Source organism: Stenotrophomonas sp. STEN046, assembly GCF_056759755.1.
The window spans coordinates 1-54,614 of sequence record NZ_JBRRDR010000031.1 but is presented as its reverse complement, the minus strand read 5'-3'; the positions used below and the strand labels follow the sequence as shown (position 1 = coordinate 54,614).

The 54,614-nt window shown below is 67.8% G+C and carries 51 protein-coding genes, 1 tRNA gene and 1 pseudogene; 13 read left to right on the top strand and 40 right to left on the bottom strand.

Features of this window, described 5'->3' with window-relative positions; genetic code table 11:
- Nucleotides 1-196: 196 nt before the first annotated feature.
- Nucleotides 197-1,099, bottom strand: a complete 903-nt coding sequence (locus ACVOLJ_RS14625) for a LysR substrate-binding domain-containing protein (RefSeq protein WP_475280755.1) — start codon at nt 1,097-1,099, stop codon at nt 197-199.
- Between the two features lie 105 nt (nt 1,100-1,204).
- Between ACVOLJ_RS14625 and ACVOLJ_RS14620 the strand changes: the two genes are divergently transcribed.
- On the top strand, nt 1,205-2,419 hold the full coding sequence (locus ACVOLJ_RS14620; RefSeq protein WP_475280754.1) for an MFS transporter: 1,215 nt from the start codon (nt 1,205-1,207) through the stop codon (nt 2,417-2,419).
- An 87-nt stretch (nt 2,420-2,506) separates the two neighbouring features.
- Complete coding sequence (gene dkgB / locus ACVOLJ_RS14615) at nt 2,507-3,316, top strand: 2,5-didehydrogluconate reductase DkgB (protein WP_475280753.1); 810 nt, start codon at nt 2,507-2,509, stop codon at nt 3,314-3,316.
- Between the two features lie 116 nt (nt 3,317-3,432).
- Here the strand turns inward: dkgB and ACVOLJ_RS14610 are convergent, their stop codons facing one another.
- Nucleotides 3,433-4,140: an alpha/beta fold hydrolase gene (locus ACVOLJ_RS14610; RefSeq protein WP_481564439.1), complete on the bottom strand. Its 708-nt coding sequence runs from the start codon at nt 4,138-4,140 to the stop codon at nt 3,433-3,435.
- Nucleotides 4,141-4,199: 59 nt separating this feature from the next.
- Between ACVOLJ_RS14610 and ACVOLJ_RS14605 the strand changes: the two genes are divergently transcribed.
- Nucleotides 4,200-4,580 (top strand): YbjQ family protein, encoded by a 381-nt coding sequence (locus ACVOLJ_RS14605; protein WP_481564438.1) that lies wholly within the window; start codon nt 4,200-4,202, stop codon nt 4,578-4,580.
- 48 nt (nt 4,581-4,628) lie between these two features.
- Here the strand turns inward: ACVOLJ_RS14605 and ACVOLJ_RS14600 are convergent, their stop codons facing one another.
- A complete protein-coding gene (locus tag ACVOLJ_RS14600; RefSeq protein ID WP_475280750.1) occupies nt 4,629-7,349 on the bottom strand; it encodes a bifunctional acetate--CoA ligase family protein/GNAT family N-acetyltransferase in 2,721 nt (906 codons plus the stop codon).
- On the opposite strand from ACVOLJ_RS14600, the gene ACVOLJ_RS14595 reads away from it, so the two are divergent.
- The gene (locus ACVOLJ_RS14595; RefSeq protein WP_475280749.1) at nt 7,348-7,476 is read left to right on the top strand and encodes a hypothetical protein; all 129 of its coding nucleotides are present in this window, start codon (nt 7,348-7,350) and stop codon (nt 7,474-7,476) included. The genes ACVOLJ_RS14600 and ACVOLJ_RS14595 overlap by 2 nt on opposite strands.
- A gap of 8 nt (nt 7,477-7,484) precedes the next feature.
- Here ACVOLJ_RS14595 and mgtE read toward each other — a convergent pair whose 3' ends face one another.
- The gene (mgtE, locus tag ACVOLJ_RS14590; RefSeq protein WP_475280748.1) at nt 7,485-8,855 is read right to left on the bottom strand and encodes a magnesium transporter; all 1,371 of its coding nucleotides are present in this window, start codon (nt 8,853-8,855) and stop codon (nt 7,485-7,487) included.
- Between the two features lie 345 nt (nt 8,856-9,200).
- Here mgtE and ACVOLJ_RS14585 point away from each other — a divergent pair, with 345 nt between their 5' ends.
- A complete protein-coding gene (locus ACVOLJ_RS14585; RefSeq protein ID WP_481564437.1) occupies nt 9,201-10,979 on the top strand; it encodes a monovalent cation:proton antiporter-2 (CPA2) family protein in 1,779 nt (592 codons plus the stop codon).
- 78 nt (nt 10,980-11,057) lie between these two features.
- Here the strand turns inward: ACVOLJ_RS14585 and ACVOLJ_RS14580 are convergent, their stop codons facing one another.
- The 27 genes and pseudogenes from ACVOLJ_RS14580 to ACVOLJ_RS14450 form a co-directional block, all read right to left on the bottom strand.
- Nucleotides 11,058-14,396, bottom strand: coding sequence for an ankyrin repeat domain-containing protein (locus ACVOLJ_RS14580; RefSeq protein WP_475280746.1), 3,339 nt, complete (start codon nt 14,394-14,396; stop codon nt 11,058-11,060).
- Nucleotides 14,389-14,649 (bottom strand): YcgL domain-containing protein, encoded by a 261-nt coding sequence (locus ACVOLJ_RS14575; protein ID WP_475280745.1) that lies wholly within the window; start codon nt 14,647-14,649, stop codon nt 14,389-14,391. Before ACVOLJ_RS14575 ends, ACVOLJ_RS14580 begins: the two co-directional genes overlap by 8 nt.
- A 150-nt stretch (nt 14,650-14,799) precedes the next feature.
- Entirely contained in the window at nt 14,800-15,300 is a 501-nt protein-coding gene (locus tag ACVOLJ_RS14570) for a hypothetical protein (protein WP_475280744.1), read from the bottom strand.
- A 55-nt stretch (nt 15,301-15,355) separates the two neighbouring features.
- Complete coding sequence (locus tag ACVOLJ_RS14565; RefSeq protein ID WP_475280743.1) at nt 15,356-15,796, bottom strand: excinuclease ATPase subunit; 441 nt, start codon at nt 15,794-15,796, stop codon at nt 15,356-15,358.
- 38 nt (nt 15,797-15,834) lie between these two features.
- Nucleotides 15,835-17,073 (bottom strand): beta-ketoacyl-ACP synthase, encoded by a 1,239-nt coding sequence (locus tag ACVOLJ_RS14560; protein ID WP_475280742.1) that lies wholly within the window; start codon nt 17,071-17,073, stop codon nt 15,835-15,837.
- The gene (locus tag ACVOLJ_RS14555) at nt 17,073-17,804 is read right to left on the bottom strand and encodes a 3-ketoacyl-ACP reductase FabG2 (protein ID WP_475280741.1); all 732 of its coding nucleotides are present in this window, start codon (nt 17,802-17,804) and stop codon (nt 17,073-17,075) included. Before ACVOLJ_RS14555 ends, ACVOLJ_RS14560 begins: the two co-directional genes overlap by 1 nt.
- A complete protein-coding gene (locus tag ACVOLJ_RS14550; RefSeq protein WP_475280740.1) occupies nt 17,801-18,259 on the bottom strand; it encodes a hotdog family protein in 459 nt (152 codons plus the stop codon). Before ACVOLJ_RS14550 ends, ACVOLJ_RS14555 begins: the two co-directional genes overlap by 4 nt.
- Complete coding sequence (locus ACVOLJ_RS14545; RefSeq protein ID WP_475280739.1) at nt 18,256-19,443, bottom strand: beta-ketoacyl-[acyl-carrier-protein] synthase family protein; 1,188 nt, start codon at nt 19,441-19,443, stop codon at nt 18,256-18,258. The genes ACVOLJ_RS14550 and ACVOLJ_RS14545 overlap by 4 nt, the downstream gene beginning before the upstream one ends.
- The gene (locus tag ACVOLJ_RS14540) at nt 19,440-19,994 is read right to left on the bottom strand and encodes a DUF3261 domain-containing protein (protein ID WP_475280738.1); all 555 of its coding nucleotides are present in this window, start codon (nt 19,992-19,994) and stop codon (nt 19,440-19,442) included. The genes ACVOLJ_RS14545 and ACVOLJ_RS14540 overlap by 4 nt, the downstream gene beginning before the upstream one ends.
- Nucleotides 19,982-21,232 carry an NAD(P)/FAD-dependent oxidoreductase gene (locus ACVOLJ_RS14535; RefSeq protein WP_475280737.1) on the bottom strand — a complete coding sequence of 417 codons (1,251 nt, stop codon included), beginning with the start codon at nt 21,230-21,232 and terminating at the stop codon, nt 19,982-19,984. Before ACVOLJ_RS14535 ends, ACVOLJ_RS14540 begins: the two co-directional genes overlap by 13 nt.
- Nucleotides 21,233-21,286: 54 nt before the next feature.
- The gene (locus tag ACVOLJ_RS14530) at nt 21,287-23,641 is read right to left on the bottom strand and encodes an MMPL family transporter (RefSeq protein ID WP_475280736.1); all 2,355 of its coding nucleotides are present in this window, start codon (nt 23,639-23,641) and stop codon (nt 21,287-21,289) included.
- Nucleotides 23,634-24,263, bottom strand: coding sequence for an outer membrane lipoprotein carrier protein LolA (locus ACVOLJ_RS14525; protein ID WP_481564436.1), 630 nt, complete (start codon nt 24,261-24,263; stop codon nt 23,634-23,636). The genes ACVOLJ_RS14530 and ACVOLJ_RS14525 overlap by 8 nt, the downstream gene beginning before the upstream one ends.
- The gene (locus ACVOLJ_RS14520; RefSeq protein WP_475280734.1) at nt 24,260-24,691 is read right to left on the bottom strand and encodes an acyl-CoA thioesterase; all 432 of its coding nucleotides are present in this window, start codon (nt 24,689-24,691) and stop codon (nt 24,260-24,262) included. Before ACVOLJ_RS14520 ends, ACVOLJ_RS14525 begins: the two co-directional genes overlap by 4 nt.
- Nucleotides 24,678-26,228: an HAL/PAL/TAL family ammonia-lyase gene (locus ACVOLJ_RS14515; RefSeq protein ID WP_475280733.1), complete on the bottom strand. Its 1,551-nt coding sequence runs from the start codon at nt 26,226-26,228 to the stop codon at nt 24,678-24,680. The genes ACVOLJ_RS14520 and ACVOLJ_RS14515 overlap by 14 nt, the downstream gene beginning before the upstream one ends.
- On the bottom strand, nt 26,218-27,159 hold the full coding sequence (locus tag ACVOLJ_RS14510; RefSeq protein WP_475280732.1) for an LpxL/LpxP family acyltransferase: 942 nt from the start codon (nt 27,157-27,159) through the stop codon (nt 26,218-26,220). The genes ACVOLJ_RS14515 and ACVOLJ_RS14510 overlap by 11 nt, the downstream gene beginning before the upstream one ends.
- Nucleotide 27,160: 1 nt before the next feature.
- Entirely contained in the window at nt 27,161-27,931 is a 771-nt protein-coding gene (locus ACVOLJ_RS14505) for a glycosyltransferase family 2 protein (protein WP_475280731.1), read from the bottom strand.
- Nucleotides 27,921-29,606: an ApeI family dehydratase gene (locus tag ACVOLJ_RS14500; RefSeq protein ID WP_481564435.1), complete on the bottom strand. Its 1,686-nt coding sequence runs from the start codon at nt 29,604-29,606 to the stop codon at nt 27,921-27,923. Before ACVOLJ_RS14500 ends, ACVOLJ_RS14505 begins: the two co-directional genes overlap by 11 nt.
- A complete protein-coding gene (locus ACVOLJ_RS14495) occupies nt 29,599-30,150 on the bottom strand; it encodes a COG4648 family protein (RefSeq protein ID WP_475280729.1) in 552 nt (183 codons plus the stop codon). Before ACVOLJ_RS14495 ends, ACVOLJ_RS14500 begins: the two co-directional genes overlap by 8 nt.
- Nucleotides 30,151-30,172: 22 nt before the next feature.
- Nucleotides 30,173-30,430 carry an acyl carrier protein gene (locus tag ACVOLJ_RS14490; protein ID WP_025878014.1) on the bottom strand — a complete coding sequence of 86 codons (258 nt, stop codon included), beginning with the start codon at nt 30,428-30,430 and terminating at the stop codon, nt 30,173-30,175.
- A gap of 16 nt (nt 30,431-30,446) precedes the next feature.
- The gene (locus tag ACVOLJ_RS14485; RefSeq protein WP_005411610.1) at nt 30,447-30,704 is read right to left on the bottom strand and encodes a phosphopantetheine-binding protein; all 258 of its coding nucleotides are present in this window, start codon (nt 30,702-30,704) and stop codon (nt 30,447-30,449) included.
- The gene (locus ACVOLJ_RS14480; protein ID WP_475280828.1) at nt 30,691-31,488 is read right to left on the bottom strand and encodes a lysophospholipid acyltransferase family protein; all 798 of its coding nucleotides are present in this window, start codon (nt 31,486-31,488) and stop codon (nt 30,691-30,693) included. Before ACVOLJ_RS14480 ends, ACVOLJ_RS14485 begins: the two co-directional genes overlap by 14 nt.
- Entirely contained in the window at nt 31,481-32,227 is a 747-nt protein-coding gene (locus ACVOLJ_RS14475) for a beta-ketoacyl synthase chain length factor (protein WP_475280728.1), read from the bottom strand. Before ACVOLJ_RS14475 ends, ACVOLJ_RS14480 begins: the two co-directional genes overlap by 8 nt.
- A 215-nt stretch (nt 32,228-32,442) precedes the next feature.
- Nucleotides 32,443-33,456 (bottom strand): cytochrome d ubiquinol oxidase subunit II, encoded by a 1,014-nt coding sequence (gene cydB / locus ACVOLJ_RS14470; RefSeq protein ID WP_481564434.1) that lies wholly within the window; start codon nt 33,454-33,456, stop codon nt 32,443-32,445.
- 1 nt (nt 33,457) lies between these two features.
- Nucleotides 33,458-34,899 (bottom strand): annotated as a pseudogene (locus ACVOLJ_RS14465) (cytochrome ubiquinol oxidase subunit I).
- 253 nt (nt 34,900-35,152) lie between these two features.
- Nucleotides 35,153-35,368, bottom strand: a complete 216-nt coding sequence (locus tag ACVOLJ_RS14460; RefSeq protein WP_481564433.1) for a hypothetical protein — start codon at nt 35,366-35,368, stop codon at nt 35,153-35,155.
- A complete protein-coding gene (locus ACVOLJ_RS14455) occupies nt 35,365-36,009 on the bottom strand; it encodes an RNA polymerase sigma factor (protein WP_475280724.1) in 645 nt (214 codons plus the stop codon). The genes ACVOLJ_RS14460 and ACVOLJ_RS14455 overlap by 4 nt, the downstream gene beginning before the upstream one ends.
- 36 nt (nt 36,010-36,045) lie before the next feature.
- A complete protein-coding gene (locus ACVOLJ_RS14450) occupies nt 36,046-36,375 on the bottom strand; it encodes a hypothetical protein (protein ID WP_475280723.1) in 330 nt (109 codons plus the stop codon).
- 167 nt (nt 36,376-36,542) lie between these two features.
- On the opposite strand from ACVOLJ_RS14450, the gene ACVOLJ_RS14445 reads away from it, so the two are divergent.
- The 5 genes from ACVOLJ_RS14445 to hemF all read left to right on the top strand — a co-directional run bounded on the left by ACVOLJ_RS14445 (nt 36,543) and on the right by hemF (nt 42,065).
- On the top strand, nt 36,543-38,912 hold the full coding sequence (locus ACVOLJ_RS14445; RefSeq protein WP_481564432.1) for a S9 family peptidase: 2,370 nt from the start codon (nt 36,543-36,545) through the stop codon (nt 38,910-38,912).
- Nucleotides 38,909-39,328 carry an NUDIX hydrolase gene (locus tag ACVOLJ_RS14440; RefSeq protein ID WP_475280721.1) on the top strand — a complete coding sequence of 140 codons (420 nt, stop codon included), beginning with the start codon at nt 38,909-38,911 and terminating at the stop codon, nt 39,326-39,328. The genes ACVOLJ_RS14445 and ACVOLJ_RS14440 overlap by 4 nt, the downstream gene beginning before the upstream one ends.
- Before the next feature lie 28 nt (nt 39,329-39,356).
- Nucleotides 39,357-39,920, top strand: a complete 564-nt coding sequence (locus ACVOLJ_RS14435; RefSeq protein ID WP_481564431.1) for a hypothetical protein — start codon at nt 39,357-39,359, stop codon at nt 39,918-39,920.
- Nucleotides 39,921-39,956: 36 nt separating this feature from the next.
- Nucleotides 39,957-41,105: a hypothetical protein gene (locus ACVOLJ_RS14430; RefSeq protein WP_481564430.1), complete on the top strand. Its 1,149-nt coding sequence runs from the start codon at nt 39,957-39,959 to the stop codon at nt 41,103-41,105.
- Between the two features lie 63 nt (nt 41,106-41,168).
- Nucleotides 41,169-42,065: an oxygen-dependent coproporphyrinogen oxidase gene (gene hemF, locus ACVOLJ_RS14425; protein ID WP_475280718.1), complete on the top strand. Its 897-nt coding sequence runs from the start codon at nt 41,169-41,171 to the stop codon at nt 42,063-42,065.
- Nucleotides 42,066-42,091: 26 nt separating this feature from the next.
- Here the strand turns inward: hemF and ACVOLJ_RS14420 are convergent, their stop codons facing one another.
- A complete protein-coding gene (locus ACVOLJ_RS14420; RefSeq protein WP_475280717.1) occupies nt 42,092-42,574 on the bottom strand; it encodes a DUF421 domain-containing protein in 483 nt (160 codons plus the stop codon).
- 311 nt (nt 42,575-42,885) lie between these two features.
- Nucleotides 42,886-45,660 carry a DNA polymerase I gene (gene polA, locus ACVOLJ_RS14415; RefSeq protein WP_481564429.1) on the bottom strand — a complete coding sequence of 925 codons (2,775 nt, stop codon included), beginning with the start codon at nt 45,658-45,660 and terminating at the stop codon, nt 42,886-42,888.
- Nucleotides 45,661-45,758: 98 nt separating this feature from the next.
- Here polA and ACVOLJ_RS14410 point away from each other — a divergent pair, with 98 nt between their 5' ends.
- On the top strand, nt 45,759-46,043 hold the full coding sequence (locus ACVOLJ_RS14410) for a DUF2782 domain-containing protein (RefSeq protein WP_475280715.1): 285 nt from the start codon (nt 45,759-45,761) through the stop codon (nt 46,041-46,043).
- 212 nt (nt 46,044-46,255) lie between these two features.
- Here ACVOLJ_RS14410 and ACVOLJ_RS14405 read toward each other — a convergent pair whose 3' ends face one another.
- From ACVOLJ_RS14405 to ACVOLJ_RS14385, 5 genes are all read right to left on the bottom strand, one after another.
- On the bottom strand, nt 46,256-46,702 hold the full coding sequence (locus tag ACVOLJ_RS14405; protein WP_475280714.1) for a universal stress protein: 447 nt from the start codon (nt 46,700-46,702) through the stop codon (nt 46,256-46,258).
- A gap of 236 nt (nt 46,703-46,938) precedes the next feature.
- Nucleotides 46,939-47,955: an RNA 3'-terminal phosphate cyclase gene (rtcA, locus tag ACVOLJ_RS14400; protein WP_481564428.1), complete on the bottom strand. Its 1,017-nt coding sequence runs from the start codon at nt 47,953-47,955 to the stop codon at nt 46,939-46,941.
- 82 nt (nt 47,956-48,037) lie between these two features.
- The gene (locus ACVOLJ_RS14395; protein ID WP_481564427.1) at nt 48,038-49,267 is read right to left on the bottom strand and encodes an RtcB family protein; all 1,230 of its coding nucleotides are present in this window, start codon (nt 49,265-49,267) and stop codon (nt 48,038-48,040) included.
- 86 nt (nt 49,268-49,353) lie between these two features.
- Nucleotides 49,354-49,492 (bottom strand) — tRNA-OTHER (locus tag ACVOLJ_RS14390).
- Nucleotides 49,493-49,795: 303 nt separating this feature from the next.
- The gene (locus ACVOLJ_RS14385) at nt 49,796-51,343 is read right to left on the bottom strand and encodes a VWA domain-containing protein (protein ID WP_481564426.1); all 1,548 of its coding nucleotides are present in this window, start codon (nt 51,341-51,343) and stop codon (nt 49,796-49,798) included.
- A 187-nt stretch (nt 51,344-51,530) separates the two neighbouring features.
- On the opposite strand from ACVOLJ_RS14385, the gene rtcR reads away from it, so the two are divergent.
- Both rtcR and ACVOLJ_RS14375 read left to right on the top strand, forming a co-directional pair.
- A complete protein-coding gene (gene rtcR, locus ACVOLJ_RS14380) occupies nt 51,531-53,120 on the top strand; it encodes an RNA repair transcriptional activator RtcR (RefSeq protein ID WP_475280710.1) in 1,590 nt (529 codons plus the stop codon).
- 72 nt (nt 53,121-53,192) lie between these two features.
- Nucleotides 53,193-53,351, top strand: coding sequence for a hypothetical protein (locus ACVOLJ_RS14375; RefSeq protein ID WP_481564425.1), 159 nt, complete (start codon nt 53,193-53,195; stop codon nt 53,349-53,351).
- A gap of 42 nt (nt 53,352-53,393) precedes the next feature.
- Here ACVOLJ_RS14375 and ACVOLJ_RS14370 read toward each other — a convergent pair whose 3' ends face one another.
- Both ACVOLJ_RS14370 and ACVOLJ_RS14365 read right to left on the bottom strand, forming a co-directional pair.
- Entirely contained in the window at nt 53,394-53,948 is a 555-nt protein-coding gene (locus ACVOLJ_RS14370) for a hypothetical protein (RefSeq protein ID WP_481564424.1), read from the bottom strand.
- Between the two features lie 178 nt (nt 53,949-54,126).
- Nucleotides 54,127-54,453 carry a low molecular weight protein tyrosine phosphatase family protein gene (locus tag ACVOLJ_RS14365; protein ID WP_481564423.1) on the bottom strand — a complete coding sequence of 109 codons (327 nt, stop codon included), beginning with the start codon at nt 54,451-54,453 and terminating at the stop codon, nt 54,127-54,129.
- Nucleotides 54,454-54,614: the final 161 nt, after the last annotated feature.

Genomic DNA, 54,614 nt, shown 5'->3' with positions numbered 1-54,614 from the left:
CACGGGGTGTCCGGCGGGGTGGTGGGGTGTGGCTCGGCCCCCGGGGGCCCGCCCCCGCGCGTGGGGGGGCCCCCCCGGGTGGGGGGGGGGGGGCCGGGGGCCCCCCCCCGGGGGGGGGGGCCCACGGCGCGGAGCGGCGCCGGTTCCGCACATCGGCACCTCGTACGGACCAACGGTCCGCACCCACCCGCAACCTTCAGCGCAGGTAGTCGGACTGCGCCATCGCCTCACCGAGAAAATCCAGGAACGAGCTGATCCGCGCCGATACCGCGGTGTTGCGGTAGTACACCGCGTGGATCGGCTGGTACACATCCAGCGTCTGCGCAGCCAGCACCGGCACCAGGGCACCGGCCGCGCGGTCGCGGTCGGTCACGAAGTCGGACAGGCAGGTGATGCCCACGCCCTCCACCGCCAGCCGGCGCAGTGTCTCGCCGCTGGATACGGCAATATCCGGGCGCACCAGCAACTGGCCTTCGGCATCACCCGGCACGGGCCAACGGTTCAGCGATTCGGGCTCGTTGAACCCCAGCAGCGTGTGCTGGCCCAGCGCGGCCACGCTGGCCGGCTCACCCTGCGCGGCGAGATAGGCCGGGCTGGCCACCAGCTGCAGGCGGCAGCGCCCCAGCGAGCGCGCATGCAGGGTCGAGTCGGCCAGCGGGCCGATGCGGATGGCCAGATCGGTGCGGCGTTCCAGCAGGTCGATGTAGCGCTCGGAACTGTTCAGTTCCAGCTGCACTTCCGGGTAGCGCGCCCGGTACCCGGCCACCAGCGGCGCGATCACGTGCAGCACGAAGGGCATCGCGGCATCCACGCGCAGGCGCCCGGCCGGACGCTCACGGCGTGCGGCCATCTGTTCCTCGGCCGATTCCACCGCATCGATGATTGCCCGTGCATGGCGCAGATAGGCCTCGCCCTCGGCGGTCAGGTGCAGGCGCCGGGTGGTGCGGGTCAGCAGGGTCGTGCCGAGCTTCTCCTCCAGCCGCCCCAGTGCCCGGCTGACGCCCGACGGGGTCTGCCCCAGCTGCTCGGCAGCGGCGCTGATCGAACCGCTGTCGATCACCGCCAGGAAGGCCTGCATTTCATCGAGTGTGGTCTTCATGGCGCCATTATTGACCAACAGGCAAGAGTGATTGGCGTGAAGACCTGTTTTTCAGCAAAGGTTGGCCGCGCACACTGCGCGCCTTCTCCCCGTCTGGACACTGTCATGACCCGTGGCATTCCCCTCGCCCTGCTGGCGTTGACGCTCGGCGCCTTCGCCATCGGCACCACCGAGTTCGTCATCGTCGGCCTGATCCCGACCATTGCCGCCGACCTGCACGTCAGCCTGCCCTCGGCCGGGCTGCTGGTCTCGCTATATGCACTGGGCGTGGCCATCGGCGCACCGGTGCTCACCGCACTGACCGGCCGGGTGCCGCGCAAGCGCCTGCTGGTGGCGCTGATGGTGCTGTTCACCCTGGGCAACGTGATCGCCTGGATGGCCCCGGGTTACACCTCGCTGATCGTGGCCCGCATCCTCACCGGCCTGGCCCACGGTGTGTTCTTCTCCATCGGCTCGATCATCGCCACGGCGGTGGTACCAAAGGAAAAAGCCGCCAGTGCCATCGCCATCATGTTCACCGGCCTCACCGTGGCGCTGGTGACCGGCGTGCCGCTGGGCACCTTCATCGGCCAGCATCTGGGTTGGCGCGCAACTTTCCTGGCGGTGGCCGCGCTGGGCGTGGTGGCCCTGATCGGCGCGCTGCTGTTCGTGCCGCGCAACGTACCGCAGAGCGCGCCGGCCAGTTTCCGCCAGCAGCTTGGCGTGCTGGCACAGCCGCGCCTGCTGCTGGTCTATGCGATGACCGCGCTGGGCTACGGCGGCACCTTCCTGGCCTTCACCTACCTGGCGCCGATCCTGCAGGACGTCACCGGCTTCTCGGCCAACGCAGTCAGCCTGGTGCTGCTGGTGTACGGCGTGTCGGTGGCCATCGGCAACCTGTGGGGTGGCCGCATGGCTGACCGCATGGGTCCGGTTCCCGCCTTGAAGCGCATCTTCGCGCTGCTGGCGGCCGTGCTGTTCGTGCTCACCTTCACCGCCCACAACACCTGGCTGATGCTGCTGACCGTGCTGGCGCTGGGTGCAGTGGCCTTCGGCAACGTGCCCGGCCTGCAGGTCTATGTGGTCAAGCAGGCACAGCGTTATGCACCACAGGCCACCGATGTGGCATCGGGGCTGAACATCGCGGCCTTCAACATCGGCATCGCGCTGGGTGCATCGCTGGGCGGGCTGGTGGTCGAACACATCGGCCTGATGCACACGCCGTGGCTGGGTGCGCTGGTGGTGGTGGGCGCCTATGCGCTGACCGTGCTGAGCGGCCGCCTGGACCGCCGCGATGGCATCGATGACCGCGCCGATGGCATCGCCGTGGCCGCCCATTGACCACCTGTGCAATGCACCGTTGCCGGCACGCATACACCCCCTGACCTACCCTTCCCGTTCACTCCTTTCCCCCCGTTGGAGCATTCCATGACTGTCCCCGCCTTTGGCCTTGGCACCTTCCGTCTGAAAGACCAGACCGTGATCGACTCGGTGCGCAACGCACTGGACGTTGGTTATCGCGCTGTCGACACCGCGCAGATCTACGGCAATGAAGCCGAAGTCGGCCAGGCCATCGCCGAGTCCGGCGTGCCGCGTGACGAGATCTATCTGACCACCAAGGTGTGGATCAGCGAATTCAAGCGCGATGCGCTGCTGGCCAGCCTGCGTACCAGCCTGGAAAAGCTGCGCACCGATCATGTGGACCTGGCGCTGATCCACTGGCCTTCGCCCAATGACAAGGTGGACGTGCCGATGGAGGAATACCTGCCGGCGCTGGCCGAAGCCAAGGCGCAGGGCCTGACGAAGGAGATCGGCATCTCCAACTTCACCATCGCCCAGACCCGCAAGGCGATCGAGATCCTCGGTGCCGATGCGATTGCCACCAACCAGGTCGAGATCCACCCGTACCTGCAGAACCGCCTGCTGGTGAAGTTCCTGCAGGACAACGGCATCCACATCACCGCCTACATGAGCCTGGCCTACGGTGAAGTGCTGAAGGACCCGGTGATCCAGGCCATCGCCGGCCGCCACCAGGCCACCCCGGCGCAGGTTGCACTGGCCTGGGCACTGCAGCAGGGCTTCTCGGTCATTCCCTCCTCGACCAAGCGCGAGAACCTGGCGGCCAACCTGGAAGCGGCAGCACTGCGCCTGACCGAGGACGACATGGCGCAGATCGCCAAGCTCGACCGCGGCCATCGCCTGGCCAATCCGGAAGGGATCGCACCGGCCTGGGATTGATCCCAGCGTCGGGCACGGGCAGGCTCTGGTAGATGCCGACCTTGGTCGGCGCTTACCTCTGGTCGATCGATGAAGCACCGTGCCGACCAAGGTCGGCACCTACCGCAAGCGTGGGTTCAGCCCTCGCCCTGCAGCAACCACCCACGCATCGCCGCACTCACCTCTTCCGGCTTTTCCATCGGCGCCAGATGGCCGCAGTCGGGCACCACCACCAGCTGCGACTGCGGTACCAACGCGTGCATTTCCTCGCTGATCGCCAGCGGGGTGATGCGGTCGTTCGCACCACAGACGATCAGCAGCGGATCGCGGTAGCTGGCCAATACGTCGTGGCCATCAAGGCGCTCCAGCGCGCTCTGGCGCAGGAATACTTCCGCGCCCAATCGCGCAGTCATGTCGCGCACGCGCTGCACCAGCACGTAGTCGTCCAGCCGCGAGGCGTCGATGTAGCTGCGCATCAACGCATCGCCAAAACCATGGAATTTTCCCGGCAGGCGCACGCTGGCGCGCTGGCTGCGGCGCTGTTCGGCACGTTCCGGGGAGTCGGCATGGATCGAGGTATCGATCAGGGCCAGCTGCATCACGCGCTCGGGCACGGTGCGCAGGATCTGCTGGGCAACGAAGCCACCCAGCGAGAAACCGGCCAGCGCGAAACGTGGGGGCGCCTGCGCCAGCACGTCCTCGACCACCACCTGCAGGGTCTCGCCCCGGGTCTGGTCACCGACGATGCAGTGGGCGATATCGGCCAGGTCGGCCAGCTGCGCGCGCCAGAGTTCGGCATCGTTGAGCAGGCCGGGCAGAAGGAGCAGAGGAATACGGTCGGTCATGCTCCTATTGTCGCGCTAGGATGCAGCCCTCCACTACCCCCGGATCCACGGAAGCGACCATGGCAGATCCCTACAACAGCGGCAGCCCCGCCACCTCCCTTGTGCGCCTGGAAGATTCGATGGTCACCACCGCCTTCGAACTGCCTGGCTACCGCATCGCGCGCAACCTTGGGGTAGTGCGCGGTATCACCGTGCGCTCGCGTTCGATCGTCGGCAACTTCCTGGGCGGCCTCCAGACCATCTTCGGCGGCAACATCACCATCTATACCCAACTGTGCGAGCAGGCGCGCGAGGAAACCTACCGCGACATGGTCAAGCACGCGCGGCAGTTGGGCGCCAACGCCATCATCGGCATGCGCTATGACGCCACCGATGTGATGACCGGGTTGACCGAGGTGCTGTGCTATGGGACGGCGGTAGTGGTGGAGCCGTTGCGCTGACACGGCGGCCAGGCCTGGCATCAGGAGCTGCCGAGCGTAGGCTCGGCGCTACAACGGTGTCGCCGGTACCTCGACCTGCTGCACCGGCAGGGTCACCACCATTACCGTGGGGTCGTCGGGGTCCAGCTTGGTCTTGAAGCCCAGGCTCTGGCACATCGCCAGCATGGTGCTGTTCTCGCGCAGCACCTGGCCTTCCACCACGTCCAGGCCCAGCCACTTGGCGTACTCGATCATGATCGCCATCAGGCGCCAGCCGATGCCGTGGCCCTTCAGGTCCGAACGGATCAGGATGCCGTACTCACCGCGGTGATAGTCCGCATCGGCGTGCAGCCGGACCGCACCCAGCATCTCGCCGGTGCGCGGTTCAATGGCCACCAATGCGATCGAGCGCGCGTAGTCCAGCTGGGTCAGCCGGGCGATGAACTCGTGGCTGAAGTGCTTCACCGACTGGAAAAACCGCAGGCGCAGGTCATCGTCGCTGACCCGTGCGAAGAACGCACGGAACAGGGCGTCATCCTCCGGCCGCACCGGGCGCACGAACGCGCGACCACCGTCGGACAGCTCGATGGTGCGCTCCCATTCCTTCGGATACGGAAACACCGAGAACCGCGGATGGCCACGGCCCTTGTGCAGGATCCGCGACGGTGCGACTGCCACGCGCGCATCAAGCGCCAGGATGCCCTTGCTGTCCACCAGCAGCGGATTGATGTCCAGTGTGCGCACTTCGGGGATGTCCGCGGCCAGCTGGGCCAGCTTGACCAGCGCCAGCGCAAGCGCTCGCTCGTCGGCAGCCGGCACATCGCCGTAGGCCTTGAGGATGCGTGATGCCCGGGTCTGGCCGATCAGTTCGTGGGCCAGGCGCAGGTCCAGTGGCGGCAGCGCCAGTGCCTTGTCGTTGATCACTTCCACGGCGGTGCCGCCTCGACCGACCACGATCACCGGGCCGAACGTTGCATCGTCGGCGATGCCCACGATGATCTCGCGTGCCTTCGGGCGCACGATGGTGGGCTGTACCAGCAGGCCGTGGATACGGGCATCGGGACGCAGTTGCCGCGCGCGGGCCAGGATCGATCTCGCCGCGCTCTGCACCGCCGGCAGCGTCGCAAGATTCAGCCGCACGCCATCCACTTCGGATTTGTGCGGGATATCCGGAGACAGGATCTTCAATGCAACCGTCGCGCCGCGCTCCAGCAGCGGCTGGGCCAGATCCATCGCTTCATGGGCATCGCGCGCATGCATCACCGGCGCCGAGGCAATGCCGTACGCCTTCAGCAGATCGTGGGTCGCCAGCGGATCGAGCCAGGCCTGGCCATTGGCGAGTGCGGCCTCGACCAGCGCGCGCGCGCGTGCGGTATCCACGCTGAAATCCTGCGGCAGGCTGGGCGGTGTTTCCATCAACGCGTTCTGCGCTTCGCGGTAACGCACCAGATGCTGGAAGCCACGCACGGCCTCCGCTTCTGTCGGGTAGGTCGGCACGCGCGCAGCATTGAGGGTCGCGGTGGCCTGGTCGTCGTTGCCCAGCCACACCGCGAACACCGGCTTGTCGCGGTGATGACGCGGGCGCAGGCCCAGCGTACGGGTCAGCGCCTGCGCCGCGTCGGCCGAGGAGGTGAACGCAGTGGGCACGTTGACCACCATCACCGCATCGTTCTCGGTATCGGCCAACAACGCCTCGATGGCGGCCGCATAACGGTCACCATCGGCGTCGACCACGATGTCGACCGGGTTGCTGCGTGACCAGCCCTGCGGCAGCACCGCATCCAGCTTTTCGACGGTGCTGTCGGACAGCTGCGCCAGCGTGCCGCGCAGCGCGACCAGCTGGTCCACGGCCAGGCGACCGACGCCGCCGCCGTTGCTGAGAATGGCCAGTCGACGCCCAGGGAACGTCCCCAGCCGGCCCAGCGATTCGGCTGCGGTGAACAGTTCGTCCAGCGCGCTTACGCGCAGCAGGCCGGCGCGGTTGAAGGCGGCACCGTAGACATCATCGGCGCGCGCCAGTGCCTGCACGTGGGTATCGGCGCTGCCCGGCTGCAGCCGCTCGGCGCGTCCGGACTTGACCACCACCACCGGTTTGGCACGCGCGGCGGCACGCGCGGCCGACATGAACTTGCGGGCATCCTTGATCTGTTCGACGTAGAGCAGGATCGCGCGGGTGCGGTAGTCGGTAGCGAAATAATCAAGCAGATCGCCAAAATCCACGTCCATGGTGTCGCCCAGCGAGACCACGGCGGAGAACCCGACCGAGCGCGCCACGCCCCATTCCACCAGTGCGGCGGCAATGGCCGAGGATTCGGAGATCAACGCCAGATCGCCGGCCTGCGGGAAGTGCGCGGCAATGCTGGCATTGAGCCGTGCGTGCGGGGCGATCACGCCCAGGCAGTGCGGCCCGAGGATGCGCAGGCCATGCGCGCGCGCCGCCGCCTCCACCTGTGCCCAGGCCGAGCCCGGGCCTTCGCCCAGATGCGCGGTGAGGATGATCGCCGCCTGCACGCCACGTTCGGCAGCGGTGCGCACCACCTGCGGCACGATGGACGCCGGCGCGGTGATCACCACCAGCTCCGGCACCCAGTCCAGATCCTTCAAGCGCTTCACCGTGCGGATGCCGTCGATCTCGGCATGCCGTGGGTTGATCCATGCCACCTTGCCGGGGAAGCCGGTGCCGCGCAGATTGCGCATCACAGCACGGCCGGCCGAACGCTCGCGCGGGCTGCCGCCGATCACGGCAACCGACTGCGGACGGAATACGGACTGCAGGTGATAGGTGCTCATGCGCCTACGGTACACGGACCTGCGCGGTGGCGGCATGATCGTGCGCAGGAACCTGGCATCGCGTCCACGCATGGCGTGGATCTACTACGGCTGCCAGGACCAGCAGGTCCACGCCATGCGTGGATGACGCCCCTGTTACAGCAGGGTGCCGTGCAGGATCATCGCGGCGATGCTGAAATAGATCACCAGGCCGGTCACGTCCACCAGGGTGGCGACGAACGGGGCCGAGGCGCTGGCCGGATCGAACCCCAGCCGCTTGAGGATGAAGGGCAGCATCGAACCGGACAGCGAACCGAAGGTGACGATGCCCACCAGCGCGGCGCCGATGGTGATCGCCAGCAGGATCCAGTGCTCGCCGTAATCATGCAGGCCGCCCAGCTGCCAGACCACGATGCGGACGATCGCCAGGCAGCCGAGGATGGCGCCGAGCACCATGCCGGTGGGCACTTCGCGCAGGGCGACTTTCCACCAGTCGCGCAGGCGCAGCTCGCGCAGGGCCAGGCTGCGGATCAGCAGCGAGGTTGCCTGCGAACCGGAGTTGCCGCCCGAGCTCATGATCAACGGAATGAACAGGGTCAACACCACCGCGCGCGCCAGTTCATCCTCGTAGTGCTGCATCGCGCTGGCGGTCAGCATCTCGCCCACGAACAGCACGCTCAGCCAGCCGGCGCGCTTGCGCAGCATCTCGAAAAAGCCGATCTGCATGTACGGCTTGTCCAGCGCTTCCATGCCGCCGAACTTGTGCGCGTCTTCGGTGGATTCTTCAATCAGCGCATCCAGGATGTCATCGACAGTGACGATGCCGAGCATGTGCTGCTGTGCATCCACCACCGGAATGGCCAGCAGGTCGTGGCGGCGGATCAACCGTGCCACCTCTTCCTGGTCCATCTGTGCATCGACCATCACCGGCGGATTGACCTGGGCCACGTCCAGGATCGATTCCTCCGGCAGCCCGGTGATCAACCGGCGCATGGTCACCACCTGCTGCAGCTGCTGGCTGCCCGCATCGAGCACGTAGATCGCATACACGGTCTCGCGGGTGCGCTCGACCTGGCGGATATGCTGCAGGGTCTGGGCCACGGTCCAGGTGGCGGGCACGGCGACGAACTCGGTGGTCATCAGCGCGCCGGCGGTATTGGGCGCGTAGCTCAACAGCTTCTGGATGGTCTGGCGGGCGTCATTGCCCAGCAGCGGGATCAGGCGCGCGCGCTCGTCTTCATCCAGCTCGTGGACGATGTCGGTGGCACGGTCGTCGGCCATCAGCCCAAGCAGCGCCGCGGCCCGGGCAGGCGGCAGCGCGGCCACCAGTTCGCCACTGCGGTGCAGTTCCGGCGCTTCCAGCATTTTCACCGCGCGCGGCAACGACAGCGCGGCCAGCGTCTCGGCGGCGCGCTGCAGCTCCAGCGTATTGAGGAATTCCACCGCGTCGGCGGTGTTGTAGTCCGCCAGCGGTGCCGACAATGCTGCGGCATCGGCGACCGGACGCAGCAACTGCTTCTGGTTCATGGTGATTCGCCTTCGTGGGGTGCGACCTCGCGCAACGCCAACGCAGGCAAACCGTCCCGGTGTCAGGCGGCGGCCATCGCTGGCGTCGACCGAGGTCGACTTCTACTGTCGCTGGACATGGGTTGGGGACTCCGGAAGGGTGTACTGGCGGACACGCCGGCAGCGGCGGGCAGTCTGGACCTGCCTGCTGGGCAGGTCAACCCGCCGCCGGCGTGACCGGGCAGTGGCCGTGCTGCCGTTCTCGTGCGTACACGGCCGCGCGCGCATAATGCCCGGGTGGCAACCGCTGCATCTCCTCCCGCCGAACGGACGCACAGCCGGCCTCCCCGATGACCAGGTATTCCCATGCATAGCGGTGGTCTGGAACTGGCGCTGGTCCTGCTGCTGGCCGCGGTGATCGCGGTACCGGTCTTCAAGAAGTTCGGCTTTGGCGCGGTGCTGGGCTATCTCGCCGCCGGTGTTGTGCTGGGCCCGGACGGGCTGGGCTTCGTGCAGGATGCCGACCGCATCCTGGGTGCGGCCGAGATCGGCGTGGTGATGCTGCTGTTCGTGATCGGGCTGGAGCTGTCCCCTGCGCGCCTGAAGGTGATGCGGCGCTCGGTGTTCGGCGCCGGCGCGGCACAGGTGGCGTTGTCCGGGCTGGTGCTGGGCGGCCTTTTGCTGCTCGATCACTTCCAGTGGAAGAGTGCGCTGGTGGTGGGTGTGGCACTGGCACTGTCGTCCACCGCGGTGGGGCTGCAGCTGCTGTCCGAGCACAAGGCGATCAACAGTGACCATGGCCGCTTGGGCTTTGCGATCCTGCTGTTCCAGGACCTGATCGCGATTCCGCTGCTGGCGGCCATTCCGCTGCTGGGCGGGGTGAAGAACGAAACGCTGCGCTGGGAAGATGCCGCCGTCGCACTGGGCGCGCTGGCCGTGGTGATCCTGTGCGGGCGACCGGTGCTGCGCAAGGTGTTCGGCATCATCGCCCGCACCCGCAGCCCGGAAGTGTTCACCGCCACCGCACTGCTGGTGGTACTGGGCACTGCCTGGTTCATGCAGGAAGCCGGCCTGAGCCCCAGCCTGGGCGCGTTCCTGGCCGGCGTGCTGTTGTCCGATTCGGAGTTCCGGCACGAACTGGAAGCGCAGATCGAGCCCTTCAAGGGCCTGCTGCTGGGCCTGTTCTTCATTGCCGTGGGCATGGGCATCGACCTGGACCGCATCGCCGCCGAGCCGTGGATGATCGCGGCCGGCGTGGCGATCCTGCTGGTGGTGAAGTTCAGCCTGCTTTACCTCATCGGCCGCTTGGCCAGACTCAGTTCGCGGCAGTCGCTGCTGCTGGGCAGCGTGCTGTGGCTGGGCGGCGAATTCGCTTTCGTGGTGTTCAACGAAGCACAGCGCGCCCACCTGCTGGGCAATGCCAATCATGACCGGCTGGTGGCCATCGTCGGCCTGTCGATGGCGATCACCCCGCTGCTGATGATCGCGCTGCTCAAGTTGCTCGGGCAGGAAAAGGCTGCGCCACGCGAGGCCGCCGCGGCCGACAAGGTGGCGCCGGACAACCGTCCGAAGGTGCTGATTGCCGGGATGGGCCGTTTCGGCCAGGTGATCGCACGCCTGCTGACCGCGCAGAAGGTGCCCTTCGTGGCGCTGGAAGCGAACCCGGACACGGTGGCCGACCTGCGCCGCTTCGGCAACCAGCTGTACTACGGCGATCCGACCCGGCCGGAGATGCTGCGCGCGGCCGGTGGCGAACACATCGATGTGTTCGTGATCACCGTGGATGACCCGGAAACCAACCTGCGCGCGGTACGCATGGTGCGCCGGCTGTACCCGGACGCAACGGTGCTGGCACGCGCGCGCAACCGCCAGCACGCCTGGCGGTTGATGGACATGTCCGCCGAACCGTTCCGCGAGGTGTTCGGCACCAGCCTGGAAATGAGCGGGCGCGTGCTGACCGCGCTGGGTGTGGCGCCGAACGTGGCCGAGCGCCATGTGCAGCAGTTCCGCGAACACGACGAGAAGCTGCTGCGCGACCAGTACCTGGTGTACGACGACGAGGCCGCAGTGATCCAGACCTCGCGCGATGCGCGCAACGATCTGATGCACCTGTTCGAGGCCGACGCGGAAAGCGACGAGAAGTAGATCCACGCCATGCGTGGATGATCGTGTGCGGCACCAGAAGCATCCACGCATGGCGTGGATCTACTGAAACGGCCAGCACTACCCGTTGTCGCGCAGGAACCGCGCCATCGAGGAAACCCCCGGTACGCGCGGTTCGAATTCGGCGGCAACGTCGATGAAGCCACGCATCACCGCGATCTCGCGCGGGCTGCGGTTCAGTCCATCGCGGGCTTCCGGATCGGCACCGGCACGCAGCAGGCGCTGCACCAGCAGCGGCAGCCCGTGCAGGGCAGCCAGATGCAGCGGGCCGAATCCGCGCGGATCGCGCACGTCCAGGCTCACATCCTCATCAAGCAGGCGCTCGACCGCCGCCATCACCACCTGTTCGTCGCAGGCGGTGCCCGGTTCGGCACGCGCACCCAGCGCCAGCAACAACGGTGTGACCGCACCGGCGGCGGCCTGATCCGGTTCGGCACCGGCCAGCAGCAGGGTGTCGAGCAGGGCCAGCAGACGCGAACGGTCGCGTGCGCTGAAGCCGTACAACGCGGCACAGTGCAACGGAGCCAGCTGCTGGGCATCACCGGCGCGCACATCCGCACCGGCGGTGAGCAGGCGCGCGACGATGTCCGGCAGGCCGAGCGCCGAGGCCAGCATCAACACGGTGACACCGCCCGGCAGGCGATGTTCGAGCTGTGCACCGGCATCGAGCAGGGCCGAGACGATTTCGACCTGGCGCATGCTGACCGCCGCCGACAACGGCGTGGCACCACTGGCGGCGGCATGCTGCGGGTCAGCGCCGCGTGCCAGCAGCAGGTCGACCACCGCCAGGTGGCCACCGCCGGCCGCACGCAGCAGCGCGGTGCAGCCCTGCGCATCGACGGCGTCGATGGCAAAGCCCAGATCATTCAAGCGGCGCACCGCATCCACGTCACCGGCCATCGCGGCGGCCGGCAGATCGCCTTCGCGCAGCGTGCGGCGCGGCAACGGCCAGACCCGCCAGTCCAACCAGTCGGCCAGGTCGCGGCGACCAATCGACAACGCCACGCCCAGCGGCGTCTGCCCATCGGCAGCGCGTGCTTCGGGCGACGCGCCGTGCTGTACCAGCAGCTTCAGCGCGCTTTCGCGTGCCAGTGCGGTGGCCAGGTGCAGCGCGGTCATGCCATGGCTGTCGCGTGCTTCGCGGTCCACGCCGGTGTTGAGCAGTGCCTGCTGCAGGCGCAGCCAGCCCAGGCGCACCGCCAGCGACAGGGGCGGATCGCCGGCCGGCGAAGCGGCAAACGGATCGGCACCGCGTTCCAGCAGCTCCAGCGCCAGCTGTTCCAGGCCGCGGGCGGCCTGATCGTGCTGCGCGCAGGCCGCGAGGAAACGCGACAGGCCACCGCGCCCGGCCGGCGACAGGCCGTGCTGCAGCATCACCTGCAAGGCCGGCACGGCATCGATGCCGCGCGACAGCAGTGCGAACATCGGGGTATCGGCACAGGCATCGCGCACATACGGATCGGCGCCGTGGGCCAGCAGCCAGTCGACCGCGCGCGGCTCCAGTGCCAGTTCCGGGTCGAGCAGCAACCCGCCCAGTTCGTCCGGCTGGCACAGCCTGGCCAGTGCGGCCATGCCATCGGTATTGCCGAACCCAAGCGCTTCGCGCAGCAGGGTCAACGGCGGACGATCCGGCAGCAGGCCGCTGGCACTGGCTGTTTCTCCACGCTCGGCCAAGCCATCGCTGACAGCGGCGGGCAGCGGATAGGAAGGATCCAGCAGCGCCACGATTGCCCAGCGACCGGCTTCGGCGGCGTAGTCCACCGCGCGACGGCCGGCCGGGTCGGTGCCATCGGCGGCGATGCCCAGTTCCAGCAGGCGCTTGATCAGCAGCGGCGAAACGTCTTCGGCCATCGTCGCCAGCAGCACCGCGTTGCGGCCATCGGCATCGACCGCAACCAGGTCCGGCTTGTGCGGCAGCAGGTGCTCGACCACGGCGGCGCGACCGGCGCGCGCCGCTTCCAGCCACGGCGTGCGGCCCAGCGCATCGCGGGCCTCCAGGTTGGCACCGGCATTGAGCAGCACGCCAATGATGTCCACGTGGCCGGCCAGGGCCGCTTCGTGCAGCGCACTGCGGCGCTGGCGGTCGCGGGCGTCGGCGCGCGCCTTGTGCTTGAGCAGCAGCTGCACGCCGGCCGGATCATCGTCTTCGGTGGCGGCCGCGGCCAGCAGCACCGGGGTGCCATCGGCCGGCTCGCTGCGCGCACCGCGCTCCAGCAGGAAGCGGGCCAGGCGCCAATTGCCGACCTGGCAGGCCACGGCCAACGGCGACCAGCCATCGCGGTTCAGTGCATCCACTTCGGCGGCGGCATCGCGCAGCAGCGCGGCCACGCCGGGGTCGGAACTGCGCGCGGCGTGATGCAGGGGCGTGTTGCCGTCACTGTCGCTGGCGCGCGAATCGGCGCCGTTGGCGAGCAGGGTCATCACCGCTTCCGGGCGCCCATGCCAGCTGTCGCGGGTGGCCGCCAGCAGCGGTGTCATGCCCCGGTGCGGTGCGTTCACGTCAACGCCGCGCCCGATCAGCTCACGCAGCAGGCGCAGATCGGGCAGCACGGCGGCAAGTACGGCCAGGCTGCGCTGGTCGCGCCAGTTCGGGTCAGGCAATGAATACGGGTCGGCACCGGCCTGCAGCAACTGCAGTGCGCGGTCGATGCGGCCGTGGCGCGCAGCTTCGTACAGGGCCGGGGTCAGCTCCTGCGGTGCCAGTGCTTCCAGCGGCGTGGTGTCCACGGCAGCGGCAAACAGGGCCTCGCGATCAACCGGTTGCCCGCTGCCAACGGTGGCGTGCGGCGAAACCAGCGGTGCCGGTGCGATGCGCTGCAGCAGCAGGTGCAGCACCGGCGACAGCAGCAGCACGGCCAATGCGGAGGGCCAACGCGCGCTTTCCGGCAACAGGCCGGGCCAGGCCGGCAGCACCACCAGCGCTGCCAGGGCAATCACCAGCCCCGCCACGCCCAGTCCGCGCCAGGCACTCAGGTCACGCCCGGCCAGGGCCTGCCAATGCTGCAGCAGGCCACCGTCGAGGCGCTCGACATCGTTCCACAGCGGCCAGGTACGCCAGGCCGCAAGCAGGCCGGCACTGACCAGCACGCTCAGGCCCAGCACGGCGGCCAGGCTGCCACTGTCGCGCAGCGCGGCCAGTGGCCAGGCCAACAGCAGGGCCAGCAGCAACGGTGCTGCGGTCCACAGCGCGACCAGCGCCGGCACGTCCTGCCGGGCCACCGCCTGCGGCGGCAACAGCGCGCGGCTGCGCCGCCACCAGGACACGCCCAGCGCGAACGCCGGTTGTGCCAGTGCGGCCAGTACCGCGCCGGGCAGGCCGCCCAGCGCAGATCCCAGCGCCAGCACGGCGCCCAGGCTGAAGGCGATCGACAGGGCGCGGGAGCGGGAAAGCTCAGTCATAGTGGCGCAGCATCATGCTGCTCACCGATGGCGGCACCTGCAGGTAGAACCCACGCTCGCTCAGTTCGCTGCGCACCTTGGCCGGGTCGGCCTGGGCCAGCCGGCGCTGTGCGTCCAGCGTCACCTCCAGAACGAACACGAGCGAACCCAGCGACGCCGACAGCGGCGCAGGCAATGCGCTGAAGTCGTCGCGTCGGGCGAGATAGACGTAGGTGTCCGGCTTGAGTTGGCTTTTATAGACGTAGGCGTGCATGTCCACGGGACGATAACCCGGGAAGAGCCGTGATTGTGTCGGAAAGCCGACACCGGGGAAAGCCGTCACGCGACGATGGCGGCGTGATCGACGGCGTTTCCCCGGTGAGGTTCAGCAATGTGGCGGCGCCGTTCAGCCAACGCCACGACCTCAGTTGGCGGCAACCTCTTCGGTCATCAATGGATCCAGCGTGGGCTGTTCCAGCCAGCGCGCGACGTCGCCGCCCAGCGCCTCGGCAACCAGCTTCAGCGTGGTGCAGGCGCGGAAGGTGAAGGGCCGGCTGGTGGTGCGCTTGAAGCTGAAGTTGCCGACGACGCGGCCGTCTTCCTTCAGTTCGCCGTAGATGCGTCCCCATTTCGGGCCGGAAATCGCGCCGCCGCCAGCGGCATGCGCCTTGGTCACCACGATGTCCAGGCGCCTGCTTTCGCTGCCATCCAGCGGCGCGGCCACCACCCTGCCGGCGGCGTGACGCACGATGCTGTCGCTGAGATAGCTGCCGAACCGGCACTCTTTGCGGATCAGCTCGCCGCCCACGTCGGTGCGGTAGGGAATATCGGCGGCGACCCGGATCGGTGCGTCGGCGGCGTGGGCCTGCAGTGCGGGCACGCACGCAAAAGCCGCTGCCAAGGCAGCGGCGGTCATCACTTTCATGCTGTTCCCCCTGTGGAACGTTGCCCCGGCACCCCGTGCCGGGGACAGCGATGGCTTACTTGACCTTGGCGTAGGTGCCCTTCAGCGCCACACCGGCGACAAAGGTGCCGGCCCAGCACTCGTAGTTGGTGGCGCTCTTGAATTCGTTCTTCTTGTAATAGCTGACGATGTCGACCACGGCGTTGGCACCGCGCGACTTGGCGCCATCCTGCAGTGCCAGCAGCGCCGACAGTGCCACCCAGCTGCAGGCCTCGGTGTCGGACTTGTTGGCGGCGTTGGTCTTCTTGTTGGTCACATCCTCGCCCAGGCGCTGCTGCACGCTGACCGGCTGGCCGGCCAGATAGAAGCGTACGCTGCCGTCGATGCCGGCATCCTTGGCGGCCTGCGAGTTGATCAGGTCACGCAGGGACTGCTCGACGCGGGTATCGCGCGCCGAAGCGGTGGAAGTCAGGGCCAGCAGCGCGGTGGCAGTGGCGATCAGCAGGGTGCGGCGCATCGGAACGTCTCCTTGTTCGGGTGCGGGTACGGCGGGGATCAAGCGCTCCAGCGGCGGAACACCAGCGAGGTGTTGATGCCGCCAAAGGCGAAATTGTTGCTCATCACGTATTCGGCCTGCAGTTCACGGCCGCTGCCGGTGATGAAATCGAGCTGGCCGCAGCGCGGGTCCACCTCGACCAGGTTCAGGGTCGGTGCGAACCAGCCGGCACGCATCATCTCGATGCTCATCCAGGCTTCGAACGCACCGCAGCCGCCCAGCATGTGGCCGACGTAGCTTTTCAGCGAACTGATCGGCACGCCGTTGCCGAACACCTGCGCGGTGGCCTGCGTTTCGGCGATGTCACCATGGTCGGTGGCGGTGCCGTGGGCATTCACATAGTCGATCTGCGCAGGCTCCAGGCCGGCATCTTCCAACGCCAGGCGCATGGCCTGGGCCATGGTGCCGGCGCTGGGCTGGGTGACGTGCTGGCCATCGCTGTTGGTGCCATAGCCGACGATCTCGGCCAGGATCGTCGCGCCGCGCGCCTGCGCATGCTCCAGGTCTTCCAGGATCAGCGTACAGGCGCCTTCGCCCAGCACCAGGCCATCCCGCCCGGCATCGAACGGGCGCGGGGTGGTGTGCGGCGCATCGTTGCGCGTGCTGGTGGCAAACAGGGTGTCGAACACGGCTGCGGCGGTGGCATCGAGCTGCTCGGCGCCACCGGCCACCATCACCGTCTGCTTGCCGCTGCGGATCGCCTCGTAGCCCGCGCCCACGCCCTGGCTGCCGGAGGTGCAGGCGCTGGAGGTGGTGTACACGCGGCCGGACAAGCCGAAGAACACGCCGATGTTGACCGGCGCGGTGTGGCTCATCATCTTCAGGTAGGTGGTGGCGCTGATGCCGTCGGTGGTGAATTCATGCAGCATGCGGCCGAATTCACCGGTGGCCTCGTGGCTGCCCGACGAGGAACCATAGGCCACGCCCGCGCGGCCGCTGCGCAACACCGGGTGTTCGAACAGGCCAGCCTCGCGCAGCGCGATCTCGGTGGCGCGCACCGACATGATCGCCACCTTGCCCATCGAGCGGGTGGTCTTGCGGTTGTAGTTCGGCGGCAGTTCGTAGTCCTGCACCGGTGCGGCCAGCTTGGTGTTCAGGCCAGCATAGACATCCCATTCGGGCATCGCGCGCACGGCATTGCGGCAGCTGCGCAGGTGCGCCTGGATGGTCGGCCAGTCGTGGCCGAGCGGACTGATGGCGGCGGCACCGGTAACCACCACGCGACGATCGGCGGCCATCAGATCATGCCTCCGTTGACCGAGATCACCTGGCGGGTGATGTACCCGGCCGGCTCGGACAGCAGGAATGCCACCGTGGCAGCCACTTCCTCGGGACGGCCGACACGGCCGGCGGGAATCAGCTTCAGTGCGTGCTCCACCACTTCTTCGTTGAGCATGTCGGTCTCGATCAGGCCCGGGGCCACGCAGTTGACGGTGATCTGGCGGCTGGCCAGTTCCAGCGCCAGCGCCTTGCTGGCACCGATGATGCCGGCCTTGGCCGCACTGTAATTGACCTGGCCGCGGTTGCCAGCCACGCCGGAGACCGAGGACAGGGTGACGATACGGCCCGGCTTGCGCCGCCGCACCATCGGCATGATCAACGGGTGCAGCACGTTGTAGAAGCCGTCCAGGTTGGTGTGGATCACCTGGTCCCAGTCGTCCTCGGACAATGCCGGAAACGCACCATCGCGGGCGATGCCGGCGTTGCAGACCACGCCGAAGTACGCGCCATGCGCTTCCACATCCGCTTCCAGCGCGGCACGCGCAGCGGCGCGGTCGGCCACGTCGAAGGCCAGCACACGGGCCTGCTGGCCCAGCGACTGGATCTCGTCAACCACCGCCTGTGCCTCCTGCACGCGGCTGCGGCAATGCACCACCACGTCGAAGCCATCACGCGCGATACGCAGCGCAATGGCCCGGCCGATGCCCCGGCTCGCACCGGTCACCAGCACGCTTGGATTCCCTGTCATGCCTGTCCACTCTCCAGATAGGCCATCGAGTCGGCCGGTTCGAACACCGACACGTTGGCAACCGCCCATTCTTCGCCGCCTGCCAGGATGCGGCAGGCGAACATACCCAATCCATTGTCGCCCAACAGCTCGCAGCGCGCCTGTACCTGCAGGCGGGTGCCGCTGGGGAAGCTGCTGCGCGCGCTGGTGTAGCGCCGGCTGCCGAGCAGGAAGCCCAGCTGCGGCGGATTGCCGGCGCTGCGCGCACGGCAGCCGGCCCAGGCGGCAATCGCCTGGGCCATGTATTCGATGCCGACCCAGGCCGGGACCGCGCCGTCCTCGATGAACAGGCCTGCGGCGGGAACCACCAGCTCGGCCTCGATGCTGTCCTGGTCCCAGCGCAGGATGCGCTCCAGCAGGCACATGTCCTGGCGGTGCGGCACCACCTCTTCGATGGCATACAGCGGCATGTTCATCGGCGCTCCAGTGCCAGCACGGCATTGCTGCCACCGAAGGCGAACGAATTGCTCAGCACGCGCCGCGGCGGCTGCGCCAGGAAGGTGGCCGGAGCCACCAGCGGCAGCACCGGCAATGCCGGATCGGCCACGCCGTCCCACCAGTGCGGCGGCAGCTGCTGCCGTGGGTTCTCGGCCAGCAGGATCCAGCACAGCGCCGCCTCGATCGCGCCGGACGCGCCCAGCGTGTGGCCGGTCAGCGGCTTGGTCGAACTGGCCGCAACGGAGGTTCCCAGCACCTGCGCCACCGCCAGGCTCTCCATGGCATCGTTGTGACCCGTGGCGGTGCCATGCAGGTTCACGTAGTCCACTTCCGCCGGTGCCCAGCCAGCACGTTGCAGTGCCTGTTGCAGCGCATCGATGGCACCCAGTCCCTGCGGGTCCGGCGCCGACATGTGGTGCGCGTCGGCCGATTCGCCCCACCCGGCCAGGGTGATGGCACCGACGTCACGGGTCAGCAGGAACAGCGCGGCACCCTCGCCTATATTGATGCCGCAGCGATGCTGCGAGAACGGATTGCAGCGTTGTGCAGAGACCGACTCGAGCGCACTGAAGCCTGCAACGGTGAATCGGCACAGCGAGTCGGCGCCACCGGCGATGACCGCATCGACGACCCCCGAGCGCAGCAGGCGCGCGGCCGACATCAGTGCCTTGGCGCTGGACGAGCAGGCCGTGGACAACGTCCATGCCGGGCCCAGCGCACCGCTGCGCTCGCGCACGAACTGCGCGGCGGTGCCCATTTCCTGCTGCGCGTAATCGAAACCGTCGGGCCAATGGCCATGCTCGGCGCGGGTGCGCAGCGCCTGTTCGGATTCGCCGATGCCCGAGGTGCTGGTACCCAGCACGACGGCCACGCGTTCGGCGCCGTAGCGGCCGATGGCATCGGCCACGGCCGGGCCGATCTGTGCCAGTGCCACATCCAGCAGCGCGTTGTTGCGGCCGCGCAGGGCGACCGGCAGCTCTTCGAGCGTCGGCAGCGGGCTGTGTACTTCGCCCAGCGCCAGGGTGCGGCCAGGCAACAGGCTGTCGTTGTCGCTGAGTCCGCCCGGGACGTCGGCAAACAGCGCGGCGGCGACTGCGGCTCGGCCCTCACCCAAGGCGCAGACCACGCCAAGATCGTTCAGGAAAATCGGTGCGCTCTTCATTCCTGCCCGGCCATGTCGATCGATTCAATGCGCAGGGTGTAGCCCTCGGCGCGGTTGTCCAGCTGCACGCTGCCATCGTCCAGGCGCTGCAGCTGCAGCCAGACCGTGCCATCGCGCGACAGGTTGCGCAGGTGGCCATCATCGCTCACCTGCCAGCCGGCCGGCAGCGCGGCGGCAATGGCGGTGGTCGGCCACAGCGCGAACTGCAGGTCATCGAGCACGCGTTCGGCGCGTACCTGCGGCGGCAGCCAAGGCGCACGCTGCTGGGTCAGCTGCTGGCCGTCCCACTGCAGGCGCACGCCGGTCTGGCCCATGGCCTGCACGGCCAGCTGCACCTGCTGCGCATCGGCTTCCAGCAGCGCATCCAGGTCACGCGCGTGGCTGCCAAAGCGGAAATGCAGCTGCTGCTGCAGCGCCAGTGGCGCCGGCAGGCTGGCCGGCGACAGGCGCAGCGGCGGCAGTTCAACCAGCGGCCGCGGCATGCGGCTGGCACAGGCGGCCAGCAGCATGCACAGCAGCACGGCGGTGATGCGGAAGATCATGCGCTGCACAGCTGCTCCAGCACGCGCATGCGCCGACCGGTCTCGTCGGCTACGTACGGGTTGTTGGTATCCCAGGCATAGCCGGCCAGGATGGAACTGATCATGTCGCGCACTGCAGGCTGCTGGTCAGGGTGATAGATGATCTTCTGGAAGCCACCTTCGTACCAGCTTTCCACGAAGCGACGGAAGGTCTTCACCCCGGCACGCAACGGGATGGAGAACTCGGCTTCCCAATCGACGGTTTCCCCGGCATAGCGGCGCGCCAGGCACTCGCTGGCCAGCTGGGCCGACTTGAAGGCGATGGTGACGCCGGAAGAGAACACCGGGTCGAGGAACTCACCGGCGTTGCCCAGCAGCGCATAGCCCGGGCCCCACAGTGAACTGACGTTGGCCGAGTAACCGGTGATGCGACGCACCGGCAGTACCGCCCATTCGGCATTGGCCAGCAGCGAGGTCAGGTTCGGATCCTCGCCGACGATGGCCTGCAGCTTCTGCAGGTCGTCGCCCTCGTAGCGTTCGAAGAACGACGGTTCGGCCACCACGCCCAGCGAGCAGCAGCCGTTGGAGAACGGGATCGTCCAGTACCAGACGTCGATGTGCTCGGGATGGGTGGTGATCAGGATCTTGTTGCGGTCGAAGTCTGCTTCGGCCGGGATGTTGTCGCGCACGTGGCAGAAGATCGCACCGCGCACCGGGAAATTGGACGGCGTTTCCAGGTTCAGCAGGCGCGGCAGCAGGCGTGCGAAACCCGATGCGTCGAGGATGAAGTCGGCTTCGATGCGGTACTCGCTGCCATCGGGGCGGCGCACGGTCACGGCCGGCTGTTCGCCCGGCTCGACGGCCAGCACTTCATCACCGAAGCGCAGCGTGGTGCCCATGCGCTCGGCACCCCGCGCCAGCACGTTGTCGAAGTCGGCGCGCTGCACCTGGTAGGTGGTACCCCAACCCGGCGAGAACTTCCTGCGGAAATCGAATGCGGTACGCGCTTCACCGTGCACGAAGGCCGCGCCGTTCTTGTGCTGGAACCCGGCCTCGACCACGTCCTGCAACAGGCCGGCCGCCTCGATGTACTCCATACTCTGCGGCAGCAGGCTCTCGCCGATGGAAAAGCGCGGGAACTGCTGGCGCTCCAGCATCAGTACCTGGCGGCCCTGCTGGCGCAGCATCGCCGCGGCCACCGAGCCGGCCGGGCCAGCGCCGATGATCAGGATTTCAGTTCGTTCGACAGCGTCCACAGCAGTATTCATCGGTGCGTCCTTGTTGCTCGATCAGGTGGAAGGAAAATGCGGGGAAATGCGCAATCAGGCAGGTGGCAGCTCATGCGGCGGCGGCCGGAACAGCGGCGATATCAGCCAGACCAGGCCGATGCCGAACAGCAGGGTGAGCCCGAACGCACGCAGCGCCGGGGTCTGCGACAGACCCAGCAGGCCAAACGACAGCCAGGTGCTGGCCGCGCCCACGCACACCGCCAGCCAGGCGCTGGCATCACCGCGGTGTTCGATGAGGAAGATGCCGTAATCGATGCCCATGCCCAGCAGCAGCATCAGTGCCAGTACGTTGAACAGCTGCAGCGGCTGCCCGAACAGGCCCAGCAGGCCCAGGGTGAGCGCGCCGGCCACCAGCGTCGGTGCGAACACCCGCCACGCCTGGCGCCGATAGCGCAGCCACAGCGCGCCGAACACCAGTACGATGCCGACCAGCAGCAGGCCGCCCATCAGCTTGCGGTAATGGCCGAGCAGCTGCGAGAAGTCGGCGGTACGGTCAACCCAGCGCACACCGTCCAGGCCTTCGGCGGCACCACGCAGCGTTGCCAGCGCATCGGCGCGCGACAGGTCATCGACCATCACCACGCTTATCATCTGCCCGCCCACATTACCCACCCACAGGTGCCGGAACGGCTGCGATGCCGGCGAGGCAAGGAAGGCCTCGGCACTCAACGGCGCCGCCGCGAATGCAGGGCGCTGCAATGGCTCGCCCACGGCTTCCCCGACGGCCGCCAGCACACCGGGTTCGACCTTGGCGGTCAACGCCGCATCGGACTGCTGCCGTGCGGGCGAAGGCAGCCAATCGCTGATGGCGCGGTAACCGCCAATACGCTTGTCGTTGGTCAGCCCGCGCAGGCGCGCGGTCAGCGCTTCCTCGCGCTGCAGCAGCTGCGCGGCATCGCTGCCCTGCACCAGGTAGAACTGCGCAGGGCTGGGCATGCCCAGCAGCTGGCTGAGGCGGATCTGCTGGGCCATCAACGCCGGCGGCGAGGACTGCAGGCTGCGCAGGTCATCGTTGCTCTGCAGGCGGGCGATGCCGATGCCCGAAACCAGCACCGCCAGGCCCAGGAAAACCGCTACCGGGCGTTTGCCGTGCAGGCGCGGGAAGCGTTCCAGGGTGTTGCCCAGCCACTGCGAAAAACGGGTCTGGCGGATCTCGCCACCGTCCAGCCATGGGAACCAGAAGATCACCGTGAGGAACGCGGCAGCCAGGCCAACCACCGAGAACAGCGCCATCTGCCGCAGGCCGGGGAACGGCGCCAGGCCCAGCGCCAGATAGGCAAGCGCGCTGGTCACCAGTGCCAGCCACAGGCCCGGCAGCAGGTGCCGCAGCAGCTTCCAGCGGCGATCGGCCGGTTCGGCCTGGCGCGAAGCGAACCAGTGGATGCCGTAGTCCTCGGCGACGCCGACCAGCGAGGCACCGAACACCAGGGTCAGCACGTGCACCTTGCCGAACACCAGCACTGTCACCGCCAGGGCGACACCGCAGCCGATCAGCAGCGAGGCGGCAACCAGCAGGATCGGGCGCAGCGAGCGGAAGGCCAGCCACACCAGCAGCAGCACCGCCGCCAGCGAGCCCCAGCCGATGGTGTTGATTTCCTGGTTGGCCTGCACTGCGGCCGCTTCCGCATGCAGCGGTACGCCGGCATGCAGGATCTCCAGATCCGGTGCGGCAGCCTTGGCCGCCTGGCCGGCGCGCTCCAGCAGGCCGTCCAGGTGGCGCTCGCCATCCAGTTTGAACGCCGACCCGGGGGTGTCGAACTGCAGTGCGGCCCAATGCCTGCCCTCGGCCTCCAGCAGGCCGTCATCGCCCAGGCGCAAGCCGGAACCCTGCGCCTGCTGCTGCCACCAGTGCGGCCACAGCGACAGGGGATCCTGCCGCCATTCGGTCAGGCGCGGTGCGCCCATCGGACCGTACAGCGCGCCCAGCGCCTGCTCGGCCAATGCGCCGGGCTCGGCCTGCTGCAGCTGTTCGCGCTGGGCCGGGGTCAGCAGGCGGTCGCGATACGGTGCGTAGAACGCACGCGCTTCATCGAACCAGCCCTCAATCGAGCCGCTGGGCACCAGCAGCGCGCTGTCGGTGTCCTTGCTCATCGCCGCAGCGAACGCGGCCTGCGCGCGCTTGGCGGCCGCACCATCGGCACTGCCCAGCAGCACCACCACCTGCCGCGAACTGCCATCGGCGATGCGCCGGGTGACATCACTCAGCAGGCGATCGTGTGCATCCTGCGGCAGCAGCGCAAGGATGTCGGTGTCGATCCGCGATTCCTGGCTCCACAGCCGCCATTGCTGCGCGCCCAGCACCAGCAGCAGCAACAGCCAGGCGATGCCCAGCCAGTGCCACCAGCGACGCAGGCGATCAGGCGCATCGGCTCCCACGGCCTTACTCAAAGCGGCGCGCCTCGTCGGTGCTCAGCGCGGCCGGGGCCTCGCTCAAGGCGCTGAAGCTGATCTGCGTGCGGTCCTGGTTGGCCTCGATGATCTCGACCTGGCGCACGTAGCGGTCGCCCTGCAGGGTCAGCGACTGGAAGGCCTTGGCCAGCATCGCCGACTTCGGCGTCAGCCGCAGTTTCCAGCCCTGCCCCTCACGCGTGGCCGCAACGTTGAACTGGCTGGACAACGCCTGCACATCGCCACTCATCAGCGCGAACATGATCGCGTTGACCGAGCGCATCGCCGGTTGCTGGCGCGCGTCCAGTTCAACGCGGGTGCTGCCATCACGCTGGCGGCTGAGGATGCGGTCGGCGGTCACCACCACTTCAGAGGGGAATGGCTTGAGCGTGGACCAGATGACGCCATGCTTGCGTGCGACCACGAACTGGCCCTGCGAGCGCAGCGGATTCTTGAAGCCGCTGACCTGCTTTTCCTGGGTGAACTGGCCACGCAGCACCTCCGGCCGCGCCACCGCCTGGGTGATCGCATCGACGGCAGGCTCCGCAGCCTGCAGCAGCGGGGTAGCAGCCAGCAGCAACGCGCACAGCAGCACGCGCGGAAGATGGGCGAATCCGATCATGGTGCAGGCACTCCAAGACGCTGCCACAGCACCGGCGGGCACTGGTACAGCATTTCCTTGCTGGCTGCGTCGACCGCAACCTGGATGGTCATCGCGCGGGTCAGCACCTGGCCGCTTTCCGCATCGAGGATTTCATATTCGATCTTCAAGCGGTTTTCCCACTCCACGATGCGCGAACGCACGCGCAGCGCCTGGTTGAACAGCAGCGGCCGCACGTACTTCACCCGCGCATCCACCACCGGCCACAGGTAGCCCGATTCGAGCATCTGCGGGTAGTCGTAGTCGTAGCGGGCAAGCAGCGCGCAGCGCGCGATCTCAAAATACTTGAAGTAGTTGCCATGCCAGACCACGTTCATCGGGTCGCAATCATGGAAGGCAGGGGCCAGCGCGATCTCGCCGACCAGTTCGTGGACATCATTCACCGGCATACAGCTCCCAACGTTGCGCGCGGATCTCCACCAGCAGTTCCCGCAGTTCGCGATCCAGCGCGCGGTCTTCGTCCACCAGGGCGATGCGCTGCCCGAGGTCGGCGTACATGTCAGCCAGACTGCCATGCAGCTGCGCGTTCATGCCAACCCGTTCGCGCAGCGCCAGGCCCTGGCGGGCAGCGATCAGCATGGCCGCCACCACCTGTTCGGTCAGCTCGATCACACGCAGGCAGTCACGCGCGGCGATGGTGCCCATGCTGACCTTGTCCTGGTTGTGGCATTCGGTGGAACGCGAGAACACCGAGGCCGGCATGGTCTGCTTCAGTGCTTCGGCAGTCCATGCCGAGACGCTGATCTGCAGCGCCTTCAGACCATGGTTGATCGCCGCGCGCGGGCCGGTCGCCGCCGACAGGTTGGCCGGCAGGCCGTGGTTGTAGCGCGCATCGACCACCAGCGCCAGCTGCCGGTCCAGAAGGTCGGCGATGTTGGCCACGGTGTTTTTCAGGGTGTCCATCGCCAGGGCGATGTGGCCGCCGTAGAAGTGGCCGCCGTGCAGGATGCGCTCGCCATCGGCATCGATCAGCGGATTGTCGTTGGCACTGTTCAGTTCGGTTTCGATCAGCTGGCGCAGGAACGGCAGGGTATCTTCCAGCACGCCGATCACGTGCGGCGCGCAGCGCAGCGAATAGCGGTCCTGCAGGCGTTGTTCGTTACGCGGCGGGCGCTCGCTGTGCAGGTCGCTGCGCAGGCGCGCGGCGATGCGTGACTGGCCCGGGTGCGGCTTGGCGGCGAACAGGGTTTCATCGAAGTGGTGCGCGTTGCCGTCGCTGGACAGCACGTTGAACGCGGTCAGGCGGGTGGCCATGCGCGCCAGGTAGTCCGCGCGCTGCCAGGCCAGGCAGGCCAGGCCGGTCATCACTGCGGTGCCGTTCATGATCGCCAGGCCTTCCTTCGGCCGCAGCTTCAGCGGCGTCATGCCGATCTTCGCCAGCACCTCGGCCGCCGGCTGCACGCGGCCGTCGTGCAGCACTTCGCGCTCACCGCACAGCACCGCCGCCACGTAGGACAGCGGGGTAAGGTCACCGCTGGCACCGACCGAACCTTCGGCCGGGATCAGCGGCAGCACGTCGTGCTGCAGCAGCGTGGCCAACCCTTCCAGCAGCGGCACACTGACGCCGGACATGCCGCGTACCAGCGAGGCCAGGCGCGCAGCCAGCACGGCGCGGGTTTCGGCCGGGTCCAGGTAACGACCCAGGCCGCAGCCATGGTAGGTGTACAGGTGGTGCGGCAGCTCGGCCACCAGCGCCGGCGGAATGTTCACCGTGCACGAATCGCCGTAGCCGGTGGTCACCCCATAGATCACCCCGTCCTCGCGCAGCAGGCGGTCGAGGAAATCAGCGCCACGCTGGATGTGCGCGCGGAACCCAGGCGCATCACTCAATGCCGCTTCGCAGCGGCGTTCGGCCAGGGCGACCACGTCTTCGATGGTCAGCGGTGCATCGCCAAAGCGGCACACGGGTACGGCGTCAATCGTCATGAGGAGCCTGATCCCAGAAGGGGAAGAAATTGAACCAGTCCAGCGGGGACTGGATGACCTGGAGTTCCAGCCAGCGCGCGAAGTGCTGCGCCTGCCCGGCCAGTGCGGCATCACGCGAACCGCGCGGCAGCAGCACGCGTTCGGCGAACTGTTCAAATGCCACACGATAGCCGTCGCCCTCGTGCAGGCACGACATCGTGTAGACCGGGCAGCCGAGCGCGGCGGCCAGCACATAGGCACCTATCGGGAACGGCGCACGGTGGCCGAGGAAATCGGCCATCACGCTGCGCCCGCCCTGCACCGGTACACGGTCGCCAACGATGGCGACGAAACCACCGGAGGCCACCTTGTCGGCCAGCATCATCGCCGTGGCCGGGCCCATTTCGGTCACCTGCACCAGTTCCACCGCCGCCAGCGGGTCCAGCCGCTGCAGCAGCCGGTTGAAGCGCTGTGCGTGCGCGGTATGCACCAGCACGGTGATGCGGAAGCCCGGCACCTGCTCGGCCAGTACCTGGCACAGTTCCAGACAGCCGATGTGCGCGGTCAGGATCAGTCCACCTTCGCGGCGCGCGATCTTCTGCAGCACGAGGTCGCGCTGCAGGCGGATGCGCTGCGGCGGATAGCGCCCGCCAAGGCCAAGGATCTTGTCCAGCATCGTGTCGGCGAAGGCGAAGAAGTGGCGCAGGCTGTCACGGCGCGTGGGTGCATGGCCCAGCGCGCCGGTGTGCGCCTGCAGCCGCTGCAGGTACTGCATCGAGGCCTGGCGGCCGACCCGGTTGCCCAGCCAGTGGCAGGCCACCACCGGCCACACGCACAGGCGGAATGGCCAGCGCCCGAACCAGCGGTGCACCCAGCACAGGAACAGCACGCCGGCCACCGAGGTGGACTCGCCGATGTCGGCCCAATGCGGGGCGCCCTGCGCGCGTTCCATCTCAGCCCTGCCCCTGCAGGCGGCGCCACAGCAGCCGCGGGGCGCGCCACAGCATGCCGAAGAACAGGCGCGTGTGCATGCGGCTGATGCGCACGTTGTCGCGCCACACATCGAAGTGCGAAACACCATCGGCCGGGTAGGTCACGCGGGTGGCCAGATGTTCAACCTGTACCTGGCGCCAGTACAGGCGAACCATGATTTCGGTGTCGAAATCCATGCGCCGGCCGATGGTCTCTTCGCCCACCAGGCGCAGCACCGGCGGCAGCGGATACACCCGGAAGCCACACATGGTGTCGCGCAGGTGCAGCGACAGCGTGTTGATCCACACCCAGATATGGGTGGCATAGCGACCGTACAGGCGCGCCTTCGGCACGCTGGCATCGTAGGCAGGGATGCCGCAGATCACCGCGTCCGGCCGCGCACGGGCCGCTGCGATGAACCGGGAAAGATCGGTGGTGTCGTGCTGGCCATCGGCGTCGATCTGCAACACGTGGCTGTAGCCGCGACGCTGCGCCTGCTCGAAGCCGGCCAACATCGCCCCGCCCTTGCCCTGGTTGAGCTCCAGCCGCAGCAGATCGACCCCGGCACGTTGCGCCAGCGTCTGCAGTACGGCCGCGCACGAGGGCTGCGAACCATCGTCCACCAGCAGGCATGGCAGGCCGGCGGCCTGCACGCCGTCGACCACCGCGCCGATGGCGTGTTCGTGGTCGTACACGGGAATGACCACCAGCGGCGCAAAGGCGCCGCCGGGGCGGGCCGCCTCAATGCGCATCGGCGAACACCACCCTGCCGCTGGCATGCACGCCATGTACGGAGGTGTAGCGGAAGGTCAGAACGCCACGTTCGGCGTCCCAGTCCAGTTGCAGGGTCAGTTCATCGCCGGGGCGTGCCACGCGCTGGAACTTCACCGCATCCATGCGCTGGAAGCCGGTCGGCAGATTGAACGCCTGGCGACCGAAGCGCACGGCCCAGTCCAGCTGGGCCACGCCGGGCAGGATCGCCGCCTGCGGAAAGTGGCCCTGGAATGCGCGCAGCGACGGGTCCAGGGTCATCCGCAGGGTTGCCGCAACGGCACCGCGCAGGTCCCACACCGGCGTCGGCAGCAGCGGCTGGAAAAGCGCCACCAGCGCGGCCTGGGTGACCTTGCCCTGGGCATTGATCGGCAACGACTGCACCAGCCGCCAGCGTCGTGGCCGGGTAACGGCATCGTGCCCCTGCGCAAGCCGGCTGCCCAGGCGCTGCCAGAGCGCGCGGCGGGTGCCATCGTCGGCAGCGAGCAGCGCGGCATCTGCCGGCACCACCACCGCCGCCAGCTGCTCACGCTGGCCCTGCAGCACCAGCACGCGAACGTCGTCCACTTCCGGGTCTTCGCGCAGTGCGCGTTCCAGCGCGTCCAGCGAAACCCGTCGTTCTTCGATCTTGACGATGCGGTCGGCACGACCCAGCAGGCGGAAGCGGCCATTGGCCAAAGCCTCCACGCGGTCCTGGGTGCGCCACCAGTCGGGCGTTTCCAGGTGCGGCGAAGCGACGGCCAGGCAGTCTTCCTCGATGCGCCATTGCACGCCCGGCAGCGGTTCCCACGGCGGCGCGTCGGTGTCCCAGCGGCGCCAGGCGATGCCACCGGTTTCGCTGCTGCCATAGACCTCGGTAGGCGCCACCCCCAGCCATTGGCGCACCTGCCGCGCAGCGTCCTCCGGCAGCGGGCCGCCGGAAGAGAACACCGCCCGCAGGCGCCCGTGCAGGCTGGCCCAGTCGAGCTGTTCGGGCAGACGCTTGAGGTGGGCCGGAGTGGCCACCAGCACCGTATCGGTGCCCGCCAGTGCGCCTACCAGGTCTTCATGGAAGAAACGCCGTGGCTGGATCTCACGGCCAGCGGCCAGTGGCCACAGAACGCGGAACAGCAGGCCATAGATGTGCTGGTGCGACACGGTGCCGTGCACCTGGGCACCGTCGAGCTGGGCGCCGAAGGCTGCCTGCAGGGCATCGACTTCGCGCGCCAGCTGGTCCAGCCGCTTGCCGATGGCACTGGGCTGGCCGGTACTGCCGGAGGTGAACACGCACAGGGAGCAGGTCCGCTCGTCCAACGGCGCCAGCGGCGTCGCCGGAACACCCGCGGCGGCCTGCAACGGCTGGTAGTCAGCCGCCAGGTCGCCGGCAAAGCCACTTACCTGCGGCTGCAGCGCCTGCAGCGTGGCAGGCAGGTTGTCGGCGGCAAGGAACACGCGCTTGCCGGCATGCCAGGCGCCGAACAGCGCCGCCGCAAATGCGATGGCGTCATCAAAATAGAGTGCCCAGTCGCGACCCTCGGCAGCGCTGAATGCGGCGTGCCAGCCGCGTACGCGCGCGCTGAAAGCGACATGATCGATGGCCACGCCATCGCAGATGCCGATCTGGCGCCCGGGCTGGGGCACCACCAGCAACCGGTCCAGCGCGATCCAGTCAGCCATGCGCGTGCGCCGCCTTCACCCGCCGCCGCACCAGCCACTCGCCTGCGAACAACAATCCCATCATCACGTACGCCAACAATCCGTTGTAGAGCATCCAGACCCGGTTCGACGCATACAGCGCGGTGAGCAGGGCAAGACCACCATTGAGAACGAAAAAGCCGCACCAGACCTGGGTGACGCGGCGGGTATATGCCACCGCGAAGGGCGGCAGATCCGGCTCCTGCAGGCGCGCCAGGCGCTCCACCAGCGGCGGGCCGAAGCGCAGGCTGGTGGCAAACACCGCCAGCATCACCACATTCACCAGTGCCGGGTACAGCTTCAGCGGCAGCGCCTGGTTGAGCACGGTGGCCAGTCCGGCCAGCAGGCCAGCACCGGCGGCAGCGGCCCACCACAGCGGTTGCCGGGTGCTCAGCGCACGCAGCACCGCCAGCCCGAACAACAGCAGCGACAACCAGCGGGGCTCGAAGCGGCCCATCGCCAGGTAGACCAGCACCGGGTAGGCCAGCGAAACCGCTGCCACCACGACCATGCGTGCCCGTGCCATGGCCGTTATACCCGTGCTGCTGTCAGGCGGCTGCCTGACCAGGCAGCAGGCCATGCACGACATCGACGATGTCCTGCACGGTGCGCACGGCCTTGAAGGCTTCCGGTTGCAGGTTGCGGCCCAGCAGGGGCTTGAGCTGCACGATCAGGTCCACGGCATCGATGCTGTCGATGTCCAGGTCGTCATACAGGCGCGACTCCGGGCTGATCCGGGCCGGCTCGATCTCGAAGCTGTCGGTCAGGATGCGGACGATGCGCTCGAACAATTCATTCTTAGTCATGGCAGTTCCTAGCGCCTTAGGACTGGCGGGCGGCGACGAACTCGCCGAGCGCACGCACGCTGGAGAAATGGCGACGGGTTTCTTCCGAGTCGGCCGAGAGGCTGACACCGTACTTCTTCTGCAGCGCCAGGCCCAGTTCCAGCGCATCGATCGAATCCAGGCCGAGGCCTTCAACGAACAGCGGCGCGGTCGGATCGATGTCCTCCGGGGTGATGTCCTCCAGTGAAAGCGAGGAAATGATCAATTCCTTGATCTCGTGCTCAAGTGCTTGCACGGGTCGGATCTCCAGACAGGTCGAAATAACGAGTGAGGTGGTCGGTGACGCGACGGGCCGCCAAGGCATCCCCCCTCGGCGAGTCATCTTCGGCCAGGAACGGCGCGATCGGGATATCTTCGCCGATCTGCAGCCGAACGTGAAAACGACGTGAGGGCACACGATACCACTTCTGGCCCTTGGTCAACGTGGGCGGCGTGCAGGTGATGCGCACCGGGGTGATGTCCAGGCGCCCGCGCACGGCGATGTTGGCCGCGCCGCGCTGCAGCCGCAACGGCTGCCCCGGCACGCTGCGGGTGCCTTCGGGGAAGATGACCAGGGTTCCGCCGGCGTGCACGGCAGCCGCGCAGTCATCGACCAGGCCGGCGCCGTCATCGTTGGAAATGTAGCCGGCCGCGCGCACCGGGCCGCGCATGAACGGGTTGCGGGCCACCGCACGCTTGACCACGCAGTCGGCGTTGGGCAGCAGGGCGATCAGGCACACCACGTCGATCAGGGTCGGATGGTTGGCCAGCACCAGCAGGCCGTCGCGCTGCAGCCGCTCACGGCCTTCCACCTGCAGGGTCATCACCCCCAGCCGGCACATCAGCCACACATGGCTGGCAAAGGCTCCCTGCACCAGCCGCCGGGCCCGGCGGCGCCGCGCCACCGGGTCGGGCATCAGCAGCAGTACCGGCATCACCAGCACGCCCAGCAACAGCCCGCCCACGCCGAAGGCGGCAAAGCTCAGGCCGGTGCCGAACACCCGCCAGGCATGGTCAAGCCGGCGCAGCGCTTCAGCCACGGCGGCGCCAGCACCAGCGCTGGCCCTGGGTGACATGCGCCAGCTCGGCGTCGGTTGCCAGCAGGAAGCGGTGCAGATCCAGCGCGTGGGGCAAAAGGCCCGGTGCGCTCGGGGCGGCCTCGGCGGCCGCCTGCCAGGACAACGAAAGGTCGGTACCGCCGGCAGTGCCGGCCGGCGCCAGACGCCAGCACCAGGCAAAGAACGGGTCGGGTTCGTCGGCGAATTCAGCGTAAACGTCGGGCAATGGCGACTCATATACCACGACCCGCACTTCACTGGCGCCATCGGCAAGCAGGCCGAAGGCCTCCAGGCAGGCCGTCTCCACGGTGGCCTGGCCCGCAGACAGGGCCAGGTAATTGCCGCGATGGCCGCGCGCGATGGAGTACAGCGCGGCGATCGCGTTGTGCACCGACAGGCCGAAACCGGTCGGCGACAGCGGTTGATCGGCGGCCAGCGAGCCGAGCAGGTCCATCGAACGGGCCACATCGCCATGCCGGCTGGCGAACACCAGCGGCACCTGGCTGTCGGCGCCCTGCCCGTCTTCGCACCAGCAGGCAGCCTGGATCGCCATGCGGCCCAGGCGCTCGATGCGACGGCGCTGCATGGCCGGGATCTCGGCCAGCGCGGGCGTGTCCTCACCCTGCGGCAGGAACGGCGCGTCGGCCCAGCCCATCCATTGGCTACGTTCGCTCAGACCGGGCGCCCAGGCGGCCCAGCCGACAACGGAAAATTCGATCATTACCGGTGATGTTTCGATGGGCGAACGAGAGTCTCGAGCCATTACGGCGACACGCGGCGGCCCGCCATTCCTGCAGCCACGCATCCGTCCAGGACGTCGCCGGCTGCCCCCCTGGCTGCCGGAAAGGAGCGCACGCTAGCACGTCCGACCCGGGGATGACACGTTTCACAAAACCCAACGGGGATCGGTCACCGGCCGATCCCCGGATGACCCGTTCAGTGATAGCCGGCGTCGGCGCGCACCTTGCCGCGGAACACCCGGTAGGACCACGCCGTGTAGCCCAGGATGACCGGCAGCAGCACCACCAGCCCGACCAGCGTGAAGCCCAGCGACGAGGCCGGCGCAGCGGCCTGCCACAGGGTCATCGACGGCGGCAGCAGGTACGGCCACATGCCCAGCACCAGACCGGCGAAGCCGAGTACGAACAGCGCCAGGCTGAGCAGGAACGGTGGCAGGTCGCGACGCGGATGGGTGGCACTGCGCCACAGCGCGATGGCCACCGCCAGGGTCAGCAGCGGCACCGGCGACAGCCACCAGAAGTTGCCATCGCTGAACCAGCGCGCCATCAACCGCGAATCAAGGAACGGCAGCCAGCTGCTGACCAGCCCCATCGCCGCGATCACCGCCACCACCAGCGGCCGGGTCATCTGCCGTGCCAGCGCCTGCACGCGCCCTTCGGTCTTCAGGATCAACCAGGTGCTGCCCAGCAGCGCGTAGCCGGCCACCAGCGCGGCACCGGTCAGCATCGCGAACGGGCTGAACCAGCCGAATGCGCCGCCCTGGTACACGCCATCGACCAGCGGCAGACCCTGCACGAGGGTGCCCAGGATCACCCCCTGGGCGAAGGTGGCCAGCACCGAGCCCAGCCCGAAGGCCACGCTCCACAGCCGCCGCGAACGATGCGCCTTGAAGCGGAATTCGAACGCCACACCGCGGAACACCAGCGCCACCACCAGCAGCAGCACCGGCAGGTACAGCGCCGACAACAGCACCGCATAAGCCTTGGGGAAGGCGGCCATCAGCCCGGCACCGCCCAGCACCAGCCAGGTCTCGTTGCCATCCCAGATCGGCGCGGCGGTGTTCATCATCAGGTCCAGCTGTTCCTCGTCCTCGGCGAACGGAGCGAGGATGCCGATGCCCAGCACGAAGCCGTCCAGCACCACGTACATCAGCACGCCGAAACCGATCACCGCGAACCATGCCACCGGCAGCCAGGTCATCAGCTCCATCTCAGCGCTCCTCCAACGGTTCGTCGGCCCCCGCCCGCGGCCCCGGCCGGGGATGGCGGGCCGGGCGCCCCCCCCGCCCCGGGCCCGCGCCGGGGTATGGCTGCCGTGATCCAGCGCAGGCCCCTGGTCGTAGGGCTGCGGGCCGTGGCGCAGGATCTTCACCAGGTACCAGATGCCCCAGCCGAACACGAACGCATAGCCAACCACGTACACCGCCAGCGACAACGCGGTCATCCATGTGCTCTGCGGTCCGACCGCGTCGGCGGTGCGCAGCACGCCATACACCACCCACGGCTGCCGCCCCATCTCGGTGACGAACCAGCCCGAAAGCAGCGCGATGAAACCGCTGGGCAGCATCCAGTTCCAGCCACGCAGCAACCACGCTGAGCCCAGCAGCTTGCCGCGCCACAGCTGGAACGCCGAGAACCACGCCAGCACCAGCATCAGCGTGCCCAGCCCGACCATGATGCGGAAGGCGAAGAACACCGGCGTCACCGGTGGCCGTTCGCTGGCCGGCACCGAAGTCAGCGGATCGAAGGTGCCATCCAGGGTATGGGTGAGGATCACGCTGCCGAGCTTGGGAATGGCCACTTCGAAATCGTTGCGTTCTTCCTTTTCGTTGGGCAGCGCGAACACCACCAGCGGCACGCCCTCGCCTTCCTTGGTTTCATGCCAGTGCGCCTCCATCGCCGCGATCTTCATCGGCTGGTGCTTGAGCGTGTTCAGGCCATGCATGTCGCCGACGAAGATCTGCACCGGCACGGTCAGCGCCGCGAAGGCCACCGCAGCAACCAGCATGCGGCGCCCGGCTTCGACATGCGTGCCCTTGCGCAGGTACCACGCGCCGACGCCACCGATCACGAAACAGGTGGTAATGAACGAACCCAGCGCCATGTGCGCCAAGCGGTACGGGAAGGAGGGGTTGAACACCACCTGCCACCAGTCCACTGGATGCACGATGCCGTTGACCATCTCGTAGCCGGCCGGCGTATGCAGCCAGCTGTTGGACGACAGGATCCAGAAGGTGGAAAACAGCGTGCCCAGCGCCACCATGCAGGTGGAGAAGAAATGCAGGCGCGGCGAGACCCGGCCCCAGCCGAACATCATCACGCCGAGGAAGCTGGCTTCCAGGAAGAAGGCCGTGAGCACTTCGTAGGTCAGCAGCGGGCCGATCACCGTGCCGGCGACCTCGCTCAGCCGTGGCCAGTTGGTGCCGAACTGGAAGGCCATGACGATGCCGCTGACCACGCCCATGCCGAAGGACACCGCGAAGATCTTCTGCCAGAAGAAATACAGCTCGCGCCACACAGGCAGCCTGGTGCGCAGCCAGCGCCATTCGATGAAGGCCAGCCAGCTGGCCGTGCCGATGGTGAAGGCCGGGAACAGTACGTGGAAACTGATGACGAATCCGAACTGGATCCGCGACAACAACAACGCGTCCAAGGGACGCCTCCTGCCAGGTGCCGGTGGGATACCAGACCACTTTAGGGGGATATCGTTAAGCCGGGATGCGACCGGGTGACGCGCTGCTTCACTTTGTCGCAGGCGCAGGGGCAATCCGCCGGGCCTGGCCCGGCGCTACCGGTTCACCGCTCTGGTAGCTGCCAACCTTGGTTGGCACACGTCCAGGCGCCGACCAAGGTCGGCATCTACCAACAGCGACTGGAGCAGCCTATCGCCCGGCGGGCGCAGGAATTCAACGCCAGAAATACCAGACCGCCGCCGCCACCAACGTCCCCAGCAGCAACACCTGCACCAGCACGTACAGCACACCGCTGTCGCGCGTTTCCGCCTTCAGCCGCTGCTGCACGGCCTCACTCACGTCCGGCGCTTCTTCCTGCCGTTCCTGTTCACGCAACACCTGCGCCAGCGCGCGCTCGTCGGCATCGCGAGGATCGGTCGGTCGGCTCACAGCAGTTCTCCGGCGGTGGCGTGCCGCGTCAGTTCCTGCTTCAGGACCTGGCGCGCGCGATGCAGATGGCTCTTGATGGTACCGCGCGGCAGGCCGGTCACCTGCTCGATCTCGGCCAGATCGAAATCCTCCAGGTAGTGCAGGCCCACGATCAACCGTTGCGGGGCCGTCAACCGCTCCAGCGCCACGCCAAGCTGGCGGCCGGCCTGCAAGGCCTCGCTGAACTCCGCCGGGCCCGGCCCCTCATCACCCACGCCCAGTGCCTCCGGCACCTCCACCGCCACCATCCACTGCGCCTCCAGCCGGCGGCGGCGCAGGTACTGCAACGCGGTGGTGTAGGCCACCCGCGAGACCCAGGTGCGCAGCGAGGATTCAAACCGGAACCGGTGCAACTGTCGGAACACCGCCAGGAAGGTCTCCTGCAGCAGGTCGGCGACCTGGTCGCGGTCACCGACCATGCGGCCGATCACATGCGCACAGAGGCGCTGGTGGCGGTCCACCAGCTGTGCGAAGGCCGGCTGCGAGCCGTCGATGATCGCCCGCACCAGCGCGTGGTCATCGTCGGCGGCCGGCACCGCAGCGGTCGAACCGTCGCGGCGGCGCCCCCGCAGTGCAGCCAATGCTCCCCCCAGCAGGCTCATGCGCGGGACGCCCCCGGTGCCCGTGGCATGTGCCGCTCAGCCCTTGCGCAACGCAGGACGGGTGAAATGCCAGGCCAGCAGCTGGCCCAGGCCTGCGCTGCCGACCATGGCCGCCGCCGCGCCGAAGGTCAGGTCGCGGGCACCGATGACTTCCAGCAGCGCCATCGCCAGCGCCAGGCAGACCAGGCTGATGCCCCAGCGCAACGCGCCCTGGCGGCGGCGCTCTTCCTCCAGCACCGCCAGTGAGCGGATGACCTCCTCAGGCACATGCGGGGCCACCAGCTTGCCGCGCGCCCGCGCATCGGCAATGGCGTGGATCGCGTAGGCGATGCAGATGAAGAAGGTGATCGGGATGAGTTCCTGCATGGTCGTGCTCCTGTCCGCTGGATGATGCGGGTTCAGAAGGATGGATGCGCAACCCCGGCAACCGGTTGCACCACTTTGCCAATCCCGCTGCCATGACCTGTGGCCCCCTCCCCCGGCCCGGGCGGCTGCTACCCTTGCCCGGTTTCCTCTACTGGTGCTGTCCGCCCATGTCCCGAGTGCTGCCCCTGTCCCTCCTGCTGTCGGCCGTGCTGGCCGCACCGGCTGCGCATGCCGCGCCGACGCCGATCACCATCGAACAGGCCATGGCCGACCCGGACTGGATCGGTCCGCCGGTCGAGAAGGCCTGGTGGTCGTGGAACAGCCAGCAGGTGGAGTACCAGCTCAAGCGTAGCGGCAGCCCCGTGCGCGACACCTTCCGCCAGCCGCTGGCCGGAGGCGTCGCCGCGCAGGTGGCCGATGACCAGCGTGGCAGCCTGGATGTGGCCGAGCCGGTCTACGACCGCAGCCGCAGCCGCAGCGCCTTCGTCCGCAACGGCGATGTGTTCGTGCGCGACCTGCGCAGCGGCGCGTTGACCCAGCTGACCCGCAGCAACGAACGCGCCAGCGGCGTGAACTTCGCCGCCGACAACGGCGTGATCTGGCGCGTTGGCCAGAACTGGTTCCACTGGACCGCCGCCAGCGGCGTGCAGCAGGTGGCCAGCCTGAAGGCCGAGAAGGACCCGGGTACGCCACCGAAGGCCGACGTGCTGCGCGACCAGCAGCTGCGCACGCTGGAAACCCTGCGCCGCGACCGCGAACAGCGCGAGGCGCTGAAGGACCAGGACCAGCGCTGGCGCCAGGCCGATCCGACCCGCGCGCCGGGCCCGGTGTACCTGGGCGCCGAGGTGGAGATCGTCGACAGCGTGCTGTCGCCGGACCTCGGACACCTGATCGTCACCACCAAACCGAAGGACTTCGATGACGGCCGCGGCGGCAAGATGCCGCTGTACGTGACCGAATCGGGCTACGAAGAAACCGAAGACACCCGCACCCGCGTCGGCCGCAATGGCTCCGAACCACACACCCTGTGGTTCGTGGATGTGCGCAGCGGCAAGGCTGAAAAGCTGTCGCTGGCCAGCCTGCCGGGCATCAGCACCGACCCGCTGGCCGAGCTGCGTCGCAAGGCCGGCAAGGACGCGCTGAAGGGCGAGCGCAGCCTGCAGGTGATGAGCGATTTCATGGGCGGTGGCATCCGCTGGAGCGCCGACGGCCAGCAGGCTGCGGTGATGCTGCGCGCCAACGACAACAAGGACCGCTGGATCGTCAGCGTCAACGCCGCCGACGGCCGCGTGCAGAACCGCCACCGGCTGACCGACAACGGCTGGATCAACTGGGGCTTCAACGATTTCGGCTGGATGGCCGATGGCCGTACGCTGTGGCTGCTGTCGGAAGAGTCAGGCTTCTCGCACCTGTACACCCAGGCCGGCGGCAGCAAGCCGCAGGCGCTGACCAGCGGCAAGTGGGAAACATCTGCACCGGTGCCGTCGGCCGATGGCAAGGGCTTCTATTTCCTGTGCAACCAGCAGGCCCCGCACGACTACGAAGTCTGCGCGGTCGATACCGCTGCCCGCCAGGTGCGCGAGCTGACCAGCCTCAACGGCGTGGAAGACTTCTCGCTGTCGCCAGATGGCCAGCAGCTGCTGGTGCGCTATTCCGGTGCCTACCTGCCGGCGCAGCTGGCCGTGGTGCCCAGTGCCGGTGGCCAGGCACGCGTGCTGACCGACACCCGCACCGCCGCCTACAAGGCGCGCGAGTGGATCCAGCCGAAGCTGGTGGCGGTGCCGTCCAAGCACGGCGCCGGCGTGGTCTGGGCCAAGTACTACGAGCCCGAGAACAAGGAACCCGGCAAAAAGTACCCGATCGTGATGTTCGTGCACGGCGCCGGCTACCTGCAGAACGTGCACCAGCGCTACCCGGCCTACTTCCGCGAGCAGATGTTCCACAACCTGCTGGTGCAGCAGGGCTACATCGTGCTGGACATGGATTACCGCGGCAGCGAGGGCTACGGCCGCGACTGGCGCACGGCGATCTATCGCAACATGGGCCACCCGGAACTGGAAGACTACAAGGACGGCCTGGACTGGCTGGTCGACACCCAGCAGGGTGACCGCGACCACGCCGGCATCTACGGCGGTTCCTACGGTGGCTTCATGACCTTCATGGCGCTGTTCCGCTCGCCGGGTACGTTCAAGGCCGGCGCCGCGCTGCGGCCGGTGGTCGACTGGCACCAGTACAACCACGGCTACACCAGCAACATCCTCAACACCCCGGACATCGACCCGGAGGCGTACCGCGTGTCCTCGCCGATCGAGTACGCGCAGAACCTGCAGGACAACCTGCTGATCGCCCACGGCATGATGGACGACAACGTGTTCTTCCAGGACTCGGTGAACCTCACCCAGCGCCTGATCGAACTGCACAAGGACAACTGGTCGATCGCGCCCTACCCGCTGGAGCGCCACGGCTACGTCCGCGCCGATTCCTGGCTGGACCAGTACAAGCGCATCCTCAAGCTGTTCGAGCAGAACCTGAAGTGAGCAACGCCGCGGCCACGATCCGCATCGTGGCCGCGGTCATCCTGGATGACCAGGGCCGGGCGCTGGTGGTGCGCAAGCACGGTGCCCGCCGCTTCATCCAGCCCGGCGGCAAACCCGAACCGGGCGAGGCGCCGCTGCAGGCACTGGCGCGCGAGCTTGGCGAAGAGCTGGGCGTGCGCCTGGATGCGGCATCCGCCATCGCACTGGGCGCCTTCGAGGACTGGGCGGTGAACGAACCCGGCCACCGCGTGCAGGCGCAGGCGTGGTGGGTGCAGGTGGACGGCATGCCGCAGGCCCGCGCCGAGATCGCCGAGCTGGCCTGGGTGCCGCTGCGGCCCCCACATGGCCGGCCCTTGGCACCCTTGAGCGAACACCATATCCTGCCGGCGGTCGCCACCCGGGTGACGGCCCGCTGAGTGCGGGCACCGACTGCAAGGACACCGGATGTCTGTCGCCGTTCCGCCGATTCCCCTGCCACCGGCCCCTGCGCGCACCGGCTGGGTCACGCCGCTGGCACAGGGCGCCTTCTGGCTGTGCCTGGTGTGCACGGCCGGCTTCGTGCTGCAGACCCTGGGGGTGGCGGCCGTGTCGCGCTCCGAAGGCTGGCAGATGCTGATGGTCGTTGCCTGGGAGCATCAGATCGACGGCAGCCTGTTGTGGATGCTGATGCATCCGGTCGTCACGTCACTGATTCTTACCGTGCTGTGCCTGGCTTCGACGCTGGCCAGCTGGGGCCTGTGGCGCGAGCGCCGCTGGGGCCTGTGGTCGTTCATCTGGATGCTGGTGCTGAGCGCGCTGGCCAACTTCGTCATCGCCTGGTGGCTGGATGGCGTGCTGCTGCAGCTGATGGGCGTGCTGGCCGAGGACGCGGCCACCTATCGCGACCTGCAGGTGCAGCGCGTGCTGTTCACCCTGACCCTGGTGGGTGCCTCGGTGCTGATGGCCGGCCTGCAGGGTTGGCTGGTCTGGCGGCTGCTGCGGCCGGATGTACGCTGCCGCTTCCGCTGACCCGCTCCCGTGTTCCACCTTCGACAAGGACGTCGCATGCCTGCCCTGCCCCGTATAGTGCTCGCCGTGGCTGCGCTGCTGGCCACACCGCCCGTGCTGGCGGCAGCGCCCACGCCCCTGCGATGCGGCCAGTACGTCAATGCGCAGAGTGATACGGCGCTGGTAATCGACTCGCACAACCGGGGCCGTCGCCTGGCGGCAGGCTTTGGTTTCGAACCGCTGCAGATCGAGCGTGATGGCGACGGCCTGGTGCTGGTCAACCTGGACGACGGAGTGGCCACCGCCATCACGGCCAGTGCCGATGGCAGCCACCTCAACGACACGCTGCAGGACTACCGGCTGCGTGCACCTGCAGTCTGCCAGCCGGTGGCCGTGACCGCCGCAGGCAGCTGCCTGGCGGAGGCGAACCGCTGCATGGCACGCCTGCACGCCGCGACGCCGCCGCAGCTGCTGACCGCCTGCCAGCAGGGCGTGGGCGCGGCCTGCAGCGGCCTGCTGCTGGGCTACGTGGACGATGCGCTTGCCGCCGCCGCGCCTGCCGAAGGGCTGATGCTTGCCGATGCCGCAACGGCGCCGTGCACGACCAGTGCGGAGCGCGAGGAAGTACTGACCTGCCGCGATGCCCGTCGTCACGCGCTGGCGGCCGCCGTAGCGCAGGCCAGCGGCCAGTCGTTCACCCGTGGTGTCGATCCGCCGACGGTGGCGTTGCCAGCCGCGCAGCGCGCACAGCTGCAGCAGCTGTGCCTGCAGCAGCGCGGTGGCCGCTTCTGCACCGAAGTGGCCGAGCAGCAATTGAATGCGCGCGATGCGCGTGCGGCCGTGCAGGCGTTGCAGGTGGTCTGCGAGGGCGGCCGCTACAGCGCATGCGAACGGGTCGAGCCGCTGCAGGCACTGGGTGATGCGCTGCGGCTGGTCGACGCCACCGAGGCGCCCTGTGGCCTGTACCGGGCCGACGGCGGCAGCCTGGATACGATCACGTTCGGCGATGCCGGGCGGGCCAGGATCGATGCGCAGGACGCGCAGGTACTGCTGCTGGACGGCACCATCCACCTGCGCCACGGCGGCGGTGGCGACCACGTTCTGGGCCTGCTGGCCAACGGCGACCTGCTCGGCCTGGATGCATGGACCGGCTACCAGCGTTACCAGCGCCAGCCGGGCCCGGCACAGTGCGCGCGCACGCCCTGATCCGGCCGCCCGCGGGCGCCACCAGCGCGGGCCTGTGCCCGGCCCTGCGGTAAAGTACGCGCCATGAACGAATTCGAGCGCGTGCGCGCCTACCTCACCGACCTGCAGGACCGCATCTGTGCGGCCATCGAAGCCGCCGACGGCCAGGCGCGCTTCCAGGAAGACCTGTGGCAGCGCGCCGAGGGCGGCGGTGGCCGTACCCGCGTGCTGCGCGATGGTGCCGTGTTCGAGCAGGCCGGCATCGGCTTTTCCGACGTGGCCGGCAGCCGCCTGCCGCCATCGGCGTCGGCCAACCGGCCGGAGCTGGCCGGTGCTTCCTGGCGCGCCACCGGCGTATCGCTGGTGTTCCATCCGCTCAACCCGTATGTGCCCACCACCCACGCCAACGTGCGCTTCTTCCAGGCCCAGCGCGACGGCGAAGTAGTTGCCAGCTGGTTTGGCGGTGGTTTCGACCTGACCCCGTTCTACCCGTTCGACGAAGACGTGCAGCATTGGCATCACACCGCACGCGACCTGTGCGCACCGTTCGGCGAAGAGCGCTACCCGGCGCACAAGCGCTGGTGCGATGAATACTTCTTCCTGCGCCACCGCAACGAGACGCGTGGTGTGGGCGGGTTGTTCTTCGATGACCTGCACGGCGATTTCGAGCGCGATTTCGATTACCTGCGCGCAGTGGGCGATGGCTTCCTCGATGCGTACCTGCCGATCGTGCAACGGCGCAAGGACACCGCGCATGCCGAGCGCGAGCGCGAGTTCCAGCTGTACCGTCGCGGCCGTTACGTCGAATTCAACCTGGTCTACGACCGTGGCACGCTGTTCGGCCTGCAGAGTGGCGGCCGCAGCGAAAGCATCCTGATGAGCCTGCCGCCGCGCGTGCGCTGGGAATATGGCTTCAGCCCGGAGGAAGGCAGCGCCGAAGCGCGCCTGGCCGATTACCTGGTGCCGCGCGACTGGGTGTGAGCCTGTAGCCGAGCGTGGGCTCGGCTCTACGCAGACTTCTGTCGCGGGATGATGGTGATGTGGCCGTTGGTTTCCAGCAGCGCCAGCGCCACGTCCTGCACGCCGATGCAGCCCTGTTGACGCATTGCCGCCTCGACGTCGGCACGGGTGACCAGCTCGCGCTGCAGCACCGCATCGAACAGGCGCCCGTCGCGGGCGATCACCACCGGCTCGCCTTCCACCAGCCGCTCGATGCGGCGGCTGCGGGTGGTCAGCCAACCCACCACGTAGTTCAGCAGGATCAGCGTGGCGGCCAGCAGCAGGCCGCCCCCCAGTGAAGTGTCATTGCCGAGCAGCGCGTTCTGCACAGCGTTGCCCAGCAGCACGATCAGCAGCACATCGAACGGGGTGATCTGCCCCAGCGCGCGCTTGCCACTCAGCCGGACCATGCCCAGCACCACCACATAGACCACGATGGCGCGCAGGATGAACTCCCACCACGGCATCGCCAGTGCGAACAGATCCTGCATGTGCATTTCCCCTGTCGTGCGATGGCCCAGCGTACAGCCGGCGCAAATAAAAAGCCCCGCTGACCAGGGGGAGGTCAACGGGGCCGGGGAACGGGCGCTTGGGGAGGAGCCCCCGTTCCGAGATCTGCTCCAGGGGATGGGAGAGATCCATAACAGGCGTTGCGCCTGTTGGGACTAATAGAAGCACTCCGAACACTAACGGTTCGTGAAGGGGCCCAATTTAATATGCAGCCCTCGCGGAAACATTCATGTTCGAGTCAGAAACATCTCGCAACTGAACGAATTCACGGCATTTCTGGCCTGAATGCGACTCAGTGCGCTTCATCCCAGTTACTGCCCGTCCCGGTATCCACCACCAACGGCACGCGCAACTGGGCCGCTTGCGACATGCGCTGCACAACGTTGCTACGCAGTTCGTCGATGAAACCGGCCTCGGCTTCGAATACCAGTTCATCGTGCACCTGCAGGATCATCCGCGCCGGCGCTCCGCTGTCGCGCAGCCACTGGTCCACATCGACCATCGCGCGCTTGATGATGTCGGCGGCGGTGCCCTGCATCGGCGCGTTGATGGCAGCCCGTTCAGCGCCGGCACGCAGGCCCTGGTTGCGGGCATGGATGTCATTCAGGTACAGGCGGCGGCCGAACAGCGTTTCCACGTAGCCCTGGTCGCGGGCCTGCTGGCGCATCCGCTCCATGAAGTCACGCACGCCCGGGTAGCGGCTGAAGTACAGCGCCACGTAGTCCTGCGCCTGGCCACGGTCGATGCCCAGGTTGCGGGCCAGACCGAAGGCACTCATGCCGTACATCAGGCCGAAGTTGATCGCCTTGGCGGCACGGCGCTCGTTGCTGGTCACTTCTTCCAGCGTGCGCCCGAACACCTCGGCGGCAGTGGCGCGGTGGACGTCGGCGCCCTGTTCGAAGGCGCGTACCAGGCCCGGGTCCTCGGACATGTGGGCCATGATGCGCAGTTCGATCTGCGAGTAGTCGGCCGCCAGCAGCTGGCACCCTTCCGGGGCCACGAACGCCCGGCGGATGCGGCGCCCATCGTCGGTCCGGATCGGGATGTTCTGCAGGTTCGGGTCGGAGGAGGACAGCCGCCCGGTAGCCGCGCCGGACTGGTGGTAGCTGGTGTGCACGCGGCCGGTATCGGGGTTGACCATCTCCGGCAGCTTGTCGGTATAGGTGCTGCGCAGCTTGGCCAGGCCGCGATACTCGAGGATCACCTTGGGCAGCTCGTGCTGCTCGGCGATCGCCTCCAGGGCCTCTTCGTTGGTGCTGGGCTGGCCCTTGGGCGTCTTCACCACGGCCGGCAGCTTCAGCTCGTCGAACAGCACGGCCTGCAGCTGCTTGGGCGAATCCAGGTTGAAACTGCGGCCGGCCAGCTCGGTGGCCTTCTGCTGCGCGGCCAGCATGCGCGAGGACAGGTCCTGGCTCTGCCGGCGCAGCTCGTCGGTGTCGATCCGCACGCCGTTGGCTTCGATGCTGGCCAGCACCGGCACCAGCGGCATCTCGATATCGCGGTAGACGCTGTCCAGCGCCGGTTCGGCCAGCAGCTGAGGCCGTAGCGCATGGTGCAGGCGCAGGGTGATGTCGGCGTCTTCTGCGGCATAGCGGCCGGCTTCGTCGATGCCTACCTGCGAGAACGAAATCTGCTTGGCACCCTTGCCGGCCACGTCCTCGAACTTGATCGTGTTGTAGCCCAGGTAACGCAGTGCCAGCGAATCCATGTCGTGGCGGGTGGCGGTGGAATTGAGCACGAAGCTCTCAAGCATGGTGTCGTCGTGGTAGCCCTGCACGTCCACGCCATGGCGGCGCAGCACATGCAGGTCGTACTTGCCGTGCTGGCCCAGCTTTTTCTTGGCCGGGTCCTGCAGCATCGGCCGCAGTGCATCCACGACCTGCTGCAGCGGCAACTGCGGCGGCGCCCCGGGGTAATCGTGTCCCACCGGGATATAGGCGGCCTTGCCCGGCTCCACTGCCAGGCTGATGCCCACCAGGCGCGCGCGCATCGCGTCCAGCGCGTCGGTTTCGGTGTCGAAGCTGACCAGCTCGGCCTGCTGCACGCGTTCGACCCAGGCCTGCAGCTGCCCGGGGGTCAACACTGTTTCGTATTCACCGGGGGCCGACAGCGCCGGATCCAGTTCGGCGACGGCCGGCGCTTCGGCGCTGCCACGGGCGTAGCCGGCGGCGGTGCCGCGCAGGCTGGGGATGGCCTCGCTGGCAGCGGCGGGCGCCACCAGCGGCCCACCCAGTTCCTTCAGCGCCTGGGTGAAGCCGTACCGCAGGTACAGCTCGCCCAGGGTCGGCACATCGGGGTCGCGCAGGGCCAGCGTGGTCGGGCTGGCTTCCAGTGCCACGTCGGTGCGGATGGTCACCAGTTCGCGGTTCAGCGGCAGCCGCTCCAGCGCGGCGCGCAGGTTCTCGCCGATCTTGCCCTTCATGGTCGGCGCGGCGGCGATCACCCCATCCAGGTGCTGGTACTCGGCCAGCCACTTGGCAGCGGTCTTGGGCCCGCATTTCTCGACACCGGGCACGTTGTCCACGGTGTCGCCCATCAGCGCCAGCAGGTCGACGATCTGGTCGGCCCGCACGCCGAACTTGTCCATCACCGCAGCATCGGAGTCCATACGGCTGCCGGTCATGGTGTTGACCAGTTCGATACCCGGGCGCACCAGCTGGGCGAAGTCCTTGTCACCGGTGGAGATGGTGACCTTCAGGTCCTGGGCCACGCCCTGCAGGGCAAGGGTCCCGATCACATCGTCGGCTTCCACGCCGGGAATGCGCAGGATGCTGATGCCCAGTGCTTCAACGATGCGGCACATCGGCTCGACCTGGCTGCGCAGCTCGTCGGGCATCGGCGGGCGGTTGGCCTTGTACTGGTCGTACAGGTCGTCACGGAAGGTCTTGCCGGGGGCATCGACCACGAAGGCGACGTAGGCCGGGCGCTCCTTCAGCGTCGAGCGCAGCATGTTGACCACGCCGAACAGCGCGCCGGTGGGCTCGCCCTGTGCATTGGACAGGGGCGGCAGCGCGTGGAACGCGCGGTACAGGTAACTGGACCCGTCGATCAGGACTAATCTGCTCATGGGTTGATTCTACGCGCCTGTCCCTGCACCGCGGCGACACGGCGGCAACGCGGCGATGGGGCATAATCAAGGCTCTTTCCAGGCAAAGGCCATCGCCGATGAAAACCCTGATGCTGGCTTCCGTGCTCCTGCTTGCTGGCTGCGCCAGCATGGGCGGCGCCGGCGCTCCCCCGGTGGACGTCAAGGGCGCTGATGTTTCCAAGCGCACCATGGACAACGGCGACACCATCGAGGAATACCGCGTGTCCGGCCAGCTGCGCATGGTCAAGGTGACGCCCTCGCGCGGCGCCCCGTTCTACATGTACGACAAGAACGGCGATGGACGCATGGACAACGACAAGGACGGCGTGTCGCCGGTTTACTGGAAGCTGTACAGCTGGTGATGTGACGGGGCCGCCGGCAACGTCCATCCACGCGTGGCGTGGATCTACCCGCTCACCGGCAAGGGTCGGCACAATGCGTGGACAGGAATACCGCAATGCCAGTAGATCCACGCCATGCGTGGATGGGCCTTTCCGTGGCCCGGAAAAGATGACGCCGGCGCGCATCCTGCGGCCGGCGTCGGGTCCCCTCCCCGGGAACGCTTCTATTTCATTCAGCGGATGACCAGCACCGGCAGCGTGCTGCGCGCCAGCACTTCGGCGGTCTGGCTGCCCAGCAGCACGCGGGTCACGCCACGGCGGCCGTGCGATGTCATCACGATCAGGTCGCTGTTGCGCTCGCCAGCGGTCTCGATGATGCCGTCGGCGGCATAGCGGTCCAGCACATGCACCGGGTTGGCGGTGATGCCCTGCTCGGCCGCCTTGGCCAGCGCCGGCTGCAGCACCTTCTGCGCGCCTTCCTCGCGGTCGGCCTTGTATTCGGGGCTGTTCATGTAGCCCACGCTCCAGCCCATGGCGTCGTACATGCCGACCGCCCACGGTTCGGAAACGGTAACGATGTCGACCTCGGCGTTGAGGTCCTTGGCCAGTTCCAGGCCCTTGGCCAGGCCCTTGTCAGACAGCTCGGAGCCGTCGGTGGCGATCAGGATGCGGGTGTACATGGTGGGGCTCCGTGGCAAGCAGCCAATTGGGAACACCACCATTGCACACCCGTTGTGCAGACCGCGCCTTGAGCAGGATCAATCCGGCGGCGCGCAGCGATGCCTGCGCAGCGCGGCATGGTCGGCCGATGCGCCGATGCGTCGCCGGGCGTGGCCCGGCGCTACCCGGGGGCGGACGGCGCAGATGCATGGCCCGTGCACGCTCCGGCAGCGCCGGGCCATGCCCGGCGGGATCCTCAGGCTTCGACCGTCACCCGCCAACCGTTGTCCTGCTGCTGCCAGTCGAATTCCACCGGCAGGAACTTCTCGATCAACCGGGCATTGCTTGCCAGGTGGTCACTGATCACGTGCGTGGTGAACGATCCGCCGCCGGCCAGCGCCATCGGCAGCAGCAGCTGATCGGACAGGTATTCACCCACGAACCCGCCGCCGTCCAGGTACCTGCGCACCTGCCCGGCCAGGCGTGCCCCGACCTGCTCGGCCGAGACACCGCGCTCGCCATGGCCATCGAACACTTCCACGTGGTCGCCATGCCGCACGCGCACCAGCGCGACATTGCCGGGCCCGAGCGCCGGCCGTATCGCCTGCACATGGCGCGGATGCGCATCCACGCCCAGCGTCTCGGCCAGTACCTGCAGCTCGCGCAGGCCGATGCCGGTGGACAGGCCGGACATCAGCACCTGCGCCTCGATCGCCTGCAGCGGTGCGCGCGTCTCCAGCAGCGGCGGCTGCAGCGTCATGCACGGCTGCACCTGTACTTCCATCACACCGCCACCGGCCGGATGGAAACCATGCTGCAGCAGCTGCATGGACGCCTGCACGCCCATCCGGCCCAGCGCCGGCAGGTAGCTGTCGGCGATGAAATCCGCACACGGCGCCAACGGATTGTGCGTTCCACCGTCCAGCCGCAGGTTCGACGGCCCATCGGCCTGCCACAGCGCCGGCAGCAGTGTCTGCAGCACCAGGGTTGCCGAGCCGGCGCTGCCGGTTGCGAAGTGGTAGTCGCCCGCATGCACCGCGCCAGGTTCGAAGCGCAGCGACGTCGCCCCCAGCGCCGCACCCTGCGCGCGCGCATTGCCCACCCGTGCCGCGGCGTTCACTGCGGTCAGGTGTTGGCGCATCAGGCCGGGCTTGCGCCGGATCGCGCGGATGTTGTTCAGCGTGAAGCCGATGCCGGTGCACAGGCTCAAGGTAAGTGCCGACCGCAGCAGCTGTCCGCCGCCGTGCCCGCCATCAAGTTCAATCATGTCCATTGCAGTATTCCTCCGTACCCGCGGTTTCGGCCGCAGGCCCTGCCGCCGCGCGCGACGCAGTGTACGCCGCGCGCGGACTGCCTCATCCCTTCACGCACACCACCTGGCGCAGCGTGTGCACGATCTCGACCAGATCGCGCTGGGCCTCCATCACCGCCTCGATCGGCTTGTAGGCCGCCGGCGATTCATCCACCACGTCCGCATCCTTGCGGCATTCCACGTGCGCGGTGGCCTTGGCGTGGTCATCCACGGTGATCAGCTTGCGCGCCTGGGTACGGCTCATCACGCGACCGGCACCGTGGCTGCAGCTCTGGAAGCTGTCCTCGTTGCCCAGGCCGCGCACGATGAAGCTCTTGGCGCCCATGCTGCCGGGAATGATGCCCAGCTCACCCTTGCGCGCGCTCACCGCGCCCTTGCGGGTCAGCAGGACATCCTTGCCGAAGTGGTGCTCACGGCTCACGTAGTTGTGGTGGCAGTTGACCGCCTCGGCCTGCGCCTCGAACGGCTTGCTGATCACCGTGCGCACCGCGGCCACCACATTGCGCATCATCACTTCGCGGTTCATGCGTGCAAAGCGCTGCGCCCAGTCCACCGCGAACACGTAGTCGCCGTAATGCGCGCTGCCCTCGGGCAGGTAGGCCAGGTCCTGGTCGGGCAGATTGATCATCCAGCGACGCATTTCCTGCTTGGCCAGCTCGATGAAGTAGCTGCCGATGGCATTGCCGACACCACGCGAACCGGAGTGCAGCATGAACCACACGCGCTGGTCCTGGTCCAGGCACACTTCCACGAAGTGGTTGCCGGTGCCCAGCGTTCCCAGGTGCTTGAGGTTGTTGGTGTTCTTCAGTCGCGGGTGGCGCTCGCAGATCAGCGCGAAGTCATCGACCAGCTGCGCCCACCCCTCCACGGCCAGTTCCGGCGGGGTGTCCCAGCTGCCCTTGTCGCGGCCACCGCGGTTCACGCTGCGACCATGCGGTACCGCCCGCTCGATCGCGCTGCGCACGCCGGACAGGTTGTCCGGCAGGTCGCTGGCCACCAGGGTGGTACGCACGGCCATCATGCCGCAGCCGATATCCACGCCCACCGCGGCAGGAATGATGGCACCGACAGTCGGCACCACCGAACCCACGGTGGCACCCTTGCCCAGGTGCACGTCGGGCATCACGGCGATCCACTTGTGGATGAACGGCAGCTTGGCAATGTTCTGCAGCTGCTCGCGCGCCTGGTCTTCCAGCGGCACGCCACGGGTCCAGAGCTTGATCGGCGCAGCGCCCGGCTGCTGGATGACGTCGTGATTGATGGGGGTGGTCATGGTGATGTTTCCTTTCATCCAAAGCAAAAACAAAAAAGGTGCGGTGACAAGAGTGGCGGAACGTTCCGCTGCCCGCCTTGCAGCGGCGCAGCGGTCGGGATTTGAACCCGACCCCGGAGGGCTTCGATGTAGTTCCGCCTGCATTCCCCGCGCAACGAAAGCGAAGGTGCCGGAGGCGCGACGAAGGTGGAGGAACATCCTGCTCTACCACTGAGCTACCGCCGCGTTGCCGCGACGGGCGGGAGTCGAACCCGCGACCTGGAGCTTAAGAGGCTGTAGTTCCTCCGGCATTCGCGCTGCCGGCGTTGAAACGTTGGCACCGTTGCCGATGCCGTTTGAACAGGTGCGGTGACAAGGGAAGTGGAACGTCTGCTTCCCCGCGACAGGCAGGAAACGCGGGACTCGAACCCGACCCCGAAGGGACAACCAATGTAGTTCCACCAGCATTCACCGCGAAAACGAATTCCTGGTCCCTGCCCGGCTGGCCCCATTGCCAGCCGGGCGGTCCCTGGCGGCATCCGTGCCGCCTTACAACGTCATGTCCTGGATACGCTCGACCCAGCTGCTGCCGTCCTCATCTGCGGTCACGTACTGCGCCAGCAGGTCGAACACCGCATCGCTGAAGCCACCAATGTGCAGCACGTCGCCACGCTGCACGGTCTGGCTGCTGGCCACCGGCTGCAGGTCGATGCACACCAGCCGTGCCTTGGGGCAACGACGCTTCAGTGCATCCCACTGCTGCATGGTGGCGGTCTGGCCGCCGTGGCGGGTGTCACGCCAGCTCTCGTTGTCGGACACCATCACCAGCAGGTCCACCTGCTCACGGCGCTGGTTGAGGTACTGCAGCGGCGCGCTGACCGACGTACCGCCGCCGTTGATCGCCAGCTGGCGGGCCAACGTCATCACGCTGTCGCGCGGGTTCAACCGCACGTGCCGCACCTCGGTATCAAACGGCAGTACCGTGGCCTGCGGTTGCCCGCGCAGCACGCAGGCTGCCACCAGCGCCGCCACATCCACGCAGCGCACCGACGTGCTGGCGCCCTTGCGGTAGCCGGTTACCGGCGACTGCATGGAACCGGAGACGTCCACCGCCACCACCACCCGGCCCGGCAACGCCGGGGCCGATGCCGTCGCGATTTCCATCGCGTCCTGCAATGCATCCAGGATCGGCGGCGGCAGACCGTTGCCTGCGTGGTAAGCCATCAGCAGCTGGTACGGCAGTACGCGGGAACGACGCACCTGCTGCGGATCACGCAGGCGCTCTGCGATCACCTGCACCATCGCCGGATCGTCGAACACACCGTGGCGGGCGAACGTGTTGAGGTTCATCCGCATCGACTGCCACGATGCATTGCGGGCCAGTGCCGACCACTGCGCCGCATCCAGCGGCAGCGTGCTGTAGTACTGGAACGGCAGGTCCGGCGGCAGCCCGCGCGGATCACGCTTGAACGCTTCGTAGGCCTGCACCAGCGCCGGCAGCTGCGTCTGCTCGTAGGCACGACCGATGATCCAGGCATACAGCGCCTTGCGCTCGGCATTGGCCGGCTTCGGGTGCACCATGCGGATCAGATCAGCCAGTGACGGCTGCTGACCGATCGCCGCCCGCACCAGCGTTTCCGCCGACGCCTGCTGGATCCACTCGCGCACCCGCCGCTTCGGCAACGAGCCCAGGGAGCGGCGACCGACCTGGCCGCTGCGCATGATCTGCACGAAAGTGCGCAGCTGACGGCCGTTGTCGATCACCCGCGGGAAGGCCGCAGCGAACGCTTCCGGATCGCGCAGGCTGAGCACCGCCAGCAGCAATGCCGGCATGTCCTTCATGTGCGCAACCTGGCGGGCATACAGCGCGGTGCGGGCGATGAAGCGCGGCTCGACCTGTGCGGTCAGCGCCAGCACCTGCTGCAGCTGCGCCTGGGCGTCGCTGTAGAAGGTGTTGTTCAGGCAGCCGGTGGCGGCATACAGCGCCAGTGCGGCACGCGGATCGCGGCGGTAGGCCAGGCCACCGGCTTCATTGACGGTGTCTGCCTGCGGCGGCTGCGGCGTGCGCATCCAGGAGAAGAGCGAAAGGTTGGCCATCGTGGTGTCCTCGGCGGGAACTGCCCGCGTCGTGTCTTGCTGGATATAGAGCAATGGCCGTGCCAACTTTTCGGCTCACAACATATCCATTTGATTTTCATGGAATTTCATCCATATCCATGGATCTGGCGCGACACGTGCCAGCGGGAATGTATATATTGCCAGCGCGCTTTTTATAGGAATGGATATGGCAAGGCGGCAGGTGGTATTCGGCATGCTGGGCACCCAGCTCGACGCGGGCGAGGGCCCGGGCCGCTGGCAGAAGTGGCGCCCCACCGTTTCGCTGGGCATGCATGAGGATTTCCTGCCCGATCGCATCGAACTGCTGCTGGACGAGCGCCGCTACAGCAAGCTGGCGCGCGTGGTCTGCGAGGACCTGGCACAGGCCGCGCCGGAGATCACCGTGCAGCGGCACGACACCTACCTGGCCGATCCGTGGGATTTCGAGGGCGTCTACGCGACCCTGCACGACTTCCTGGCCGGCTATCGGTTCCAGCCGGAGGAGGAGGACTACTACGTCCACATCACCACCGGCACCCATGTCGCGCAGATCTGCTGGTTCCTGCTCACCGAAAGCCGGCATTTCCCCGGACGCCTGCTGCAGACCTCGCCGCCCCACAAGCAGCAGGGCGCGGCCGGCACCTACGCGATCATCGACCTGGATCTATCGCGCTACGACCACATCGCCCAGCGCTTCGCCCAACAGCAACTGCAGGATCGCGACCTGCTGAAGGGCGGCATCGCCACCCGCAATGGTGCCTTCAACCGCATGATCGAGCAGATCGAAACGGTGGCCACCCGTTCGCGTGCGCCGATGCTGCTGATGGGACCGACCGGTGCCGGCAAGAGCCAGCTGGCCAAGCGCGTCTTCGAACTGAAGAAGCTCAAGCACCAGCTTCCGGGCCGTTTTGTCGAAGTGAACTGCGCCACGTTGCGCGGCGACGGCGCGATGAGCACGCTGTTCGGTCACACCAAAGGCGCCTACACCGGCGCCTCCAGCGACCGTGCCGGCCTGCTGCGCTCGGCGCACCAGGGGCTGCTGTTCCTGGATGAAATCGGCGAGCTGGGCCAGGACGAGCAGGCCATGCTGCTGCGCGCGCTGGAGGAGAAGCGCTTCCTGCCGGTGGGCAGCGACCGCGAAGTGGAGAGCGATTTCCAGCTGATCGCCGGCACCAACCGCGACCTGCAGCAGTCGGTGCTGGACGGGCGCTTCCGCGAAGACCTGCTGGCACGCCTGAACCTGTGGACCTATCACCTGCCCGGCCTTGCGCAGCGCCTGGAGGACATCGAACCGAACATCGAGTTCGAGCTCGAGCGCTGGTCGCAGGAACAGCATGCGCGCGTGCGGTTCAACGTCGAGGCGCGCACGCGCTACCTCGCCTTCGCCACCAGTGCGGACGCTGCGTGGCGGGGCAACTTCCGCGATCTCGGCGCGTCGATCATGCGCCTGGCCACACTGGCCAGCGCTGGGCGTATCCAGATAGAAGGCGTGGAAGAAGAGATCGCTCGCCTGCGCGCGCAGTGGCGCGGCACGCAGGCGCCCTCGCCGCTGGATGCCCTGCTGGGCGAAGGGGTGGATGCGCTGGACCGATTCGACCGCGTGCAGCTGGAGGAGGTGGCGCGGGTATGCGCGCGCTCGAAATCACTGTCGGCCGCCGGCCGCGAGCTGTTCGCGGTGTCGCGCACGCAGCGCGCCAGCACCAACGACGCCGACCGCCTGCGCAAGTACCTGGCCCGGTTCGGGCTGGACTGGGAGCAGGTGCGCCGCCCGGGGTAGGCGCACTTGTTCCCGTACCCGGCCCGGCGCATGCTGCCAGCGCGGCGCCCCGCCGCTGACCGGAGAGCCGTCATGCAGGACCGTCCCCGCTCGACCTCCAGGACCGGGCTGATCGTGCTGCTGATCTGCGCGGCCGCGTTCGTGCTGTTCGCTGGCGGCTACCAGTTCGGCAGATCGCTGGCCAAGGCCGACAACGCTCAGCAGGCCGCAACCGCCCAGCCCGCACGCTGACCGCACTCCGGTAGTGCCGGCCGCTGGCCGGCAGCCGCAGCTTCAGGCGATCTGCACCACGCGCGCGTTCTGGCACAGCGGGTAGCTGGCCACAAATTCGGCGATGGCCTCGCGCATCGCTTCAAACGACTGCCCGTACATGTACAACGCGGTTTCGCTCGGGCCCTGCCACCAGCTGCAGATTTCACCCAGGCCCTCGATGCGTTCGGACAGCTGCTCGAACACATGGTTCGAATCGCACTGCTCGTACACCTCGTCGGGCAGGTTCAGGCCATCCAGGTAGATGCCCAGGCCCTCGGTCACGCCGAAGCCACGATCGGCCTCACCCGCGCCCTGCACTTTCGAGCCCTTGGGCGCGCCCAGCTGTTCCAGCAGATCGATCAGCTTCGGCACGCCGGCCACATCGTTCAACGCCACCTCGATATCGCCGTACTCGACCTCGCCCTCATCGGAAATCGCAGTGCCGCCGCCGCAGATCTCACCAATCTCGGCTGCCTGCAGAAGTGCATCCAGCGGATCCTCGAACAGCTCGTGGCGATGCGCCGGCTGCAGCCTGGCATTCAAGGTGACGGTGACATGCAGCGTGGGTTCGGTCATGGCGAAGTTCCTGGCAGGTGAGGTGCCCATTGTAGAGCCGAAGGCAGCGGCAGAAGCCGCTGCCAACGTCGCTTGCGACGGCCCGAAGGGTGCCGGTCAGGACGACCGGCATAGCCGTGCTCGGCGGCTCTTTGCAGGAGAACCAACCGAACATGGCCCGGCTCGACAGCACCCACGTTCAGCGCAGGAACGGGGCCACCTTTCGCTTCAACAGTTCCACCAGCACCGGGTCCATGTAGTCGTAGTCATCCGGGATATCCAGGCAGATCACCCGCTTGCCGTTCAACCATGCCTTGTAGCGGCTGGACAGGCGGTTGCGGTGCGCCCGCTCCATCACGAACACCAGATCGGCCCACTGCAGCAGCTCGGGGCTGAGCACTTCGTCGGCGTCGGCCAACAAGCCGGCAGATGCGGTCTCGATGCCCGGCCAATCGGCGAACACCTGCTCGGCCGTGGGGCTGCGCAGGCGGTTCTGGCTGCAGAGGAAGAGCACGTTGCGGGTCATGGTCCGCAGCGTATCGGGGTCGGACCCCTTTTCCAACGGAGGTCGCGATTGCTGTAGCAACTGTCTTGTCATGCGGAGGCCATCTGGGCCTCCGCATCCCTTTTGCGGGCGTTGAGGATCACCAGCATCTTGCGCATCACCGCGACCAGAGCCACCTTGCC

Coding starts and splice junctions, on each gene's coding strand:
- ACVOLJ_RS14475 (WP_475280728.1), bottom strand. CDS start 32,227: ATGATCGAATTTTCCGTTGTCGGCTGGGCCGCCTGGGCGCCCGGTCTG.
- ACVOLJ_RS14450 (WP_475280723.1), bottom strand. CDS start 36,375: ATGCAGGAACTCATCCCGATCACCTTCTTCATCTGCATCGCCTACGCG.
- ACVOLJ_RS14515 (WP_475280733.1), bottom strand. CDS start 26,228: ATGACGATTGACGCCGTACCCGTGTGCCGCTTTGGCGATGCACCGCTG.
- ACVOLJ_RS14585 (WP_481564437.1), top strand. CDS start 9,201: ATGCATAGCGGTGGTCTGGAACTGGCGCTGGTCCTGCTGCTGGCCGCG.
- ACVOLJ_RS14575 (WP_475280745.1), bottom strand. CDS start 14,649: ATGCACGCCTACGTCTATAAAAGCCAACTCAAGCCGGACACCTACGTC.
- ACVOLJ_RS14365 (WP_481564423.1), bottom strand. CDS start 54,453: ATGACCCGCAACGTGCTCTTCCTCTGCAGCCAGAACCGCCTGCGCAGC.
- ACVOLJ_RS14445 (WP_481564432.1), top strand. CDS start 36,543: ATGTCCCGAGTGCTGCCCCTGTCCCTCCTGCTGTCGGCCGTGCTGGCC.
- ACVOLJ_RS14510 (WP_475280732.1), bottom strand. CDS start 27,159: ATGGAACGCGCGCAGGGCGCCCCGCATTGGGCCGACATCGGCGAGTCC.
- ACVOLJ_RS14555 (WP_475280741.1), bottom strand. CDS start 17,804: ATGACAGGGAATCCAAGCGTGCTGGTGACCGGTGCGAGCCGGGGCATC.
- ACVOLJ_RS14625 (WP_475280755.1), bottom strand. CDS start 1,099: ATGAAGACCACACTCGATGAAATGCAGGCCTTCCTGGCGGTGATCGAC.
- cydB (WP_481564434.1), bottom strand. CDS start 33,456: ATGGAGCTGATGACCTGGCTGCCGGTGGCATGGTTCGCGGTGATCGGT.
- ACVOLJ_RS14490 (WP_025878014.1), bottom strand. CDS start 30,430: ATGACTAAGAATGAATTGTTCGAGCGCATCGTCCGCATCCTGACCGAC.
- polA (WP_481564429.1), bottom strand. CDS start 45,660: ATGAGCAGATTAGTCCTGATCGACGGGTCCAGTTACCTGTACCGCGCG.
- dkgB (WP_475280753.1), top strand. CDS start 2,507: ATGACTGTCCCCGCCTTTGGCCTTGGCACCTTCCGTCTGAAAGACCAG.
- ACVOLJ_RS14430 (WP_481564430.1), top strand. CDS start 39,957: ATGCCTGCCCTGCCCCGTATAGTGCTCGCCGTGGCTGCGCTGCTGGCC.
- ACVOLJ_RS14525 (WP_481564436.1), bottom strand. CDS start 24,263: ATGATCGGATTCGCCCATCTTCCGCGCGTGCTGCTGTGCGCGTTGCTG.
- ACVOLJ_RS14520 (WP_475280734.1), bottom strand. CDS start 24,691: ATGCCGGTGAATGATGTCCACGAACTGGTCGGCGAGATCGCGCTGGCC.
- ACVOLJ_RS14620 (WP_475280754.1), top strand. CDS start 1,205: ATGACCCGTGGCATTCCCCTCGCCCTGCTGGCGTTGACGCTCGGCGCC.
- ACVOLJ_RS14500 (WP_481564435.1), bottom strand. CDS start 29,606: ATGGCTGACTGGATCGCGCTGGACCGGTTGCTGGTGGTGCCCCAGCCC.
- rtcR (WP_475280710.1), top strand. CDS start 51,531: ATGGCAAGGCGGCAGGTGGTATTCGGCATGCTGGGCACCCAGCTCGAC.
- ACVOLJ_RS14495 (WP_475280729.1), bottom strand. CDS start 30,150: ATGGCACGGGCACGCATGGTCGTGGTGGCAGCGGTTTCGCTGGCCTAC.
- ACVOLJ_RS14375 (WP_481564425.1), top strand. CDS start 53,193: ATGCAGGACCGTCCCCGCTCGACCTCCAGGACCGGGCTGATCGTGCTG.
- ACVOLJ_RS14405 (WP_475280714.1), bottom strand. CDS start 46,702: ATGTACACCCGCATCCTGATCGCCACCGACGGCTCCGAGCTGTCTGAC.
- rtcA (WP_481564428.1), bottom strand. CDS start 47,955: ATGGACATGATTGAACTTGATGGCGGGCACGGCGGCGGACAGCTGCTG.
- ACVOLJ_RS14580 (WP_475280746.1), bottom strand. CDS start 14,396: ATGACTGAGCTTTCCCGCTCCCGCGCCCTGTCGATCGCCTTCAGCCTG.
- ACVOLJ_RS14600 (WP_475280750.1), bottom strand. CDS start 7,349: ATGAGCACCTATCACCTGCAGTCCGTATTCCGTCCGCAGTCGGTTGCC.
- ACVOLJ_RS14535 (WP_475280737.1), bottom strand. CDS start 21,232: ATGAATACTGCTGTGGACGCTGTCGAACGAACTGAAATCCTGATCATC.
- ACVOLJ_RS14610 (WP_481564439.1), bottom strand. CDS start 4,140: ATGACCGACCGTATTCCTCTGCTCCTTCTGCCCGGCCTGCTCAACGAT.
- ACVOLJ_RS14570 (WP_475280744.1), bottom strand. CDS start 15,300: ATGAAAGTGATGACCGCCGCTGCCTTGGCAGCGGCTTTTGCGTGCGTG.
- ACVOLJ_RS14505 (WP_475280731.1), bottom strand. CDS start 27,931: ATGCGCATTGAGGCGGCCCGCCCCGGCGGCGCCTTTGCGCCGCTGGTG.
- ACVOLJ_RS14370 (WP_481564424.1), bottom strand. CDS start 53,948: ATGACCGAACCCACGCTGCATGTCACCGTCACCTTGAATGCCAGGCTG.
- mgtE (WP_475280748.1), bottom strand. CDS start 8,855: ATGAACCAGAAGCAGTTGCTGCGTCCGGTCGCCGATGCCGCAGCATTG.
- ACVOLJ_RS14545 (WP_475280739.1), bottom strand. CDS start 19,443: ATGAAGAGCGCACCGATTTTCCTGAACGATCTTGGCGTGGTCTGCGCC.
- hemF (WP_475280718.1), top strand. CDS start 41,169: ATGAACGAATTCGAGCGCGTGCGCGCCTACCTCACCGACCTGCAGGAC.
- ACVOLJ_RS14435 (WP_481564431.1), top strand. CDS start 39,357: ATGTCTGTCGCCGTTCCGCCGATTCCCCTGCCACCGGCCCCTGCGCGC.
- ACVOLJ_RS14395 (WP_481564427.1), bottom strand. CDS start 49,267: ATGACCACCCCCATCAATCACGACGTCATCCAGCAGCCGGGCGCTGCG.
- ACVOLJ_RS14565 (WP_475280743.1), bottom strand. CDS start 15,796: ATGCGCCGCACCCTGCTGATCGCCACTGCCACCGCGCTGCTGGCCCTG.
- ACVOLJ_RS14420 (WP_475280717.1), bottom strand. CDS start 42,574: ATGCAGGATCTGTTCGCACTGGCGATGCCGTGGTGGGAGTTCATCCTG.
- ACVOLJ_RS14550 (WP_475280740.1), bottom strand. CDS start 18,259: ATGAACATGCCGCTGTATGCCATCGAAGAGGTGGTGCCGCACCGCCAG.
- ACVOLJ_RS14605 (WP_481564438.1), top strand. CDS start 4,200: ATGGCAGATCCCTACAACAGCGGCAGCCCCGCCACCTCCCTTGTGCGC.
- ACVOLJ_RS14560 (WP_475280742.1), bottom strand. CDS start 17,073: ATGGCCGCCGATCGTCGCGTGGTGGTTACCGGTGCCGCCGCCATCAGT.
- ACVOLJ_RS14410 (WP_475280715.1), top strand. CDS start 45,759: ATGAAAACCCTGATGCTGGCTTCCGTGCTCCTGCTTGCTGGCTGCGCC.
- ACVOLJ_RS14595 (WP_475280749.1), top strand. CDS start 7,348: ATGCGCCTACGGTACACGGACCTGCGCGGTGGCGGCATGATCGTGCGC.
- ACVOLJ_RS14385 (WP_481564426.1), bottom strand. CDS start 51,343: ATGGCCAACCTTTCGCTCTTCTCCTGGATGCGCACGCCGCAGCCGCCG.
- ACVOLJ_RS14455 (WP_475280724.1), bottom strand. CDS start 36,009: ATGAGCCTGCTGGGGGGAGCATTGGCTGCACTGCGGGGGCGCCGCCGC.